This window comes from Streptosporangium canum, from assembly GCF_900113865.1.
Taxonomy (GTDB): domain Bacteria; phylum Actinomycetota; class Actinomycetes; order Streptosporangiales; family Streptosporangiaceae; genus Streptosporangium; species Streptosporangium canum.
In genome coordinates, this window is the sequence record NZ_FOQY01000041.1 from 1 (window position 1) to 51,815 (window position 51,815).

At 69.5% G+C, this 51,815-nt stretch carries 87 protein-coding genes (1 of these 87 running past the window's edge); 77 read left to right on the forward strand and 10 right to left on the reverse strand.

Going from position 1 to position 51,815, the window contains the following annotated elements:
* Positions 1–167 precede the first annotated feature (167 nt).
* The 4 genes from BM085_RS36960 to BM085_RS36975 form a co-directional block, all read right to left on the reverse strand.
* Entirely contained in the window at positions 168–1,820 is a 1,653-nt protein-coding gene (locus tag BM085_RS36960; RefSeq protein ID WP_093891429.1) for a hypothetical protein, read from the reverse strand.
* A 67-nt stretch (positions 1,821–1,887) separates the two neighbouring features.
* Complete coding sequence (locus BM085_RS36965; RefSeq protein WP_143121232.1) at positions 1,888–2,556, reverse strand: hypothetical protein; 669 nt, start codon at positions 2,554–2,556, stop codon at positions 1,888–1,890.
* Positions 2,553–2,918 carry a hypothetical protein gene (locus BM085_RS36970; RefSeq protein ID WP_093891431.1) on the reverse strand — a complete coding sequence of 122 codons (366 nt, stop codon included), beginning with the start codon at positions 2,916–2,918 and terminating at the stop codon, positions 2,553–2,555. The genes BM085_RS36965 and BM085_RS36970 overlap by 4 nt, the downstream gene beginning before the upstream one ends.
* A gap of 189 nt (positions 2,919–3,107) precedes the next feature.
* Positions 3,108–3,587, reverse strand: coding sequence for a helix-turn-helix domain-containing protein (locus BM085_RS36975; protein ID WP_177245460.1), 480 nt, complete (start codon positions 3,585–3,587; stop codon positions 3,108–3,110).
* Between the two features lie 198 nt (positions 3,588–3,785).
* On the opposite strand from BM085_RS36975, the gene BM085_RS36980 reads away from it, so the two are divergent.
* The 30 genes from BM085_RS36980 (at position 3,786) to BM085_RS37110 (ending at position 18,201) form a co-directional block, all read left to right on the forward strand.
* A complete protein-coding gene (locus BM085_RS36980) occupies positions 3,786–4,034 on the forward strand; it encodes a helix-turn-helix domain-containing protein (RefSeq protein WP_093891433.1) in 249 nt (82 codons plus the stop codon).
* Positions 4,034–4,375 (forward strand): hypothetical protein, encoded by a 342-nt coding sequence (locus tag BM085_RS36985; protein ID WP_093891434.1) that lies wholly within the window; start codon positions 4,034–4,036, stop codon positions 4,373–4,375. Before BM085_RS36980 ends, BM085_RS36985 begins: the two co-directional genes overlap by 1 nt.
* A 132-nt stretch (positions 4,376–4,507) precedes the next feature.
* Positions 4,508–4,915 (forward strand): hypothetical protein, encoded by a 408-nt coding sequence (locus BM085_RS36990; RefSeq protein WP_143121233.1) that lies wholly within the window; start codon positions 4,508–4,510, stop codon positions 4,913–4,915.
* Positions 4,912–5,322, forward strand: coding sequence for a hypothetical protein (locus BM085_RS36995; protein ID WP_093891436.1), 411 nt, complete (start codon positions 4,912–4,914; stop codon positions 5,320–5,322). Before BM085_RS36990 ends, BM085_RS36995 begins: the two co-directional genes overlap by 4 nt.
* Positions 5,319–5,570, forward strand: coding sequence for a hypothetical protein (locus BM085_RS37000; protein ID WP_093891437.1), 252 nt, complete (start codon positions 5,319–5,321; stop codon positions 5,568–5,570). The genes BM085_RS36995 and BM085_RS37000 overlap by 4 nt, the downstream gene beginning before the upstream one ends.
* Positions 5,567–5,977 (forward strand): hypothetical protein, encoded by a 411-nt coding sequence (locus tag BM085_RS37005; RefSeq protein ID WP_093891438.1) that lies wholly within the window; start codon positions 5,567–5,569, stop codon positions 5,975–5,977. The genes BM085_RS37000 and BM085_RS37005 overlap by 4 nt, the downstream gene beginning before the upstream one ends.
* Positions 5,970–6,209: a hypothetical protein gene (locus BM085_RS37010; protein WP_093891439.1), complete on the forward strand. Its 240-nt coding sequence runs from the start codon at positions 5,970–5,972 to the stop codon at positions 6,207–6,209. Before BM085_RS37005 ends, BM085_RS37010 begins: the two co-directional genes overlap by 8 nt.
* Positions 6,209–6,427, forward strand: coding sequence for a hypothetical protein (locus BM085_RS44920; RefSeq protein WP_093891440.1), 219 nt, complete (start codon positions 6,209–6,211; stop codon positions 6,425–6,427). Before BM085_RS37010 ends, BM085_RS44920 begins: the two co-directional genes overlap by 1 nt.
* On the forward strand, positions 6,424–6,720 hold the full coding sequence (locus BM085_RS37020) for a hypothetical protein (RefSeq protein WP_093891441.1): 297 nt from the start codon (positions 6,424–6,426) through the stop codon (positions 6,718–6,720). The genes BM085_RS44920 and BM085_RS37020 overlap by 4 nt, the downstream gene beginning before the upstream one ends.
* Positions 6,717–6,899: a hypothetical protein gene (locus BM085_RS43805; RefSeq protein ID WP_143121236.1), complete on the forward strand. Its 183-nt coding sequence runs from the start codon at positions 6,717–6,719 to the stop codon at positions 6,897–6,899. The genes BM085_RS37020 and BM085_RS43805 overlap by 4 nt, the downstream gene beginning before the upstream one ends.
* Positions 6,896–7,300, forward strand: a complete 405-nt coding sequence (locus BM085_RS37025; RefSeq protein ID WP_093891442.1) for a hypothetical protein — start codon at positions 6,896–6,898, stop codon at positions 7,298–7,300. The genes BM085_RS43805 and BM085_RS37025 overlap by 4 nt, the downstream gene beginning before the upstream one ends.
* Positions 7,297–8,223: a lambda-exonuclease family protein gene (locus BM085_RS37030; protein WP_093891443.1), complete on the forward strand. Its 927-nt coding sequence runs from the start codon at positions 7,297–7,299 to the stop codon at positions 8,221–8,223. Before BM085_RS37025 ends, BM085_RS37030 begins: the two co-directional genes overlap by 4 nt.
* On the forward strand, positions 8,220–9,140 hold the full coding sequence (locus tag BM085_RS37035; protein ID WP_093891444.1) for a recombinase RecT: 921 nt from the start codon (positions 8,220–8,222) through the stop codon (positions 9,138–9,140). The genes BM085_RS37030 and BM085_RS37035 overlap by 4 nt, the downstream gene beginning before the upstream one ends.
* Positions 9,140–9,544: a hypothetical protein gene (locus BM085_RS37040; protein WP_093891445.1), complete on the forward strand. Its 405-nt coding sequence runs from the start codon at positions 9,140–9,142 to the stop codon at positions 9,542–9,544. The genes BM085_RS37035 and BM085_RS37040 overlap by 1 nt, the downstream gene beginning before the upstream one ends.
* Complete coding sequence (locus BM085_RS37045) at positions 9,541–10,368, forward strand: exonuclease domain-containing protein (RefSeq protein ID WP_177245461.1); 828 nt, start codon at positions 9,541–9,543, stop codon at positions 10,366–10,368. The genes BM085_RS37040 and BM085_RS37045 overlap by 4 nt, the downstream gene beginning before the upstream one ends.
* A gap of 52 nt (positions 10,369–10,420) precedes the next feature.
* On the forward strand, positions 10,421–10,795 hold the full coding sequence (locus BM085_RS37050; RefSeq protein WP_093891447.1) for a hypothetical protein: 375 nt from the start codon (positions 10,421–10,423) through the stop codon (positions 10,793–10,795).
* Positions 10,792–10,974 (forward strand): hypothetical protein, encoded by a 183-nt coding sequence (locus BM085_RS43810; RefSeq protein ID WP_143121237.1) that lies wholly within the window; start codon positions 10,792–10,794, stop codon positions 10,972–10,974. The genes BM085_RS37050 and BM085_RS43810 overlap by 4 nt, the downstream gene beginning before the upstream one ends.
* Before the next feature lie 73 nt (positions 10,975–11,047).
* A complete protein-coding gene (locus BM085_RS37055) occupies positions 11,048–11,800 on the forward strand; it encodes a hypothetical protein (RefSeq protein WP_093891448.1) in 753 nt (250 codons plus the stop codon).
* A complete protein-coding gene (locus BM085_RS37060) occupies positions 11,793–12,179 on the forward strand; it encodes a hypothetical protein (RefSeq protein ID WP_093891449.1) in 387 nt (128 codons plus the stop codon). The genes BM085_RS37055 and BM085_RS37060 overlap by 8 nt, the downstream gene beginning before the upstream one ends.
* Entirely contained in the window at positions 12,172–12,423 is a 252-nt protein-coding gene (locus tag BM085_RS37065; protein WP_093891450.1) for a hypothetical protein, read from the forward strand. Before BM085_RS37060 ends, BM085_RS37065 begins: the two co-directional genes overlap by 8 nt.
* Entirely contained in the window at positions 12,420–12,545 is a 126-nt protein-coding gene (locus tag BM085_RS47080) for a hypothetical protein (RefSeq protein ID WP_281249906.1), read from the forward strand. Before BM085_RS37065 ends, BM085_RS47080 begins: the two co-directional genes overlap by 4 nt.
* Positions 12,542–12,736, forward strand: a complete 195-nt coding sequence (locus BM085_RS37070; RefSeq protein WP_093891451.1) for a hypothetical protein — start codon at positions 12,542–12,544, stop codon at positions 12,734–12,736. Before BM085_RS47080 ends, BM085_RS37070 begins: the two co-directional genes overlap by 4 nt.
* Position 12,737: 1 nt before the next feature.
* Positions 12,738–13,328: a hypothetical protein gene (locus BM085_RS37075; protein WP_093891452.1), complete on the forward strand. Its 591-nt coding sequence runs from the start codon at positions 12,738–12,740 to the stop codon at positions 13,326–13,328.
* Positions 13,325–13,762 (forward strand): DUF6248 family natural product biosynthesis protein, encoded by a 438-nt coding sequence (locus BM085_RS37080; RefSeq protein ID WP_093891453.1) that lies wholly within the window; start codon positions 13,325–13,327, stop codon positions 13,760–13,762. The genes BM085_RS37075 and BM085_RS37080 overlap by 4 nt, the downstream gene beginning before the upstream one ends.
* Entirely contained in the window at positions 13,762–14,109 is a 348-nt protein-coding gene (locus BM085_RS43815) for a hypothetical protein (RefSeq protein WP_143121238.1), read from the forward strand. The genes BM085_RS37080 and BM085_RS43815 overlap by 1 nt, the downstream gene beginning before the upstream one ends.
* The gene (locus BM085_RS46500; RefSeq protein ID WP_093891455.1) at positions 14,109–15,236 is read left to right on the forward strand and encodes a ParB/RepB/Spo0J family partition protein; all 1,128 of its coding nucleotides are present in this window, start codon (positions 14,109–14,111) and stop codon (positions 15,234–15,236) included. Before BM085_RS43815 ends, BM085_RS46500 begins: the two co-directional genes overlap by 1 nt.
* A complete protein-coding gene (locus tag BM085_RS46505; protein ID WP_245789919.1) occupies positions 15,233–15,484 on the forward strand; it encodes a WhiB family transcriptional regulator in 252 nt (83 codons plus the stop codon). The genes BM085_RS46500 and BM085_RS46505 overlap by 4 nt, the downstream gene beginning before the upstream one ends.
* An 84-nt stretch (positions 15,485–15,568) precedes the next feature.
* Complete coding sequence (dnaN, locus tag BM085_RS37100) at positions 15,569–16,666, forward strand: DNA polymerase III subunit beta (RefSeq protein ID WP_093891457.1); 1,098 nt, start codon at positions 15,569–15,571, stop codon at positions 16,664–16,666.
* A gap of 49 nt (positions 16,667–16,715) precedes the next feature.
* Positions 16,716–17,777, forward strand: coding sequence for a DNA translocase FtsK (locus tag BM085_RS47605; RefSeq protein WP_093891458.1), 1,062 nt, complete (start codon positions 16,716–16,718; stop codon positions 17,775–17,777).
* Positions 17,770–18,201: an ASCH domain-containing protein gene (locus BM085_RS37110; RefSeq protein ID WP_093891459.1), complete on the forward strand. Its 432-nt coding sequence runs from the start codon at positions 17,770–17,772 to the stop codon at positions 18,199–18,201. Before BM085_RS47605 ends, BM085_RS37110 begins: the two co-directional genes overlap by 8 nt.
* Before the next feature lie 379 nt (positions 18,202–18,580).
* On the opposite strand, the gene BM085_RS37115 is transcribed toward BM085_RS37110, so the two are convergent.
* On the reverse strand, positions 18,581–18,790 hold the full coding sequence (locus tag BM085_RS37115) for a hypothetical protein (protein WP_031166014.1): 210 nt from the start codon (positions 18,788–18,790) through the stop codon (positions 18,581–18,583).
* A gap of 271 nt (positions 18,791–19,061) precedes the next feature.
* On the opposite strand from BM085_RS37115, the gene BM085_RS37120 reads away from it, so the two are divergent.
* From BM085_RS37120 to BM085_RS37305, 42 genes are all read left to right on the forward strand, one after another.
* Positions 19,062–20,558: an AAA family ATPase gene (locus tag BM085_RS37120; RefSeq protein ID WP_093891460.1), complete on the forward strand. Its 1,497-nt coding sequence runs from the start codon at positions 19,062–19,064 to the stop codon at positions 20,556–20,558.
* A gap of 236 nt (positions 20,559–20,794) precedes the next feature.
* Positions 20,795–21,430, forward strand: a complete 636-nt coding sequence (locus BM085_RS37125; RefSeq protein WP_093891461.1) for a PDDEXK family nuclease — start codon at positions 20,795–20,797, stop codon at positions 21,428–21,430.
* Positions 21,427–21,651, forward strand: a complete 225-nt coding sequence (locus BM085_RS37130) for a hypothetical protein (RefSeq protein ID WP_093891462.1) — start codon at positions 21,427–21,429, stop codon at positions 21,649–21,651. The genes BM085_RS37125 and BM085_RS37130 overlap by 4 nt, the downstream gene beginning before the upstream one ends.
* Positions 21,648–22,070, forward strand: coding sequence for a hypothetical protein (locus BM085_RS37135; protein ID WP_093891463.1), 423 nt, complete (start codon positions 21,648–21,650; stop codon positions 22,068–22,070). The genes BM085_RS37130 and BM085_RS37135 overlap by 4 nt, the downstream gene beginning before the upstream one ends.
* Positions 22,067–22,312, forward strand: a complete 246-nt coding sequence (locus BM085_RS37140) for a hypothetical protein (RefSeq protein WP_093891464.1) — start codon at positions 22,067–22,069, stop codon at positions 22,310–22,312. Before BM085_RS37135 ends, BM085_RS37140 begins: the two co-directional genes overlap by 4 nt.
* Positions 22,313–22,320: 8 nt before the next feature.
* Entirely contained in the window at positions 22,321–22,980 is a 660-nt protein-coding gene (locus tag BM085_RS37145; RefSeq protein WP_093891465.1) for a hypothetical protein, read from the forward strand.
* A complete protein-coding gene (locus tag BM085_RS37150) occupies positions 22,973–23,170 on the forward strand; it encodes a hypothetical protein (RefSeq protein ID WP_143121240.1) in 198 nt (65 codons plus the stop codon). Before BM085_RS37145 ends, BM085_RS37150 begins: the two co-directional genes overlap by 8 nt.
* The gene (locus BM085_RS44925; RefSeq protein ID WP_177245462.1) at positions 23,163–23,312 is read left to right on the forward strand and encodes a hypothetical protein; all 150 of its coding nucleotides are present in this window, start codon (positions 23,163–23,165) and stop codon (positions 23,310–23,312) included. The genes BM085_RS37150 and BM085_RS44925 overlap by 8 nt, the downstream gene beginning before the upstream one ends.
* Positions 23,305–23,658: a hypothetical protein gene (locus BM085_RS37155; RefSeq protein ID WP_093891467.1), complete on the forward strand. Its 354-nt coding sequence runs from the start codon at positions 23,305–23,307 to the stop codon at positions 23,656–23,658. Before BM085_RS44925 ends, BM085_RS37155 begins: the two co-directional genes overlap by 8 nt.
* Positions 23,655–24,059, forward strand: a complete 405-nt coding sequence (locus tag BM085_RS37160) for a PadR family transcriptional regulator (protein ID WP_245789920.1) — start codon at positions 23,655–23,657, stop codon at positions 24,057–24,059. Before BM085_RS37155 ends, BM085_RS37160 begins: the two co-directional genes overlap by 4 nt.
* Positions 24,052–24,369: a hypothetical protein gene (locus BM085_RS37165; protein WP_093891468.1), complete on the forward strand. Its 318-nt coding sequence runs from the start codon at positions 24,052–24,054 to the stop codon at positions 24,367–24,369. The genes BM085_RS37160 and BM085_RS37165 overlap by 8 nt, the downstream gene beginning before the upstream one ends.
* The gene (locus BM085_RS37170; RefSeq protein WP_093891469.1) at positions 24,362–24,607 is read left to right on the forward strand and encodes a hypothetical protein; all 246 of its coding nucleotides are present in this window, start codon (positions 24,362–24,364) and stop codon (positions 24,605–24,607) included. Before BM085_RS37165 ends, BM085_RS37170 begins: the two co-directional genes overlap by 8 nt.
* Entirely contained in the window at positions 24,600–24,866 is a 267-nt protein-coding gene (locus BM085_RS37175; RefSeq protein WP_093891470.1) for a hypothetical protein, read from the forward strand. Before BM085_RS37170 ends, BM085_RS37175 begins: the two co-directional genes overlap by 8 nt.
* 28 nt (positions 24,867–24,894) lie before the next feature.
* Entirely contained in the window at positions 24,895–25,710 is an 816-nt protein-coding gene (locus BM085_RS37180) for a hypothetical protein (protein WP_093891471.1), read from the forward strand.
* Positions 25,707–25,919, forward strand: a complete 213-nt coding sequence (locus BM085_RS37185) for a hypothetical protein (protein WP_093891472.1) — start codon at positions 25,707–25,709, stop codon at positions 25,917–25,919. Before BM085_RS37180 ends, BM085_RS37185 begins: the two co-directional genes overlap by 4 nt.
* Entirely contained in the window at positions 25,916–26,089 is a 174-nt protein-coding gene (locus tag BM085_RS44930; protein ID WP_177245463.1) for a hypothetical protein, read from the forward strand. Before BM085_RS37185 ends, BM085_RS44930 begins: the two co-directional genes overlap by 4 nt.
* Complete coding sequence (locus tag BM085_RS37190) at positions 26,086–26,502, forward strand: DUF6221 family protein (protein ID WP_093891473.1); 417 nt, start codon at positions 26,086–26,088, stop codon at positions 26,500–26,502. Before BM085_RS44930 ends, BM085_RS37190 begins: the two co-directional genes overlap by 4 nt.
* Positions 26,503–26,564: 62 nt before the next feature.
* Positions 26,565–26,726, forward strand: a complete 162-nt coding sequence (locus tag BM085_RS44935) for a hypothetical protein (protein WP_177245464.1) — start codon at positions 26,565–26,567, stop codon at positions 26,724–26,726.
* Between the two features lie 86 nt (positions 26,727–26,812).
* Entirely contained in the window at positions 26,813–27,055 is a 243-nt protein-coding gene (locus BM085_RS37195; RefSeq protein WP_143121241.1) for a hypothetical protein, read from the forward strand.
* Between the two features lie 26 nt (positions 27,056–27,081).
* On the forward strand, positions 27,082–27,357 hold the full coding sequence (locus BM085_RS37200) for a hypothetical protein (protein ID WP_093891475.1): 276 nt from the start codon (positions 27,082–27,084) through the stop codon (positions 27,355–27,357).
* Positions 27,358–27,413: 56 nt separating this feature from the next.
* On the forward strand, positions 27,414–28,064 hold the full coding sequence (locus BM085_RS37205) for a hypothetical protein (protein WP_093891476.1): 651 nt from the start codon (positions 27,414–27,416) through the stop codon (positions 28,062–28,064).
* A 40-nt stretch (positions 28,065–28,104) separates the two neighbouring features.
* On the forward strand, positions 28,105–29,703 hold the full coding sequence (locus tag BM085_RS37210) for a hypothetical protein (RefSeq protein WP_093891477.1): 1,599 nt from the start codon (positions 28,105–28,107) through the stop codon (positions 29,701–29,703).
* Positions 29,704–29,706: 3 nt separating this feature from the next.
* Complete coding sequence (locus BM085_RS37215) at positions 29,707–29,997, forward strand: hypothetical protein (RefSeq protein WP_093891478.1); 291 nt, start codon at positions 29,707–29,709, stop codon at positions 29,995–29,997.
* Positions 29,994–31,529 carry a phage terminase large subunit gene (terL, locus tag BM085_RS37220; protein ID WP_093891479.1) on the forward strand — a complete coding sequence of 512 codons (1,536 nt, stop codon included), beginning with the start codon at positions 29,994–29,996 and terminating at the stop codon, positions 31,527–31,529. The genes BM085_RS37215 and terL overlap by 4 nt, the downstream gene beginning before the upstream one ends.
* A 14-nt stretch (positions 31,530–31,543) precedes the next feature.
* The gene (locus BM085_RS37225) at positions 31,544–33,586 is read left to right on the forward strand and encodes a phage portal protein family protein (protein WP_093891480.1); all 2,043 of its coding nucleotides are present in this window, start codon (positions 31,544–31,546) and stop codon (positions 33,584–33,586) included.
* Entirely contained in the window at positions 33,583–34,812 is a 1,230-nt protein-coding gene (locus BM085_RS37230) for a head maturation protease, ClpP-related (protein ID WP_093891481.1), read from the forward strand. The genes BM085_RS37225 and BM085_RS37230 overlap by 4 nt, the downstream gene beginning before the upstream one ends.
* 3 nt (positions 34,813–34,815) lie before the next feature.
* On the forward strand, positions 34,816–35,196 hold the full coding sequence (locus tag BM085_RS37235) for a capsid cement protein (protein ID WP_093891482.1): 381 nt from the start codon (positions 34,816–34,818) through the stop codon (positions 35,194–35,196).
* Between the two features lie 23 nt (positions 35,197–35,219).
* Complete coding sequence (locus BM085_RS37240; protein ID WP_093891483.1) at positions 35,220–36,146, forward strand: phage major capsid protein; 927 nt, start codon at positions 35,220–35,222, stop codon at positions 36,144–36,146.
* 10 nt (positions 36,147–36,156) lie between these two features.
* Positions 36,157–36,498, forward strand: a complete 342-nt coding sequence (locus BM085_RS37245; RefSeq protein ID WP_093891484.1) for a hypothetical protein — start codon at positions 36,157–36,159, stop codon at positions 36,496–36,498.
* 75 nt (positions 36,499–36,573) lie between these two features.
* Positions 36,574–37,023 (forward strand): hypothetical protein, encoded by a 450-nt coding sequence (locus tag BM085_RS37250; protein WP_093891485.1) that lies wholly within the window; start codon positions 36,574–36,576, stop codon positions 37,021–37,023.
* Positions 37,024–37,033: 10 nt separating this feature from the next.
* Positions 37,034–37,486 (forward strand): hypothetical protein, encoded by a 453-nt coding sequence (locus BM085_RS37255; RefSeq protein ID WP_093891486.1) that lies wholly within the window; start codon positions 37,034–37,036, stop codon positions 37,484–37,486.
* The gene (locus BM085_RS37260) at positions 37,486–37,920 is read left to right on the forward strand and encodes a hypothetical protein (protein ID WP_093891487.1); all 435 of its coding nucleotides are present in this window, start codon (positions 37,486–37,488) and stop codon (positions 37,918–37,920) included. Before BM085_RS37255 ends, BM085_RS37260 begins: the two co-directional genes overlap by 1 nt.
* A gap of 13 nt (positions 37,921–37,933) precedes the next feature.
* Positions 37,934–38,266: a hypothetical protein gene (locus BM085_RS37265; protein ID WP_143121242.1), complete on the forward strand. Its 333-nt coding sequence runs from the start codon at positions 37,934–37,936 to the stop codon at positions 38,264–38,266.
* Complete coding sequence (locus BM085_RS37270; RefSeq protein ID WP_093891489.1) at positions 38,266–38,535, forward strand: hypothetical protein; 270 nt, start codon at positions 38,266–38,268, stop codon at positions 38,533–38,535. The genes BM085_RS37265 and BM085_RS37270 overlap by 1 nt, the downstream gene beginning before the upstream one ends.
* Complete coding sequence (locus BM085_RS37275) at positions 38,535–39,092, forward strand: phage tail tube protein (RefSeq protein WP_093891490.1); 558 nt, start codon at positions 38,535–38,537, stop codon at positions 39,090–39,092. Before BM085_RS37270 ends, BM085_RS37275 begins: the two co-directional genes overlap by 1 nt.
* The gene (locus BM085_RS37280) at positions 39,092–39,553 is read left to right on the forward strand and encodes a hypothetical protein (protein WP_093891491.1); all 462 of its coding nucleotides are present in this window, start codon (positions 39,092–39,094) and stop codon (positions 39,551–39,553) included. The genes BM085_RS37275 and BM085_RS37280 overlap by 1 nt, the downstream gene beginning before the upstream one ends.
* A 65-nt stretch (positions 39,554–39,618) precedes the next feature.
* Positions 39,619–39,774, forward strand: coding sequence for a hypothetical protein (locus BM085_RS44940; protein WP_177245465.1), 156 nt, complete (start codon positions 39,619–39,621; stop codon positions 39,772–39,774).
* A gap of 27 nt (positions 39,775–39,801) precedes the next feature.
* Positions 39,802–43,320: a phage tail family protein gene (locus tag BM085_RS37285; RefSeq protein ID WP_093891492.1), complete on the forward strand. Its 3,519-nt coding sequence runs from the start codon at positions 39,802–39,804 to the stop codon at positions 43,318–43,320.
* Positions 43,320–44,186 carry a phage distal tail protein gene (locus tag BM085_RS37290; RefSeq protein WP_093891493.1) on the forward strand — a complete coding sequence of 289 codons (867 nt, stop codon included), beginning with the start codon at positions 43,320–43,322 and terminating at the stop codon, positions 44,184–44,186. The genes BM085_RS37285 and BM085_RS37290 overlap by 1 nt, the downstream gene beginning before the upstream one ends.
* A 28-nt stretch (positions 44,187–44,214) precedes the next feature.
* Complete coding sequence (locus BM085_RS37295; RefSeq protein ID WP_093891494.1) at positions 44,215–45,312, forward strand: hypothetical protein; 1,098 nt, start codon at positions 44,215–44,217, stop codon at positions 45,310–45,312.
* A 1-nt stretch (position 45,313) separates the two neighbouring features.
* The gene (locus tag BM085_RS37300) at positions 45,314–46,435 is read left to right on the forward strand and encodes a hypothetical protein (RefSeq protein ID WP_093891495.1); all 1,122 of its coding nucleotides are present in this window, start codon (positions 45,314–45,316) and stop codon (positions 46,433–46,435) included.
* The gene (locus tag BM085_RS37305; RefSeq protein ID WP_093891496.1) at positions 46,435–46,677 is read left to right on the forward strand and encodes a hypothetical protein; all 243 of its coding nucleotides are present in this window, start codon (positions 46,435–46,437) and stop codon (positions 46,675–46,677) included. The genes BM085_RS37300 and BM085_RS37305 overlap by 1 nt, the downstream gene beginning before the upstream one ends.
* Here BM085_RS37305 and BM085_RS37310 read toward each other — a convergent pair whose 3' ends face one another.
* Entirely contained in the window at positions 46,678–47,352 is a 675-nt protein-coding gene (locus BM085_RS37310) for a DUF4190 domain-containing protein (protein ID WP_093891497.1), read from the reverse strand.
* Positions 47,353–47,534: 182 nt separating this feature from the next.
* Here BM085_RS37310 and BM085_RS37315 point away from each other — a divergent pair, with 182 nt between their 5' ends.
* The 5 genes from BM085_RS37315 (at position 47,535) to BM085_RS37335 (ending at position 49,721) form a co-directional block, all read left to right on the forward strand.
* Positions 47,535–47,861, forward strand: coding sequence for a hypothetical protein (locus BM085_RS37315; RefSeq protein ID WP_093891498.1), 327 nt, complete (start codon positions 47,535–47,537; stop codon positions 47,859–47,861).
* The gene (locus BM085_RS37320) at positions 47,858–48,064 is read left to right on the forward strand and encodes a DUF7620 family protein (RefSeq protein WP_093891499.1); all 207 of its coding nucleotides are present in this window, start codon (positions 47,858–47,860) and stop codon (positions 48,062–48,064) included. Before BM085_RS37315 ends, BM085_RS37320 begins: the two co-directional genes overlap by 4 nt.
* Positions 48,057–48,374, forward strand: a complete 318-nt coding sequence (locus BM085_RS37325) for a putative phage holin (protein ID WP_143121243.1) — start codon at positions 48,057–48,059, stop codon at positions 48,372–48,374. The genes BM085_RS37320 and BM085_RS37325 overlap by 8 nt, the downstream gene beginning before the upstream one ends.
* Positions 48,371–49,180, forward strand: coding sequence for a peptidoglycan recognition protein family protein (locus BM085_RS37330; RefSeq protein WP_093891501.1), 810 nt, complete (start codon positions 48,371–48,373; stop codon positions 49,178–49,180). The genes BM085_RS37325 and BM085_RS37330 overlap by 4 nt, the downstream gene beginning before the upstream one ends.
* A 112-nt stretch (positions 49,181–49,292) precedes the next feature.
* On the forward strand, positions 49,293–49,721 hold the full coding sequence (locus BM085_RS37335; protein ID WP_093891502.1) for a hypothetical protein: 429 nt from the start codon (positions 49,293–49,295) through the stop codon (positions 49,719–49,721).
* Positions 49,722–49,864: 143 nt separating this feature from the next.
* Here BM085_RS37335 and BM085_RS37340 read toward each other — a convergent pair whose 3' ends face one another.
* From BM085_RS37340 to tmk, 4 genes are all read right to left on the reverse strand, one after another.
* Positions 49,865–50,641 (reverse strand): hypothetical protein, encoded by a 777-nt coding sequence (locus BM085_RS37340; RefSeq protein ID WP_143121244.1) that lies wholly within the window; start codon positions 50,639–50,641, stop codon positions 49,865–49,867.
* Positions 50,642–50,742: 101 nt separating this feature from the next.
* A complete protein-coding gene (locus BM085_RS44945; protein WP_177245466.1) occupies positions 50,743–50,907 on the reverse strand; it encodes a hypothetical protein in 165 nt (54 codons plus the stop codon).
* Positions 50,908–50,997: 90 nt separating this feature from the next.
* The gene (locus BM085_RS37350) at positions 50,998–51,453 is read right to left on the reverse strand and encodes an NUDIX hydrolase (protein ID WP_093891505.1); all 456 of its coding nucleotides are present in this window, start codon (positions 51,451–51,453) and stop codon (positions 50,998–51,000) included.
* 25 nt (positions 51,454–51,478) lie between these two features.
* A protein-coding gene (tmk, locus tag BM085_RS37355) for a dTMP kinase (RefSeq protein ID WP_093891506.1) crosses the window boundary here: on the reverse strand, positions 51,479–51,815 show its 3' portion. Its footprint extends 269 nt past the window's final position; only the last 337 of its 606 coding nucleotides appear in the window; its start codon lies beyond the right edge, outside the window; the stop codon is at positions 51,479–51,481.

Sequence of the window (51,815 nt, forward strand, 5' to 3'; positions counted from 1 at the left end):
TGCTTTGGGAGCAGGGGGCCGCAGGTTCAAATCCTGTCACCCCGACCGCAGGTCAGGGGCCGTTTCTCGTTGAGGAACGGCCCCTTTCCATGAGATCAAAACCCCGTTTTGGGAGCAGAATGGGAGTGGATCTTCGACGGTGCGCCCACCGCCGACCCGCCGCCCGCTCACAAGCCGGCCGCCGATCGTCGATCCCGCATCGGCTGCGGACGCGACCGCAACCGCAGCGGCCGGATCGGAGCCACCGACTCTCGGAACGGCGCCAGTGACTCATCCAAGAGCGGCAGGGCCGAGCCCGGCGTGCCAGCCTCCAGACTCCAGTGCCGCTCCATCGCCGCCCGCTGCATCAGCGCCGCCTCCCACCGCTGCTGCTGCGTCGTCACGACCAGCTCCCGCATCACGTCCGTCGGATGCTCGTAGCGCTCCCGCACGTGACCGGACCCGGTATGACCGCTCCGGTCATCCCGCATCACCACCGGGACACCGTCCTCGCTCATCCAGGTCTCCTGCGAGTGCCGGCTCTCGTGATTCACGAGCCCAGACAGGATCGGCCGCCATGCCACCACTGGCGCGTCCTGGGCTACGTAGGCCGTCCGGACGTACCGATCCAGCAGGACCTCGCGGCTCACCCCCTCAAGGTCCTTCAGCCGGGCACCCTGCTCGACGGCGTAGGCCACCAACTGGGCCCGCGGGGACCGACTGTTGACCCCCGCCGCCCGAGATCGGGAGCCGTGCGGCTGGAACCCACGGAACGCCGGCACTTCGAAGACCCCATCAGGCCCACGCGAGACCTTGGGAATCGGCGCCCCGGGCCAGCCCACCGAGAGATTGGCCATCACTGGCCGCGACGGGACGCCCTTCTTCGGCTGTCCCGGGTAGGCGCCATCAGCCGCAGGACGCAGGACACGCCGCGACCAGGACGAGCGCCGCATGTGCCCGCCTTCCGGGCCGAGGAAGACGTACTCCCTGCCGCTGCAGTAGGGGGCGGGCATGTCCTTCTTGCACTTGCAGCGCAGGGTCGGCTGGTCCTTCAGGTGCCGATCCAGCAGGAACTGTAGGAACGGCGGCACGTCGATCGTCCTGATCGACCCGTCCTTCGGCCGGCCGCGGTAGAAGCGGCCATTGAGCTCGTAGAGCTTCCAGTCGATGTCGATCGTCGTGCCGTGGTAGCAGGCCGGGTCGAACCCAACACCCTCGGACCAGCGGGCGCCCGTCCAGGCGTGAAAGATCGTCTGCACGAACGCGCCCTGCCCGGCCAACAGGCCGACACGCTCGGCCACGAGCAGGATCTCCAGCGGCGTCGCGTACGTCCGCCGCCGCTCCATCACGCGGGCGATCCGCCTGTCGGCCCGCTTGCCCTTCGCACGCGGCCGCAGCGCTGGATTCCGTGCGATCTTCGACGGCACGGCCGCCTCGAGCGCCGAGACGAGGCGAGCTCGGGCACCGCGCGCAGTGCTCGGGGCGTAGCCGTAGACCTTGACCAGGTCCCGCTCCCAGACGTTGATCTCCTCCGGCGTCAGGCTGGCCAGCGTCCGGCCAACGAAGAAGGGCCTGACACAGGTCTCCAGGAAGTAGCGGTACTGCTCCATGGTGGACAACTCCAGATCCAAGGAGGCGTACCAGGTGTCGATCCAGTCGTTGACCGGCATCTGGCCGGCGCGCGGATCCAAGTAGCGGCTCGCGCGGACGTCCGCTTCCTGATCGTTGGCGTAGACCTCGGCGGTCCGCTTGGTGGGGAAGCCGCTCATGCTCTGCAGGTTGCCGAGCGGGTCGCGCCAGCGGGCGCGGTAGCCCTTGCCGTGTTTTTCGGCGTAGCCCATCAGGCCCCCCTCGCGGGGGGCCAGGTGGTGAGGGACATGGGTTAGTTCCTCCTATTGGTGGCGGGTCTCAGCCAGTCGGGCACCCGCCCGCGCATATCTCCGACGGAGCCGACTCGCCGAGCTGGGTGTCGACCGAAACCTCTCGGGACGGCGGCGGCCCTATCGGAGCAGACGCGTCGATGCCCGGTTCCAGAGTGATGCTCGACGGCTCCGGAGGGAGCACATTCGGCTGACTCGCCGACACCGAGGGGGCTGGCGACGAGCTCGACCTCATCGGCACTCTTGGAGTAGGGCGAGGTGTCGGCGTTTCCCCGGCCCGCCGCGGTCCCCCCTTACGGCTCCGGACCTTGGGCGGCACGATCATGTACTGGGTGATTGTGACGGCAGGACGCGGCGTCGGCCGCTCCGTGATGACCACCACCTCGGGCGGCCGGGGCTGGAGGAGCGTGGGGTCGACCGCGACAGCGACGGACCCGGTCGCCATGGCCACAGCGGCAGGCAGGCTGAGCAGCGCGCCGATCGGATGCTCTTTGATGAGATCGACCAGAGCCAACACCGGCAGCGGCAGCGCGCCGTGAAGACGGTCTTTCCACGTCCGGATCGCCTGCATCGCCGCAAGGTGCGGTTGCTCGGTGTTGACGACGACGACGGGCATCTCACCGGTGGCCGGGTCCAGTTCGAGGACGCCTACCTCGGGCTCAAACTCTGCGTGCTCGAACCCGTGCACGCCCGTCACGCGGCATGACCGTGAACGTAGCGGACGATGGACTGCCACACGGCCATCTCCCGGTCAGGGGAAGCTTTCCCGATGGGGTGCACGACCGTGAACGTGTGGCGTCCGTCGACAGTCAGATGCACCGGGCAGGGAGTCCCGGCCGGGCGGCGGAGGGCGTCGACGAGCTCGGCGGGCGGAGTACTGCAGGCGAGCTCATGGCGGAGCGCGTCACGGATGGCCGTGAGAGCTCGCTCCCGCTGTTCCATGGCGTCGAGGACCGGAACGAGTCCGGCCGCGCGAGAGTTGCTGCTGGCAGAGGCCGCCCCAATGGCCTTTCTGGCGAGCCTGGCGAGGTCGAGCGGGATCGTTCCACGGGATTGCAAATCCACCTCCTGCAAAGTGTGCGCAGAAAGCAAGCACGTTTGTTTACACCCTCGCCACAAGGATTTTGTCCGTCCATAAGACGCGAACGTTCAAATTTTTACTACCAATTTGGGCGTTTGTGACGAGCTTGTTACCCGTGTAAGTGATGCCTACCCTTACATGCTTGAAGCGTCGTTACTGTGTGTTCATCACGCTGACTCACGGTTGTCTGTTTCGCTACGTCCCTGCTCATGCTTCCTATGAAGGTCGTCGACCTGCCTGCTGAGCTTCTTGATCTCTCGCAGGAGCTCGTCCTGGTTGCTCTGCATGGCGGCCAGGCGCGCCTCGAGCTGCTCGTTAAGAGCTGCCTCGATCACGCTTTGTGGTGGGGAAATATTTTCCGTTTCAAGCTTTTCGGGATTTTGGTCGTGGTCGATTTTGTAGCCACCGGCTATCACTAATTCGTCCGGACCGATATTCAAATGCGAATATTTTTCGCGTAGAGCCCTCCCTAGGGCTTCAAGGCTCTCGAAGCGCGGCCGACTTCCTCCCGACTTCCATCGGGAGAGCTGCGATTGGTCCATGGGGACCAGGGCGGCGAGCTGGGACTGTGACATGCCTGTCTCGTCAAGGATGCGGTCTATGAGCGCCCTGAGGAGGTCGACAGGCCAGCTAGGCGTCTTGACCATGTACATGACCATAGGGCTATGTGCATGACCTGTCCAGTATGCATATCTGCAACAGCCCAGGTCAGCGCATGAGTGCATTGCGTCACATACATAACTACAGTTCCTGACTCGCATGATCCATGAAGTTGGCCATCCTCGAACCCTTGTTCTTGCGTCATGTACATAGCTATGCTCATGTACATGACGCAAGGAGCTGTAATGCCCCCCACGATCCGGCTCCGCGATGGAGCGGACGAACGCCTCAAGAAGGCGTTCGCTCTGGACACCGACACGGCTCTCGCCAACCACATCGGCGTTGACCAGGGCCACTACAGCCGCATCCTCAACGGCCGGACGAGTCCTGGCCCCTCTTTCCAGGCCCGACTGCTGATCGCGGCGGAGAAGCTCGGCATCGACTTCTACGACCTGTTCGAAGTCGTACCGGACCCGGACCTGCAGGACACCTGATGGCCGCGCGGCTCACCATCAACAAGCGCCAGCTCGCTGAGCGTCTCGGCGACGACTTCAAGGTCAGCTGGGTCGAGGATCAGTGCCGGAAGCGGCGCATCCCTCACCTGCTGATCGCTGGCCAGTACGCGTTCACCGAACAGCACGTGGCCGAGATCCTCGCGATGCACGAGCGCCGCCCCGCAGAGGAGCAGCCGGCCGCCGCACCCGCCCCGGCCCCCACGCCGGCGCTGCAGCGCCGCACTCGGGCGTCTCGCCCGCTGCCGACGATCCCGAGCGGTACCGCGCCGCTGCGCGACCGAGGCCTGCCGACGCACCGTCTGCGCCGCGACGCCTCCTGACATGCCTGCGGGCCCACCCGTGCACCCGGATGAGCCCGCTCGACCCGCAATCCCCACTGAGAAAGGACGCGAGTCTCAATGACCAGTCTCGCAGAATCCCCACCCACCACCCTCGCGGGTTCGGTCACCGTGATGACCGTCGTCGAGTTGGCCGCGTTTGCTGAGCGGCTGACGACCCTGACCGTCACCCCGGAGGAGCGGGCCGCCGTGCTCGCGACCCTGGGCGCGGCAATGCAGCACATCTTCGACACCGCCGCAGGTATCGCGACCGCCGTCGCCGCTGAGCACCCGAAGCTGATCGGCACACCCGCCGACCCGGTGGTGATCGCGACTGATGAGGCCGGCGAGTACGCCGCCAAGGCGCGGGACGCGTTCCACAGTGCGACGGAAGCCGTTGAGGACCTCACACAGGAGCGTCAGGCCCTGATCGACGCGGGCGAGTTGCCCGGACCGGACGGCAGATGCATGACGGCGTCGGCGCGGGAAGCGCTGGCCTACCTGCAGGAGCGCCTGGCCGGGCAGCAGGGGGTGGCTCAGTGAGCGACTCCCCGATCACCGTGCGCCTGCCGCGCAACATGCTCGACCTGCTCGTGCCCGAGGGCTCGACGCTCGCGCTGGCGTGGGTCGTCCTGGTGGGCGACCGCGCACAGATCACCACCACGCCGGACGGTCGGCCGGTGTACGGCGCCGTCACCAGCTGGAACCCGATCCTGCCGCTGCGCGACCAGTTCGAGGCGACCACATTCGCCGAGCGGCTGGGCGAGGCCTCGATCGGTGGCGTTTGCGCCGACCAGTGGCTCTGGTACCCGGTCAGCGGCGAGTGCCCCGCCCTGGTGGAGCTGTACGGCGTCGTAGACGACGACCAGGTGCAGACCGAGGTGGCCATCGCGCCGCTGACGGCGCTGCTGGCCGACGCCCCCGAGCAGGCCCCGGCGGTAGAGGCATGAGCGCCCCCGCCGCCGAGCGGCCCACCGAGAACCGCACTGATCCCATGACGCTGGCCCGGCGGATCGCCGAGCTGGAGCTGCAGGACTATCTCTCCCTCCCGCAGCGGCTCCGTTCGGAGCAGCACCGGCTGCGGATCGACCTGGAGAACCTGCTGTACCCGTTCGGGCCCTACAACGTCGCGGCAGCGGCAGCGGACGCCCTGATGGGTGAGGCCCGCGCCGAGCAGCGCGCGAGAGGTGAGCGATGAGTATCCTCCTCCCCGGCTTCGCGCTCGGCCAGGAAGTCAACATCACCTTCTGCGGCGCCCAGATCACTGACATCGGCGGCAACTTCATCGACGTCGAGCTCGCCGACGGCGAGGAGCTGACCGTGCTGCCCGGCGCGGACGGCGTCGAGGTCACCCCGGCCGGGACCCCGCAGCCCGCTGAGCGGGTCCTCGCCGCCCTGGCCGAGGTGCTCACCGAGCTGGGCGACATCCAGCACTCCCGCGTCATCATGGCCGCCGCTGTGCTCGCCCACCAGCAGCCCGACCTCACCGCGCGCGAGGCGGCCGAACTGACGGTGAACGACACCCGCGATGAGCGGGCCCGGGCCGCATGGAACGAGGCACGGCAGATGCTGGCCCTCGCGGAGCAGGCGGTGGACCGTGGCTGAGCTGCTGACCCCGATCGAGCGCCGCGAGTACCTCGCCCAGCACGGCGGCTCTGAGTGCCGCGCCCTGCTCGGGTTCCTGATGGGCGCGTGGCCGGACCGGTTCGACGAGCTGGCCGCACGCGCTGGCGACCTGATGTACCGGCACCGGTCGGAGACTGCCGCGCAGGAGGCGCTGGACCGGGTCGCTCGGGTCCGCGCTGGTGCTGAGCGGCCTGAGGGCGGTGAGGGCTGATGGTCGCCGTTGACCTGCACACCCGTCTGGTCGTCTCCACCCCCGAATGGAACGACGGCAACCCGGTCCGCATCCTCAACGCCCACATCACCGCAGGTGGTGTCGGTGTCCGCTACCAGGACGTGTGGGCTCACCAGCCGGCGCGAGTGACGACGGTGGCGCCGGGCTTCGAGCTGGTGCTCGTGGACGGCGGCTGCCAGGCCGGGAGGACCCGATGACGGAGCCCGAGCGTGTCCCCTTCTTGGTGCCGGACCACGTCACCCAGCTCATCCGCGAGCACCTGGTGTGCATTACCGAAATCGCCGAGCGCACCCAGGTCACCAAGCAGGCCGTGTCCCAGTGGGTCGACCGCTACCCGGAGTTCGCGGACCTGATCGTCGTGGAGCTCGGCCGGGGCCCCTTGTTCTGGTGGCCGCAGGTGCAAGCGCTTCTGGCCGAGCTGGGAGTGCCCAACCGGAAGGCGGCCGAGGCGCAGAAGAAGCGGCATGGCAGGCAGGGGGCGAGATCGTGACCGCCCGCACTCCGCGCCCGCCTCGCCCGACATGGTTCGAGCGGACCGTGCTCGACCGGCTCGACGCCTGGCGCCGCTCCACCGCTGAGCAGGAGTCAGCTGCCGCTGAGCACCTCGCCGGGATCCTCCCCGCCGAGCACGCCGGCCCCAACCCGTACGAGACCGGGAGGACCGCATGACTTCCCCCACCCTGTCCGAGCAGCTGCGCCGCATCGTCACCCGCCACTGCGGCATGTGGGCCGTCAGCCGGGCCATCGATGCCCTCGACGGCCTGGTCGGCTCGAACGAGGCGCGAGCCATGCTCGACCAGCTCGTCGCCAGCGGCTTGCTCGCCCCGCGCGGTGAGTCCGGCGACCTGTGGACGATGGCGCCCACCCGGCTCGGCTTCACCGCCCAGGTCGCCCACAAGATCCGCCGTATCCCTGAGGTGGCGGCGGCTGACCTCGGCGAAGACGAAGGCCTGATCGGCATCCGAACCGTCGACGGCGACTTCTTCTTCGTCGAGGTCCACGCCAGCCGCGCCACCCCGGCTGAGGAGCAGGCCCAACTCGACCCCGCCCCGGAAGGAGACGACCGGTGATCGACCTCACGACCCCGGCTGGCGTCCTCCTCGGCCGCTGGGAAACCGGCTCTCCGGAGTGGCGGGCGGCCCGGGCCACCCGGCTCAGCGGATCCCGCATGGCCGCCGTCCTCGGCCTCTCACCGTGGGAGTCCCCGTACTCCACCTGGTGCGAAATGGCCGACCTCGTCCAGCCCGACGAGCAGACAAAGGAGCAGTCCCGCGGCCACTACCTCGAGCCTGCGGTCGCGGCCTGGTTCGCTGACCAGCACCCGGAGCTCATGGTGGCCGAGGCTGGCACATACGTGCACGCCAACCGGCCGCAGCACCTGGCCAACCCCGACCGGCTGCTCGCTACCCCCGGCTCCAGCACGGCGGCTGCTTTGCTGGAAATCAAGACCGACGCCGACGGGTCCGGGTGGGGCAAGCCGGGCACCGACCAGATCCCCGTCTACTACCGCACGCAGGTGCAGTGGTACCTCGACGTCCTCGGCCTGGAACGCGCCTACATCGCCGTCTTGACCGGGCGCCTGAACTTCGCCGAGTACGTCGTCGACTACGACCCGGCCGACGCCGCGCACATGCGTGGAGTGGCAGACGAGTTCCTGGACTCGCTGCTGTGGCGGGAGATGCCGGACCTTGACGCGCACACCGCGACGTACGAGACGGTCCGCAAGCTTCACCCGGACATCGACGGCGACGACGTCGACATCGACCCGGGCCTGGCTGCGGAGTTCATCGCCGCGACTGCGGACGCGAAGGGCGCCGAGGCCCGCGCTACGAAGGCGCGCACCGCGTTGGCCGCCGCGATGGGCACCGCGAAGCGGGCCCGGTGCGGCACTTACACGATCGCCACCCGGCAGGCCAAGGGCGGCGGCACGCCGTACCTGGTGGCCGGCCGCAAACTTCCCGACCCGATCGAGCTCATGGGAGCCGCCGCATGACCATCGACTTGCCCGCCAACCGCACCGACTCCCTGCCGGAGCGGATCCAGTACTCCCAGGCCCTCGCGGTCTCCAATCTCCTGCCCACCCAGTACCGGGGGAAGCCGGAGAACGTCCTGTACGCCATCGAGTTCGGCCGCAGCCTCGGCATCGAGCCGATCGCCGCGATCACCGGCGTCCACATCATCGAGGGCAAGCCGTCCGCGTCGTCAGGCCTGATCTCGGCGCTGGTGCGCCGGGCCGGGCACCGGCTCCGCGTGTGGGTCGAGCGCGACGCCAACGGCACCCTGCTTGCCGCGATCGCCACGATCATCCGCAAGGACGACCCCGACTTCGAGTTCCGCTCCACCTGGACCATGGCTCGGGCGACCTCGGCTGGGCTGACGAACAAGAGCGTCTGGAAGAACTACCCGGAGGCGATGCTCAAGGCCCGCGCGGTCTCTGAGGTGGCGCGAGAGGCGTGTGAGGAGGAGCTATCCGGTGTGGGCTACACGCCGGAGGAGCTCGGCGCGGAGGTGAACAGCGACGGGTCGGTGGTCGTGACGACCGCGCCGGCCCGGGCGAACCAGCCGGGCCAGACGATCCGCGACGCGGTCGCCCAGCCTGTCTCTGAGGTCGCGTCGACCGCGGCGCCGGAGCCGGTGGCCGAGGCCGAACGGATGATCAGCGGGCCGCAGCAGAAGAAGCTCGGCGCGCTGATGCGGGAGCACAACATCACGGACCGGGACACGGCGCTGGCGTTCGTCGCTGACGTCATTGGCCGCCCGGTCACCTCCCGCAACGAGCTGACCATGGCCGAGGCGGGCAAGGTCATCGACACGTTGGAGTCGGCGCCGCCGCCCACCGTCCCCGACGACGAGGTGGTCGACGGCGACATCGTCGACGACACCCCCGACCAGTACAGCGAGGCATCCTGATGGCCCGCGAAGCCTACGACCGGGCCGCGGACGACTGGCGGCGTGTGGTCGACGCCGTCCGCCGGGCCGGCGGATCCGACGTCGCCCTGCCCGCCGGGCATCTGCAGCTGATTCTGCACGGCTACGAGCAGCTGCAGGCCGAGCGGGCGGCCGCGCTCGAGGTGCTCGGCGGCTGGCATCGGCAGGGGCTGGTCGACACCATCGCGGTGCTGCACATGCAGCGCGCGCTCGGCGTCATCAGCGAAGAGGTCTACGACGAGCAGGTGCGCGCCGCCCAGGGCCACCAGGCCGCCGCCGCTGATCGGTTCTTCGTCGACACCAGACGTGAGGGCTGCGTCGATCACATCCCGGTCGCCAACGGCTCCTGCCGGGAGTGCGCGCAGACGCAGGGGGTGGCGCTGTGACCGCCCCCTGGTATCTCGGAAGGCTCGCCCCGTTCGACCTCGAGACGACTGCTCCGAACCCGGAGGAGGCCCGGATTGTCGAGGCCTACGTCGGATACGTCGGAGGCGGCCTGGAGCCGATCGACCGGGAGCCGCTCCTCGTCGACCCCGGGATCGAGGTGCCGGCCGAAGCAACCGCGATCCACGGCTACACCACCGAACACCTGCGCGAGCACGGCGACCCGGCCGACGCCGGCGTGTACATCATCGCGACCGCGGTAGCGGACGCGATCCGCGCGCAGGTGCCGCTGGTCGGCCAGAACATCCGCTACGACCTCACAGTCCTGGAACGCGAACTGGCCCGGTACGAGTACCCGTCGCTGGCGGAACTGGCGGGCCGCCCGATCAGCCTGGTCATCGACACGCTCGTGCTGTCGAAGTACCTGGATCGGTGGCGTCGCCGTGTGTCGGCCGAGCAGGGCGCACACGTGCTGAAGACGACCGCGCAGGTGTTCGGCGTCTCCTGGGTGGACCAGGAGGCGCACGGCGCCCGCTACGACGCGCTGGTGGCGGCCCGGGTGGCGTGGCACATGGGGCGGATCGCTCACATGCCGCTGGCTCAGCGGCCTCGGGTGTTGTCGGGGCGTGATGACCGGCGGCACCTGTTCGACGACCTGGCGGTGGATCTGCCGACGCTGTTCGCCAATCAGAAGCGGTGGGCGGCGGAGCAGGCGGCCAGCTACCAGGAGTGGCTGCGGAGCCCGAAGGCGGGCGAGAAGCGCGACGTCAACGCGGTGATCTCCGGTGAGTGGCCGATCCAGGCCGCACCGGCCCTGACCCCCTGAAGCAAGCGGGCCCGCCGTGGCTGCGGCGGGCCCCTCAGACCTGGAGAACAACGTGCTCGACAACCCTACCGGCCACCCCGAACCGGCGGCCGATCCCGAAGAGTTCCGCCACGACACTCTCGCTCACCTGCGGAACTGCCTGGCTAAGGCGACCGCCCTGGCTGACCAGTACGCCACCCGCGGCGGCGAGGAGCGGGAGACCGCCCGCCAGCACCTGGCGAGGGCGGATCGATTCGACGAACTGGCGGTGGAGGCCCGCCAGACGGTGGAGGAGTGGCAGGAGCTGATCGCGGTCGTGGAACGGCGCCGCGGACTGCTGGCGCCTGTGGAGGGGCTGGGGCTGCGCGCCGCAGTGCTGGGGCGGCCGCCGTATGAGGATCCGGCGCTGACCGGCGTCCACCCGCTGCTGAGCGAGGTGGAGTCGTGAGCCGGGGTCAGCGTCGCAGCGGCGCCGTCTCCCGCGGCAGGGCTTCCGCCCGTCACGCTCGTCGCGGCTCGTTCACCGGCTGGGGCGGCCTGGCCTGGTTGGTGACGGAGGCCGCGGCGCACCCGGTCATCGACGTGGCGATTACCCGTCCGGCTCTGGCCCGGGGCGGTGGCCGGTGAGCGTCTTCGAGGTCGCGTTCTGGGCGGCCGTGCTGGTCTGCCGTTTCCTTCTCTTCCGCCGTGGAGGCACCCGATGAGCACCCCCCTGACCCCGCCCACCCCCGAGGACGTCGCCACGATGGCGTCCGACGCGCTCCACATCTACGGCTGGGACCTGTCGCAAGACGGCAACGTCGTGGAGATCGGCATCGGACCGTTCGGTGCCGATGACAAGCCGCTGCTGCCCGGGATGAACTTCCAGGCGCACGTCTTCCAGGTCCCTCCGGCGCCGCCGATTGCGGCCGAGGGCGTCGATCTCGACGTCGACGTCGCCCGCGAACTCGCCTACACCAGCATCGGGAAGACCTTCGAGGGCTGGACGGTCGTCGAGCGCGAGGACATCGATACCTCTCGCTGGGAGTCCCATCACTGGCTGGTCATCCGCAGCGAGGCGGGCGAGCACTTCGGCGCCACCTACAGCAAGGGCCTGACCGAGTACCAGGACACTCGCCCGTGGGAGTGCGACACCATCGCCTGCTTCGAGCCGATCGCTCGTCAGACGCGGGTCGTCCAGGTCCACGAGTGGGTCACCCGTGCCGACCTGATCAAGCTGCACGAGTACGACGAACTAATCTTCGGCGGCGTCTACTGCACGCACTGCACGCCGGACGACTGCGCCGACGCAGACGACAACGTCATGTGGCCGTGCCCGCCGCTGCGCGCCGCCGGGGTGACCGACGACGAGGCCATCGAGATCATCACCGCGCGCCGTGCGGCGATCGAGAAGGCCCATCGCGCTTCCGCTGCTCAGGGAGAGGCAAAGACCGCTGGGGGCGACCGTGGCTGAGCCGATCACCCCTGACCAGCTCGCCGCCATCAAGGCCCGGGCGTACACAACCGCCGATGGACGCGAGTTCGTGTTCGTCCACGAGATCACCGAAGCGCTCGGCACCTCGGCAGGGGAGCAGGCGCACTGCTCGGACCCCATCGAGTGCGGTCACGAGGCGGCGCTAGGACAGGCCGAGGCCGAGCGGGACGAGCTGCGCGCGCTCCTCGAGCGTCTCATCCCCGCCGCCCATGACGGCGACTCGACTCTGTGTCGGGAGCGTGCGGCCCGGCAAGAGGCTCTGAGCCCCTGCCAGCGGAGCCCTGCGGCGTACGACGACGAGTGCCCGGCATGCGAGGCCCTCGCCGTGCTTCACCCCGAGGCGGCGCCCGGTGCGTAACCGCCTGCCGCTGGCCGCGGCCGCCGCCACCGGGTTCTTCCCCGGCATCGCCATCCACCAGCTCATCGCTGGAAGCCGCACCGCCGGCGGCCTGCTGATCGTGTCGGCGGTGCTGGCCGCCCTGTGGTGGTCGGCGGAACGCCGCGCCGCCACCCGCCGCCCGGACCGCGTCGACCAGCTCATTGAGCAGGCCCTCGCCGAGACCCGCGACCAGCAGTGGCTGCGCGACGGGAGACGGCCATGACCGACCCGAAACCCGCCCTGGACGACGTCGACGCCGAACTCGCCCTCGTCGAAGCCCGAGCACTCGCCGACCAGCTGCCCGTCGCCGACGGCCTCGACACGATCCGCAGGAGGACCCGGTGAGCATCGCCACCTACCTGTACAGCGTCGTCACCGTCCTCGCCGCCGGCACCGCCATCTGGGCCGTCCAAGCCCGCTCCCTCTGGGGTGCCGCCCTCGCCGTCGCCGTCCTCCTGGCGGCGGCGGCCTGCACCGCCTACACCCTCCGCCCCGCCGAGCCCGTCCGGGCTCCCGCCGCCGTCCTGGAGGCCTGACATGACCGCCCTGACCTCCGCCGGGCCCGACCTTCCCCCGGGCCCTGCGGGCACCACACCCCGCGTCTACGGCCTCGATCTCTCATTGACCGGCACAGGCATCGCCTCCTCGAGCGGCTGGTGCGACGTCATCGGCGCTGGAGGCATCACCACCCTGCCGCTCGCCGAACGCGACGCCGCCATCCAGCACCTCACCAACGGAATCGTCGACTTCATCGGCCCCGACGCGCACCTCGTCGTCATCGAAGCCCCCGCCTACTCCCGCCGCGGCGGCGGCGCCCACGAACGCGCAGGCCTGTGGTGGCGGGTCGTCCACCGCCTCCTCGCCTGGGAAGTCCCCGTCGTCGAGGTCCTCCCGAACCTGCGCTCCGCCTACGCCACCGGCAAAGCACGCGCAGCCAAGACCGAGGTCGTCGACGCTGTTGCCCGCCGGTGGCCGACGTGGCAGACCGCGGGCAACGACAACGCGGCCGACGCGGTCGCACTGATGGCGATGGGCCTCGATCACCTCGGCGCGCCGCTGTGCCCGATGCCGGTGAAGCATCGCGACGCGCTCGCCAAGGTCGCCTGGCCCGAGGCGGTGGCGGTATGACTCCGGGCGAGGCCGCCTGGGTCCGCGAGCACGCGTGGACCGCCGGCATGCGGAAGACCCACCGGGAGGTGCCCGGCTACTACACCCATTGCGCCTGCCAGTACGGCGGAGGCCCCTGCTCTGGCCGCCTCCCACAGCACGACACCTGCCACATCGGCGTGCCGCTCCCCATGCCGGAATGCCACATCAGCACCCGGCACGGCGGCGTCGCCGCGTTCACCACGCCCTACCGGCACCCGAGCGCCTCGGCCACCGGCTGGCACTACACCACCGCCGCCCAGGTGTGGCTCGCCGACCGGCGATGCGCCTGGTGGTGCCGCTGCGACTGCAGACACCCCCACGTCCCCGGGCACGCACCCGAGAAGAACCCGGCCCGCCCGATCCGCTACGAGGCCGTCGAACTGCCCGGCCTTGACCTCGTGGGGGTGCGCTAATGGCTCGCCCCCACATCATCTGTGCCTGCTGCGGCCGGTCCGGCCGCATCGACGTCAACGGGTGGGTCGACGCCTGCGCCAAGCGCTGGCGCAAAGCGGGACGACCCACCGAAGGGCCACCACGCCCACGTTCGGTCACGCCCAAGTTGGCCCGTCTTCAGGGCATCTGGTTACCCGTCACAGACCGCATCCAGGTTCGTGTCCGCCGCGTTGGCCACCTGCGTGCCCGCGGTATCCCCATCCAGGTGATCGCCCGCGACTTCGGGGTGTGCGAGCGAACCATCGAACGCTACGCCGCCGCCCACCGCCACCTCACCTCCCAGACCCAGCAGAAAGCCGCCGCCTGATGACCACCACGATCGTGCGCCCGGACATGTCCAAGGTCCTCGCACTCCTCGCCGCCGGCCACCCCACCCACAAAGCCGCCGAGATCACCGGCTGGCCCATCGCCCACATCAACGCGATCATCAATGGCCAGAAGGGCTGGCTGATCGACAAGAACGGCCGCGTCTACGACCCCAGCAAGCCCCAGTACAAGGTGCAGCTGCCCGACGACGTCCCCGTCGATGACCTGGTCTGGGCCCGCAACCTTCTCAACGGCGCACCGCGCAGCATCCAATTCAAGGAGGCAACCCCCGCGGTCAGTCCGGCGCCCGCGAAGCCGACGGCGCCGCCTGTGGTCCGTCCGCCGGCCCCGCCCGCCAAGCCGGTGAAGGGCGCGGCCGCCATCGACGGGCCGCTCACCACCGACCTGCCCCTCACCTGCCTCCACGACCACCCAGGCAACGTCCGCGCCGACATCGGCGACATCACCGAGCTCGCCGCCAGCATCCGCGCCCACGGCCTCCTCCAGCCGCTCACCGTCCGCCCCCACCCCACCCTGTCCGACCAGTACCAGCTGCTCGCCGGACACCGCCGCGCCGCCGCCGCCCGTGCTGCCGGCCTGGAGCGGGTGCCCGCCGTCATCCGCTACGACGTCACCGACGCCATCGCCATCGAAGTGATGCTCGTTGAGAACGTCCAGAGGAAAAACCTCAACCCCATGGAGAAAGCCGAAGCCGTCGGCAAACTCCGCACCCAGGGCTACAGCAACGTCCGCATCTCCACCCGCACCGGCATCCCCGAGGGCACCATCTCCGGCCTCCTCGCCCTCCTGGAGCTCGACGACGCCTCCAAGGAACGCGTCCGATCCGGCGAGCTGGGAGTGACCGACGCCGTCGCCGCGGTTCGCCGCCTGAGGAAGAAGGCCCGAGAAGCCCGCGCCGCCGGGTCCGCGATTCAGCCATGGGCGTGGGAGCCGGACCACCTGACCAAGACCCACCAGCTCGCGAAGAAAGCCGCGAAGTTGTGCGTGGCGCGCGAGCACAACGCTCGCCGGCGCATCGGGCAGATCGCGTGCGGCCAGTGCTGGGAGACCGTCATCCGCGCCGACGAGCGCGTCGTCATCGCCACCGAGCAGGGGAGCGGGTCGTGAACCGCGAAGACCTGGCCGGATGCAAACGAGAAGACCCAGAACTGTTCTTCCCGATCTCCTACACCGGCGCCGCCCGGCAGATCGAGGTCGCGAAGGGCGTATGCGGGCGCTGCCCAATCGCCTCCGCCTGCCTGCGCTACGCCCTCGACAACCCGGAGCGGGCCTCCGACGGCATCTGGGGCGGCACGACACCCCGAGAACGGCGAGCCCTCCGCAGCGCGCAACCGGCGCTCGAGGAAGCCATCTGATGGCCACCCCCGCCCGGGACGACCAGACGCCGCCCTGCATCCCCGGCCAGATGGCCATCGACGACCTTGACGAGGAAACCCCCGATGAAACTCACGATTGACCGTGACGTCCTGGCCGACGCCGTCGCCTGGACCGCCCACGCCCTCCCGCACCGGCCCAGCGCGCCCGTCCTGGCCGGACTGCTCCTCGACGCCAGCGCTGACGGGCTCACCATCAGCGCGTTCGACTACGACACCAGCCGCCGCACCACCACGGCCGCCGACGTCGCCGAACCCGGCCGCGTCCTCCTGCCCGGCCGGGTCCTGGCCGAGGTCGTCAAAGCGTTGCCGAAGCAGCAGGTCACCATCGCCCTGTCCGGCACCGAGGTCACCATCAGCTGCGGCAACGCCGAATTCGCTCTGCTCACCATGCCTGTGGAGGACTACCCGAAGCTGCCCGAACCGCCGGACGCGGTCGGCGAAGTCGACGCCCAGCAGCTGGCCGCCGCAGTCGCCCAAGTCGCGCCCGCCGCCAGCCGCGACGAGACCCTCCCCATGCTCACCGGCATGCGCGTCGACACCGACGCCGGACACCTCACCCTCGCCGCCACCGACCGCTACCGCATCGCCGCCCGCGACCTCACCTGGCAGCCAACCACCCCCGGCGCCGGCGTAGGCGTGATGATCCCCGGCCGCCTCCTGCACGACATCACCAAGAGCCTGCCCGCCGGCGAAGCCACCATCGGCGTCGGCGACAGCCTCGCCTCCCTACAGACCAGCGGCCGCACCACTACGGTCCGCCTCCTCGACCCCCAGTTCATCGACTACCGGGCCCGCCTGAACATCGACTATCCGATCTGGGCCGAGGTCACTGCCGCCGAACTCACGGCCGCAGTGAAGCGGGTCACCCTGGTCGCCGAGCGAGGCAACAACGGGGTGCGGCTCGCCTTCGCCGACGGCCAGGTAACCGTGCGCGCCGGCGGCGCCGACACCGGCCGCGGCACCGAAGTCCTCGACGCCGACCTGGACGGCGACGCCATCGAGATCGCCTTCCAAGCTCCACTCCTCCTCGACGGCCTCGCCGGAGTCGACGGGCGCGCCCGTATCGGCATGACGACGCCAGCGAAACCCGCCCTCATCCTCCCGGCCGGTGCGGACGATCCCGACTACCGGTACCTCGTCATGGCGCTCCGCCTCTCCTAACCCGCCCACGGCCCGGCCGCGCGCCGGGCCCTCCTACCTGGAGCAGCCGATGACCCGCATCGACCTCACCACCCGCGAACTCCACGAACTCCTCGCCCCCGTCCTCCCACACACCGGCACCGACCCCGAAGTACCCGAACTCGGCATCATCCGCCTCGAGGTGCGCGGCGACGTGCTCTACGCCATCGCCACCGACCGCTACACCATGGCCGCCGCCCGCCACCCCCTCAACGACCCGGCCGCCGACATCGCCGTCTCCATCGACCGCGAAGACGCCGCCGCGATGCTCAAGCTGTTCAAGCACTCCAAGAAGCAAGACCCGCAACTCCGCCTCGTCATCGACAAAGTCCCCGTCCCCGTCAACGGACGCGGCGACACCGTCCAATCGCTAGGCCTGACCGTCGACTCCGAAGACGGCACCCGCCTCGTCCTGCACGGCCGCGGCCACGGTGTGCTGCGCTCCTGGCGCAAGCTGCTGCGCCAAGTCGTGGACCGGTCTCTCGCCCCTGCGTCGCCAGCACTGTTCCTCACCCCCTCCTACCTGCCCAGGTGGACCAAGGCGGCCCGGAAGGGCGAACGCCTATCGGTGTTCATCGGACCGGACCCGACCGACCCGATGCTGCTGCAGGTCGAGCACCGATTCATCGGCGTGTGGATGCCCGCCGGCCACCTGGACGCGGGGGAGGAGACGACTGGTAGCCCGTGGGCGCGCGAACTGGCTGACGACACCGACGACTCCGACGACGAGCAGGAAGGGGATGTGCTCCGCACCCCGCCCGCCCAGGAGCCGCGCGACGCCCCGGCCGCAGGCGCGGACCTGGAGCTGCTGGTGCAGGCGGCAGAGCTGGTCATCTCCACCCAGTTCGGGTCGCCGTCCATGCTGCAGCGCAAGATGCGCGTCGGCTTCGCGAAGGTCGGCCAGCTCATGGATCTGCTGGAGCAGCACGGCGTAGTCGGGCCGGCAGAGGGGTCGAAGGCCCGAGAGGTGCTGATCCGGCCGCACCAGGTCCTCGAGGCCGTCGCGGAGATCCGCAGGGCTGAGAAGCACGCCAGCAACGAAGCGCGCACCGACCAGCCAGCCCTCGAGGAAGAGGAGACCGACCGTGGCTGACCCGATCATGGCCCTCACCATCCAACAGCCCTGGGCCTGGGCCATCACCCACGGCACCAAACGCATCGAAAACCGCGCCTGGACCACCCAACACCGCGGCCCCCTCGCCATCCACACCAGCGCCCGCATCGACCGCGACGCCCTCGACGACATGCGCATCCGCGCCACCATCCGCGACCACGGACAGCAGCCGAACTACGTGACCGGCGCCGTCATCGCCGTCGCCCACCTGGTCAGCATCCACTCCTGCACCGGCCGCTGCTCCATCTGGTCAGTGCCCGGCCAACACCACTGGGCACTTGCCGACGTCCGCCAGCTGCCTGAGCCAGTGCCATGCAAGGGGCGACTCGGCCTCTGGCCGCTCTCCGCGGATGCGGACGCGGCCGTGCGCGCGCAGCTCGCTGCACAGGACGCCTGTGTCTGACCCGTCGTCGACCACCAGCCCGGCCGCCACCCGCGGCCGGGCCCCCAGCCGTCTCCACGGACGCCACCGGATGATCCCGGACGGAGCCGGAACGATCCGGAACGCCCCGGAACAGGCGCGGAACGGGTCCGGAACGGGCACAACCCGAAAGGATCTCTCCCCGGTTCCTCCTGGAGACGCCCATGACCTGGGTCAGCACCTGCTCCACATGCAGACGGCCAGCCACCCTCGTGGTGACCGGCCGCAGACCAGGCCTGACTTTGTACACCGCGCTGACCTGCGACGGATGCGCGCCCAAGCACCGGGCCAAAGCTCGCGAAGCCGGACCGGTCACCGAGGAACAGCTACGGGAGACGGCGCAACCGGCACTGTTCTGAGGTCAGTGGTCGAATCCCCACTTCTCCGACCTCGCCTTTTCTTCGGCCTCTGCCTCCTCGGCGAGCCGCTTCTCCTCGGCCACCCGAGCCCGGCGCACCCACTCCCGGTCGAAGCCGGCCACCCGCGCCACCTCACCCACCGGCTCATCAGCAGCCAGGGCGTCGAGCACCTCCCGGGCGAGCGCCTCGCGGGCCTTCTTCTCGTCATCCATGGCGCGTCGGTACGTGCGGCCAAGCCGCTGAAGCCGTGCTCGGCGCTCGCTGTCCATACCCACATGTTCGCACAAGGCATGCGGCATTACCTGGTGGCCTGCGTCCATGACAACGAGTGTGCCACATTCTGCGCCATAGGCAATGCCTCAGGGTGTGGCATAGGATGTTGCCATAAAACAGCAGTGAGACCAGGGAGATCTATAAGAAGGCAGCCCCCACGAAGACAGGCCTAGCCCCGCATCCAGTAGCCCACCAACCAGCACAAGCACCATGGGGGACCGGTTGACCACCGAGACCGACGCGCCGCTCTGGGACCGCGAAGCCGAACAGACGGTACTCGGCACCTGCATGACCGTGCCCTACATCGTCGGCCACATCCGCGCCATACTCCCCGAACCGCGGGCCTTCCGAAGCCCCCAGCACCAGATCATCTACACCGCCATCCTCGACCTCGTCGACCACGACGGCCCCACCGACACCGTCGCCGTCAAGGACCACCTGCAACGCGCGAAAACCCTCGGCCAGGCCGGAGGACACGAATACCTCCTCGCCATCGACCGCTCCGCACTCATCGCCGGAGACCCCGCCTACCACGCCCGCATCGTCCTGCGGCACTGGCGCAACCGCGAAAGCATCTACCAGGCGCACCGCACCATCCAGGAGCTGCAAACCCTCGACCCCGACGACGGGCCCGACCGGCTGCGCGCCCTCGGCGAACGGCTCCTTAAGACCGCCGACGACCTCGCCCCCGAACGGCCCGCCGACACCGAAGACCGCTTCCCTCGCATCAACTGGGAAGACGCCTTCGCCACCGACTTCACCGAAATCGACTGGCTCCCCGGCCGATTCATGGAACGCGGCCAACAGGCCGCCCTTGTCGGCGACGGCAAAGTTGGCAAGAGCATCTTCACCCTGTACTGGATCTGGTGTGCCATCACCGGCCGGTCCTGCCTTGGCGACATCCGCCGCGAACCGATCAACGTCCTGTACTTCGACCGGGAAAACAGCCTCCGCGACATCGTCACCCGGCTCACCGCCTTCGGCGCCACACCCGACGACCTCCAGGTGCTGCACGAACGGTTCGACTACCGGCTGTTCCCCCGGTTCAGCGGCGCCCTCAACACCTCCGAGACCGCCGCCGGCGAACTGCTCGGCATCGTCGCTGAACGGCCGCGCGACGTCGTCATCTTCGACACCGTCAGCCGCTACATCTCCGGCAAGGAAAACGACTCCGACACCTGGCTGGAGCTGTACAGCCGCATCCATGCCCCGCTCAAGGGCGACGGCATCGCCAGCGTCCGCCTGGACCACTTCGGCAAGGACACCGAGAAGGGCAGTCGCGGCTCCTCGGCGAAAACCCAGGACGTCGACCACGTGTGGGAGCTCACCGCCTACGACGAGACCCGCGCCTACACCGAGACCGTCGAGACGGTCACCACCCGGCTCAAGATGCTGCGCACCCACACCCGGACCGGGTTGGGCGATGACGCGTTCCACGTGACGCGGCGCGGTGAGAAGGAGCGGGGCGGGGCGTGGCTGCCCGGCCGTACCCGGCACGAGCTGACCGACTCGACGGTCGCCGACGCGCACCGGATGAAGATCCAAACCTACGTTGACGATCTTGTCATGCGGGGGGTTCCGAACGGTCTCGGCCGGGACGGGCTGAAGAAGTGGGCGCGCGACAACCGGGTGACGCTGCCCGGGAAAACCGAGGCCGTTTCGGAGATCGTCGCGGCTCTGAAAGCCGCTCAGAAGGTGACCTCATGAGCGTTCGAATTGTGTCCGAAAAGTCTCGAAATGTCTGTACCCGTCACTATCGCATTTTCACCTGTCCCCTTGACTGTCCCCACCTGTCCCCTGACAACACAAAACCCCAGGTCACGCCTGTCCCCACATCTGTCCCCGCCTGTCCCTGGCCAGTACCTGTCCCCTGTCCCCTCCCTATAGAGGAGGGGACAGGGGGACAGGCGAGGGAACAGGCCACCCCCGAACGGACCCAGAGCATGATCATCAAAGCGATAGAAACCCACCACGCCGGCCACCGCTTCCGTTCCCGCCTCGAAGCACGCTGGGCCGTCTTCTTCGACCACATCGGCACCCGCTGGGAGTACGAGCCCGAAGGGTTCGAGTGCTCAGCTCGGCTCACCCTCAGCGAAGAATCGATCCCATACCTTCCGGACTTCTGGCTTCCCGACTTCAACATGTGGGGGGAGGTCAAAGGCCACCTCAGCGAAGAAGCCCTCACCCGGCTACTCAACGTGGCCGCGTCCCTGTCCGGCAACAACGGCGGAGGCTGCCACGACAACGGCGGTAACGACCTCGTGGTGTTCGGCAACATCCCCAGCCACTCAGAGAACGGCGGGCATGTCCCCACCCGGCTCCACATGCACAAGGGCGACCTTCAATGGTCGCCGTGGATGACAGACGGCGACGGAGCCTTCTGCAGCCCCTACGGGAAACGGATCGCCGCCGACGTCGGCGGCGACGACATCTACGAGGAAGCACGCTACGGGCTCACCCCTGAAGTGATCACCCAGACGCTGCTCCGCGGCACCTGGTCAAACTCGGTCCCCGTCGAGATGCGGAACGCGCTCCAGGCCGCCCGCTCCGCCCGCTTCGAGCACGGCGAGAAGCCATGACCCCCAACCCGGCCGTGGCCGACCGCGCCCGCACCATCGCCGACCAAGCCCCAGGCGGCAGCCTCACCCGCCGGGCGGCCGGCTGCATCGTCGTCGCCTACTCGACCACCCGCAGCGACGAGCACGCCCGCAAGGTGCTCGGCCAGCTCGACGACGAACTCCGCGACGCCTGCCATGCCCTCGCCGACGAACTCACTTCGCAGATCCAGGAAGAAGCATGACCCGCACCCTCACAGCCCCAGCCCAAGATGCCCTCTGGGAGATCCCCGCGCCGGCCGTTCCCGCGCAGGCCCCGCCCCCGCTCAAGAAGACGAGGCGCTTCCACGTCCTCGACCTCCCCACCCCCCAACCCAGCCGCTGCGACCCCCGCTGCCTCACCTGCGGCCACGACGAAGGCGACGGCCATTGCAACCCCTGCGCCATCACCTGCCGCCGGCCACTGCTCCGCGTCCCCGTCGAGGTGTGCCTCACCACCACCCACGTCACCGCCCGCCCCGCCGGCGACCGGCTCATCGCCGTCACCTGCCCCTGGTGCACCCACACCCACTGGCACAGCGCCACCGCCGCCAGCCCGTACCGCATCAGCGGCTGCGGCAAGCCCTACATCGTCCACACCGCCGCCCCGGAGGCCGAAGCGTGATCGCCACCATCCACCTCGCCGGACCACCCCAACTCAGTGGCCTCTACCAGGCATGCGTCCGCTGCGGTCACGTCCTCCAGGACTACACCGGCCGCCAGGTCATGGTCCCCGAAGGCCAAGACCCCACCCTCGCCGTCTGGCCCGAAGGCCACCGCATCGCCATCTCCGGAAACGCCACCTGGACTGTGGCCAACGACGCCCCGCTGACCAACGGCGAGACCGAATGCAAGGCCGCCCAGTGACCGACCCCATGAGCGGCGACGACCGCATGAGAAGAGCCGGCGCCACATGGTGCGACACCCACCGGCGGTGGGAGTGCTCGAAGCAGTCGAAGCGCAGCCAGTCCCGCTGCCACGGCATCGCCATCGTGGGCATCGACGCCTGCCGCAGCCACGGCGGCCAGTCCACGGAGGTGCTGAAGGCGAAGGGTGAGGCGCTCAGCGCGTGGCGGGCTGTCCCTGGCCATGTCGAGGTGTCGCCGGCCGACGCCGTCATGGCGATGCTGCAGATGTCGTGGGCGCGTGTGCACGTCTACGCGTCGCTGCTCGAGCGGCAGGTCGCCGACGCCGAGCGGGACGACCCGCGAGGGACCGGCCAGGGCGAGGGGCTGATCGGCCACACCCGGTCGGCGTCCGCTGATGTCGGCGTGTACGAGACCGGCGAAGCAGTCCGCGGCCTCGCCCAGCTCGAGGCGGCCGAGCGGGACCGGTGCGTCCGGTTCGCGAAGGTCGCCCATGACATGGGTATCGCCGACCGGGAGATCCGCCTCGCCGAAGGCCAGGGCATGCTGCTCGCCCAAGCCATTGCGCGGATCCTCGACGCGCTCGACCTGACCGCCGGGCAGCGGGCGCGGGTGCCGGAGATTGTGCCCGGCGTGCTCCTCGCCGTTGGGGGTGGCGACCGTGGCTGATCGCTACCTGCTGGCCGGCGAGCTCGTCGAGGTCCTGATCCGCCCGAACCAGCGGTGGAAGAACCGGCCGCCGCAGAGGTTTCCGATGGATCGCATCAGCGATCACGCACCCCGCAATGTTCTGATCCGCCGCCCTGACGGGCAGCTCGTCGTCCGCCCGTTCCGAGGCATGAGGAGAGCCGATGTCTGACCGCCGTATCCGTCTGGGCCGCCTGTCGATCTACATGGAGCCCCGCGACATCTGGGTCGGCGTGTACGTCGCTCCGGCCGCCGTCTATGTCTGCCCGCTGCCGCTGCTGGTCGTGAAGTGGGACAGGAGGAACCATGGCTGAGATCCCCGAGGAGGAGTGGGATCTCCTCGAACTCTTCGCCAACCTCCGCGTGCGGTTCTGGACGTGCCTCAACCAGGCACACAAGGCCGTCACCTGGACGGGCGACCTGGCTTCCTGCGACACGTGCGGGCTCACCTCGGAGATGACGAGCAGATACCGCGAACTGGTTCGCCAGCACGAACGCCGCGAGATCACTCGGCACATCCGTGCGATCCCCGAAGACGACGAGCCGCTCCGCACGGCCACACGCAAGTTCATCGACCGCCACCCCCGCCTCCGCGAGGGGACCAGCATCGTCGCCGTGCTGCTCGCGGTCGCCGACGAGATCGAGGGAGCCGACCAGTGACCGCCGTCGTGCGCCTCACCCTGCCGACCCGGCTCATCCTCAACAAGCTCCTCGAGGCGCAGGAGCGGGAGATGTACGGGTTCGAGTTGCGCATCCTCACTGGCCTGCCCGGTCCCACGATCCACCAGATCCTCGCCCGCCTCGAAGCACGCGGCTGGGCCACCTCGAGGTGGGAGGACCGGCCGCCCGGCGGTCGGCCGCTGCGCCGCTACTACCGGCTCACCCCAGACGGCGCCGCCCAAGCACGGACGGCACTCGCCAGGCGCGGCGCTGTGAGCGACTCTCCGCCCGCCCCGCCAGCCGAACACGCGGACAGCGGTGATCGCGCCCCACACGCAGCCACAGACGCGCCCATACGCAACACAGGTCACACACGAAACGAGGAGACCAGCCGTGGCTGAACCCGACGAGGTCGAAGTCGAAGCGTGGGACGGAAGCGGCCGTCACATCGTCCGCATGCTCAACCCCGAGCCGCCCGTCACCGACCACACGCTCATCCCCACCGCCGAACTGGCCGAGCTTCGCCGGCGCGCCGAGCAGGCCGAGGCCGCCATCGCTCGCGCGGAGGCGCTGCACTCTCCCGACGACAGCAACCCGCACGGCCCTTGGTGCGGCACCTGCACGACGCGTTGGCCTTGCCGAACGTGGACCGCTTTGCTCTCGGCCGGCAACCCGCCCGTAACCATCACCGAGGAGAAGCCCCGTGACTGACCTGATCTGGCGCCACTACGCCGAGCCCCACTGGCCCCGTTTCTACCGGTACCGGGTGGCCGACGACGTCGCCGGATACCGGCTGGCGCGCAACGTCTACCCATGCGCCCCCACCCAGGAGGGAGGCCCTGAATCCCGTGGGTCCGCGTGGATCGGCCTCGCCCTCGTCATCGGCCGCTACGCCTACTGCGTGAAGTGGGCACACGCCCGACTGCGCCGGGAGGCGAGCCGTGGCTGAGATCCGCGCCTGGTGGGCGCCCTCCGACACACCCCCCAACAGCCCCGACTGGCGGCCGCTCGGCTACCTCACCGACGACGGCCTCCAGATCCTCGACGACCTCCCACACGAACACGTGCCGTTCAACTGGCCGTCCTTCACGCTCACCCTCACCCGCTGCACCGGCCATTGGCCCTGGAGCGCCTGGCGACTCCTTACCGGCACCACCCACCCCGCCGCGCGCAGGGCCAAGACCACCTACCACCGCCGCCGCCGCTGAACCACCGCACCACAAGGGGGACACAACCTTGCCCATCAACCCGCACGCCTGCCCCGGCCCCTGCAACCGCGCCTACCGCGACGCCGTCGACGCCTACGACCGAGCCTTCATCGCCCACTGTCTGGCCATCGCTGCCTACCAGGAGGCCGTCGACGCCTACCCGGGCGTGGTCGCCGCCTGGCACGCTCCTCTGCTGTACCCCGCCCCACCGGCGCGGCCCGCGCCGCTCGCGCTGCCCACCATCCGCCCCTACCTCGCCAACCCGGTCTGGGACTCCCGCTGTACCCGCTACATCAGGCAGGCATTGGCCGAGCTTGACGACCTCGCCAGCGTCGCCCAGGCGCAGGTGGACGGCCACCGCGACGCCGGCGCCCGCTATGGCAAAACCGGCGCTGTCTCCAAGGTGCATGCCTCGTCGCCGTCACCGGTCACCGACACCCTCGACGAGCTCTACGGCGCCCTCGTCGAAGTCGAAGACCAGTGGCGGGAATACCGCGGCTACCAGGACCGGCCGCGCCGGGCCCGCGGCAGCCACGCCCGCCGGCTGACGATCGCCTGGCTCCTCGACGAACTCGACGCCATCCTGCTCCACCCCGGCAGCATCGCGTTCGGCACCGCCACACTCGCCTGGCAACGGCGCCTCCGCGGGCTGACGAAGAGCGACCCGCTCGCGCGCCGCTCCCCGATCCGCTGCTCTCGCTGCTCCGAACGCCAGATCAGCCGCCGTGATGACGGCTACTACCAGTGCGGCAGTTGCGAGAAGCTGATGACGCAGACCGAGCACGACCGCGAATACAGCGAGCAGGCCGACCAGATCCACGAGCAGGAGGCGCACGCGTCATGACCCAAGACCACCCCGCCGACCGGACAGCCGAACTGGAGCAGCGACTCCACGAGGCAAACGCCGCGCTCGCCTGCTTCGTCCAGATGGCTGGCGGCCAGGTCATCGTTCCCGGGGACCTGTTCGCCCGCGCCATGCAGCGTCAGCGGCTCATCCAGGTGGACACTGCGCCCGGAGGAAACCGGACCTACACGCTGGAGGGACTGCTGTGATCGACCGCACGATCCGTGCCACGGCTACCGACCCGAAGGCAGGAATGACGCTCGCCGAGCTGGCCGCATTCGTCCAGGCGGCGCTGCGGGAGGACGCAGCCGACGACGTGCCGGTCAAGGCCATCGTGAACATGCGCGGCGGCATCAAAAAGCTGGAAACCCGGGCATGAGCGACCTGGTGGCGTTCCTGCGCGCCCGCCTCGACGAAGACGAGCAGACAGCGCGAGCCGCTCATGGCCCGAACTGGAACGCAGAGAAGCGGGATGTCGCATATGGCGACGAGTGGGTCGTGTCCGCGATGACGCGGGCCGACGCAGCCCACATCGCTCGCCACGACCCGGCCCGCGTGCTCCGCGAGGTCGAGGCCAAACGGCAGATCATCAACGAGCACCCGGCCCTGCCCGGCTTCAAAGAGGGCCACGCCTACACGGTGTGCACCCGATGCAGCGACTACCGGGGAGACGACGACCGCAGCATCGGTGACAGGCTCATTCGGCCTGCGGAAGCACCCTGCAAAACTCTCCGCCTGCTCGGCCTGCTGTACGCCGACCACCCCGACTACCGCCAGGAGTGGAACCCCTGATGCCCGCGAGCCCCCGAACCAGGGGGCCCCACGCCCCACAATCACCTGGGACAATGAACAACATGGCGGAACCCCTCCCTCTGCCCCTCGACGTCCTGCCCTGCCTCAGCGGAGACGTCATCCTCATCCCCCGCGGCCTCATCTCCGCACGCCTCACACCCGAGCAGCAGCACGAACTCGCCGCGCGCCTACCCGCACTCCAAGGCGCCGACTTGTCTCCCTGATCGTTTCCGTGTCACACTTCGCGCAGACAAGACACGTATGCCCTCACCCAGCCGGTGGGGGCATTTCGCGTATCCAGGGGGTGAACGTGACCTCCCCGGAACCCGTCACCGCCGCAACCGCCGGCCGCCGCCTCGGCAAGACGCCCGCGACGATCCGCAAATGGGCCGAGCGCTACCACGCCGCCCAGCTCGGTCGACAGAACCGCGCCGTCTACTACGACTTCGGCGACCTGGCCACCATCGACGCCTGCATCCACCGCGGCGACCCCGTCCCCGCCACCCCCGCCGACCGCGATCAGCTGCGCGCCGGCTACCGCAACGCCGCCTGACACCCCACCACACCGGGAGATCCCGCATGCCCGCAGAGCCGTACCTGATCGCCGGCATCCGCACCATGCCCGAACACATGACCAGCCCGCCGCAGGTCCTGTTCACCGCCTGGCTGCTCGCCGAGAACATCGACCGCACCCGTGGCAGCAGCATCACCGTGTGGGACGAGGACCCGATCCGCGCCGAGTTCACCCTGTTCGAGCAGGACGAGAACGGTACTCCGATCATCGAGACGCTCTACGTGTCCACACTGCCCCCCATGAGCGGCGTCGCTGGCGGCGACCCCGAATACCAGCCCTGATCTGACCGTCGCCCTCCTGGGCGCCCAGCACACACACGCCCAGGGAGGGCCCCACCATGGCCGTAACCGCCTACGTCTACGGACAACTCAACAAGAGCCTGATGTCCGGCCTGATCAACTTCACCTCAGACACCATCAAGGCCATGCTGCTGTCGGCCTACACCGTCGGCACGACGCTGGACAGCGCCCAGTTCCTGAACACCGTGACCGCGGCTGGCACCGAGGCGACCGGCTCCGGCTACACCGCCGGCGGCGCCACGTTGGCCTCGAAGACCGTCACCTACACCGCGGCCAACTCGTGGACCACGCAGCGCGCCAACAGCACGGCCTACACCGTCGGCGACGTCGTGCGCCCCGCCACCGGCAACGGCCTGGTGTACCGGTGCGTCGTCGCCGGCACGACCGGTGGCAGCATCCCCACGTACACCACGGTCGTGGGCGACGACTTCACCGATGGCGGCGTGACCTGGGTGGCCGAGGGCTCCGGTGTGCTCGTCGTAGACGCCGCTGACCCATCGTGGACGACTATCAACCCGGGCACGCTCGCGGGCAGCCACGTCGTGTTCTACAAGGACACCGGCACCCCCGCCACCAGCCCCGTGATCGTGCTGTGGGACCTCGGTGGCACGCAGACCGCCAGCAACGGCGGAACGTTCACCGCCACGCTGGACAGCACCGAGGGCCTGCTGACCATGTTCACAAGCTGACCCCCTCCGACGTCCGGCGTAGCTGTGCTGAGGGGGGCCCGTGGCGACGCGTCGTAACCTCTGCCTCAACCCAGCGGTCGGCAACAACACCACCGGCTGGGGCGGCGGGTCGACACCCGCCCGGACTGCGGTCAGCGGATTCGCTCGGTCCTGGGCCGCGAGATACACGGCCGGCACGTTCGCGGCCAGCGCGCCGACCAGCCTCAGCGCGGTCACCGTCGGCCTCACCTACACCGTCAGCATCTACCTGCGGCCAACCACCAACGGCGGCGGCAACATCTACATCGAGTGGCTCAACTCCGGCGGCGGCGGATTCGGCTACCCGTCCGCGAGCTATTCACTCACCGCCGGAACTGTTGGCCGCGCCTCTGTCACCGCCGTCGCCCCCACCAACGCGGTCGGCTGCCGAGTCGTCGTCGACGGCATCAACATGTCGGTCAACAGCGTCGACGCCACCGCGGTACTGCTGGAGCAGGTCGCCGCCCTCGACACCTACTTCGACGGCGACACCAGCGGCGCCACCTGGGACGGCACCGCAGGCAACTCGTCCAGCACGCTGACCGACTCGGCCACCGTCACTGCCGCCGGAGCCGCCGGAGCTATCCGCGTCCGCGCCTCGGCCGGGCTGCTCACCGCCGTCCGCGCCGTCTCCCTGCCCGGGGCTGGTGGGGCGGTCCGCGTCCGAGCGGGATCCGGCCGAATCCAAGCCGCCGGCGCCGCACCGCAGTCTGCTGCCGCCGGGGCCGTGCGGATCAGAGCATCCGCCGGAACCATCACCGCAGCCCGCCACGCCCCGCTCGCCGCAACCGCGGGCGCCATCCGTATCCGCGCCGGATCAGGAACCGTGACGGCCGCCCAGGCCGCCACCGTGACCGGTCGCCCCGGGGCGCTGCGCATCCGCGCGGGCGCCGGAACCGTCACCGCCGCCCAGGCCGCGCCCGTCACCGGCGCCTCGGCCAGTATCCGCACCCGCGCCGCCGCCGGGCAGGTCACCTCCGGCATCAGCATCACCGCCGCCGGGCCAGCCGCCGCCATCCGTCTCCGCAGTAGCGCGGGCCAGGCCGCCACCGTCCAGCACGCGCCGCTCGCCGGCACTTCGGCCCGGGCCGCCATCCGGGCGGGCTCCGGCACGGTGTCCACGGTCGCCGGCGGCGTGTCCGTCACGCTCACCGGCCCGGCCGCTGCCATTCGGCTCCGCACTGCAGCACCGGCCGTCACCGCAGCCCAGCAGCAGACCCTGACCGGCAGCACGGCCACGATCCGGCTCCGCCCAGGCGGCGGCCAGCTCGTCGCCGCTCAGCAGACCACGCTCACCGGCGGCCTCAGCACCGTACGGCTGCGCGCCTGCGCAGGCACCGTCACCGCCGTCGACCTCGGCGACGGCGTCCTCCTCACCGGCAGCCCCGGCACCATCCGCGTCCGCACCGCGCCGGGCCTGGTCATCACCACACAGCAGCCCATCCTCGTCGGCGCGGCCGCCGCGATCCGCGTCCTGGCCCGCGCCGGAACCGTGACAGTAGGCGACGGCTCCGAAGTCGAAGTGCCGCCCATTGGTGTGGGCCCGCCCCGCCTCGTCTGGGCGGTCAGCCCGCCGAGCACCCGCTGGTCCACCAGCCCGCCCCGGATCGGGAGGTCATGACACATGGCGTACATGGCCGCTTCTTCCAAAGAGGACGTGTACGTGGCCTGGGGGAGCGAGGCGGTTGGTCTGCCCGTGCAGATCGCGATCATCCCGTGCGTCTCGCCCGAGGACGAGCCGGCCGACGGCGACTACCACGACGCCACCTGGGACGGTTCTGAAGCGAGGCTGCTGATCGGCGCAGGTACCGACGTCGTCCTCACCCCCGGCCAGTACGTCGTCTGGGGGCGCCTCACCGCGGGCACCCGCCGCCCGGTCCGCCGGTCCGGGCTGCTGACCATCGGCACCCCATGACCACCCTGACCGCGTGGGAACACGCGGCCGCCCAGTTCCTGCCGCGCCGCCGCCGCTGGGCCACCCCCGGAGCCATGGCCGCCGAGCTCGACCCGACCACCGTGCAGACCCCGGCCCTCGACCTCATCGACGCCGAACTCGTCGCCCTGGCCGACGGCAGCGGCGACCGGCTCATGATCTTCATGCCGCCGCAGGAAGGAAAGTCGGTCCGCGCCTCCCACCGGTTCGTCGAATGGCTCCTCGTCGACAACCCCGACCTCCGCGTCGGCATCGTCTCCTACGCCGACGAGATGGCCCGCCGCTGGGGATCCGACATCAAGCTCGACGCCCAGACCTTCACCGGCATCGACGACACCATCGACCTCGGCATCCGCCTGCGCGCCGACTCCCGCGCCGCCGGACGGTGGCAGATCGACGGCCACAAGGGCGGCGTCTACTGCGTCGGCGTCGGTGGGGCACTGACCGGCAAACCGGTCGACGTGCTCGTCATCGACGACCCGATCAAGGACCTGGAGCAGGCGCAGTCCGCGGCCTACCGCGACCGGGCCTGGCGATTCTGGCAAGGCGTCGCCGTCCCGCGACTGGGCCCGGGCTCCCGGGTGGTGCTCATCCAGACCCGATGGCACGAAGACGACCCCGCCGGGCGGCTGCTGCAGCAGGACCCCGGCCGGTGGCGCGTCATCAGCATCCCGGCGATCGCCGAATCCGTCGACGACCCGCTCGGCCGGCAGCCGGGCGAGGCTATGGTGTCGGCCCGCGGCGATCGGGACTGGGCGCGGATCCGCCGCGACGTCGGAGAGTACGTGTGGGCCGCCCTCTACCAGCAGCGCCCCGCGCCGGCCGACGGCGGCCTGTTCAAACGGGCCGGGCTCCGCCACTGGAGCCCAGGCGCCGATCAGCGGCTCCTGCTCGGCGACCGGATGATCGACCTGCGCGACTGCTGGCGGTTCCTCACCGTCGACCTTGCCGCATCCACCAAGACGAGCGCGGACTACACCGCGGCCGCAGTCTGGGCCATCGGAGTCGACGGAGACCTCGTCATGCTCGACGGCATCCGCGAGCGCATGGATCCGGCTGGCCACTGGCCTGCCGTCCGCTCCCTGCGCGAGCGATGGTCGGCCGACGTCGTGTTCGTTGAATCGAGGATGTTCGGCACCACACTCGTCTACGAGGCGGGCCAAGCCGGGGTGCCGGTGCAGGAGCTGCACGCCGACGCCGACAAGGTCACCCGGGCCCTACCGGCCACCGCGCGCGCGGACTCCGGCCACCTGTGGTTCCCGCCGCAGGACCGGTTCCCCGAGGTGGCCGACTGGCGCGACGAACTCCTCGCCTTCCCGAACGGCAGCCACGACGACTGCGTGGACGTGGTCGCCTACGCCGCCCGCGTGGCCGGCGCCCACTGGCTACGGCAGGAACCCGCCGTCCTGGTCGACGCCCGCCGAGCATCCCGCGATGACGGCGTGATCGGCCAGGCATACGCCGCGGCGACCGGCGGCACCAGTGGCCTCGACTTCATGAACATCAACTACTGAGCAGGGGGTCCACGATGGTCAGCGCCCCCACCCGGGACATCGGCTCGCTGGAGAACGGCCTCTACGGCACGCTCTACACCGATCTCCTGGAGATCATCCCCGACCTCATGTGGCCGCTGTCCGTCCAGACCTACCAGCGGATGCGCCACGACCCTCAGCTCACCGCGATCCTCGCCGCCTACACCCTGCCCATCCGCCGCGCCACCTGGGCCGTTGACCCGGCTGGCTGCCGCGACGAAGTCGTCCAGACCGTCGCCGACGACCTCGGCCTGCCGATCCTCGGCGCGGACCAGGCGCCCGGCCCGGCGCGCAGGAGGGGTGTGCGCTGGGCCGAGCATCTCCGCCTGGCCCTGCTGTCGCTCGTCTACGGTCACATGCCGTTCGAACGCCGCTACGAGATCCGCAACGGGCAGGCCCGCCTGATCAACTTGGGCGAGCGGATGCCGCACACCATCGGCGCCATCGACATCAACCGCGACGGCACCCTCGCCGCCGTCCGTCAGGACCACGCCGCCGGCAAGCCCATCCCGGCCGACCGGCTGCTCTGGTACAGCCACGAGCGGGAGGGCGCGAACTGGACCGGCCGCAGCGTCCTCCGCGCGAGCTATGGGGCGTGGCTGCTCAAGCACGAGGTGTGGAGAGTCCACGCCACGTCCATCCGGCGTTTCGGCATGGGCGTCCCTTCAGTGGAGGCACCGCCCGGAGGGACCCCGGCGCAGGTCGCCGAAGCCCAGCGCATGGCATCAGCGGCCCGGGTGGGCGACCAGTCCGGCGCCGGCCTGCCGAACGGATTCACCTTCAAGCTCACCGGCCTCACCGGGTCGGTGCCGGACGCGATGGCGTTCATCGAATACCTCGACCAGCAGATGAGCCGCAGCGCGCTGGCCGGACTGCTCGACCTCGGCCAGACCCGCAACGGGTCGCGCGCGCTCGGCGAAACCATGCTGGAGCTGTTCTTCCTGTCGCTCCAGGCCGTCGCTGACGAGCTGGCCGACACCGCCACCCTCGGCACCAGCGTGAACATCGTCGACCTCAACTGGGGCGACACCGAAGCCGCACCGCGCATCGTCGCGACCGACGTCGGTGACCGGCACGAGGTCAACGCCGAGTCGCTCCAGTCGCTCATCGCATCCGGGGCCATCACCCCAGACGCCGAGCTGGAGGCGTACGTCCGCAGCGCTTGGCGACTCCCGGCCCGTTCGCCAGACGCGCCGCCCGCCCCGGACCCCCCGGTGCAGGCCCGCCGCCGACGCACCGCCCGGGCCCGCGCCCGCGAGGTACGCGCCGCCGGATCGGAGGGCGACCGGCGCCAACTCACCCTGACCGAGGCGCAGTCGGGGATGGACCCCGACGCCATCCAAACCGCGTGGGAGACCGCCCTCGACGACCTGCTCACCGCCTGGGCCGACATCAGCGTCGCCTGGCGGGACGACCTCGCCGAGCAGATCCGCGTACTGGTCGACGCCGGTGACCTGACCGGGCTCGCGGGGATGGTGCTCGACTCGGCTGAGGCGGCGCTGCTGCTCACCGACGCAATGATCGACCTGGCTGAACGCGCCGCCATGCAGATGATCGGCGAAGCCGCCTCCCAGGGCGTGATCGTCGAGCCGCCGCCCGTCAACGACAGCTACCTCGGCGACGTCGCCCGCGCGCTGGCCGAACTCCTCGCCGGATGGCTCGCCGGCGCAGCCGCCCGGGAGACGATCCGGCAGGCCGGACCGGACCGGCCGGGGGACGAGGTCGCCGCGGCGGTGGTCGCTCACCTGGAGGGCTTGTCGGACGCGTGGCTGCGCGAGCAGCTCGGCGGAGCGCTCAGCGTCGCCCAGACGGACGGCCGATTCAGCGTCCTCGACGCCGCGCCGGAGGCCGAATACGCCTCCTCCGAGGTGCTCGACCGCAACACCTGCAAGCCCTGCGCTGACCTCGACGGCACGACCTTCGAGAGCCTCGCCGAAGCCAAGGCCAACTACATCAGCGGCGGATTCATCGGCTGCGACGGTCGGCTGCGCTGCCGCGGCATCGTCATCGCGATCTGGTCCGACGAAGGAGAGCCATGAGGCTGAAGACCGCGCGGCCCACGGCCCGCCTGCGGCAGGGCCGCAACGACTGGTACCGCATCACCAACCTGGCCGACGGTGCCGCCGAGGTCGTCATCTACGACGAGATCGGCTTCTGGGGAGTCACGGCTGCGGACTTCATCCGCGACCTCAAGGCCGTCGCCGCCACCGAGATCACGCTGCGGGTCAACTCCCCAGGCGGCGACGTGTTCGACGGCATCGCCATCCACAACGTGCTGCGCAACCACCCGGCCACCGTCACCACCCACGTGGACTCCCTGGCCGCATCCATCGCCTCCGTCATCGCCCTGGCCGGCGACCGGATCATCATGCAGCCCCACAGCCAGATGATGATCCACGACGCGGCCGGCATGTGCATCGGCAACGGCTCCGACATGCATGACATGGCCGCCATGCTCGACCGGCAGTCCGACAACATCGCCGCCGTCTACGTCGAACGCGCCGGCGGCACCCTCGCCGAGTGGCGCGAGCGGATGCGCGCGGAGACGTGGATGTCCGCCGACGAGGCGGTCGCCGCCGGCCTGGCGGACGAGGTCGCACCGCGCCGCGACACCGACACCCCAGCCGCGACCAACAGCTGGGACCTGTCGATCTTCAACTACGCGGGCCGCGAACACGCCCCGCCGCCGATCCTGGCCACCGCCCAGGACCCGGCCCCCGAAACTCCCCCGGTCGAGCCGGCCGCGGGGCCCACCCCAACACCCGAAGGAGAGGCACCCATGCCTGCTCTGGACGAGGGCCTGCGTGAGCGGCTCGGCCTGAACGCCGACGCCGACGAGGCCACGATCCTGGCTGCGGTTGACGAGGCACTCGCCGAGCGCGCCGAGCCCGAGACCACCCCCGCCCCGGCGGCCGAGCCGGTCGCCGCGCAGCTGCCCGAAGGCACCGTGCTCGTCGACTCCGAGCGGCTCGCCCAGCTGGAGCGGCAGGCCGCCGAAGGCGTCGCCGCCCGCGCCCAGCAGCGCATCGAGGCCCGCGACCGCGACCTCGACGACGCCGTCCGCGCCGGGAAGTTCCCGCCCGCCCGCCGCGAGCACTGGGCGCGCCTGTACGACGCCGACCCCGACGGCACCCGGCAGACCCTCAACAGCCTCGCCGAAGGCACCATCCCCCTGGCCGACATCGGCGCCCCCGGCGGCGACGAGGACACCAACGGCGACGCCGAGTTCGACCGGATGTTCCCCACCTACAGAAAGGGCGCCTGAGTCATGGCCGACTACAGCCCCGTCTACACCGGCGGCGCGGCACCGTTCACGATGACCGCATCCGCCACGGTCACCGGCGGCCAGGTGCTCTTCGCGTCCGGCGTCGGCACCGTCGCCCCCACCGCCGGAGCGAACGGCGCCTACGTGGGAGTCGCCGCCCACGACGCCGCGTCCGGCGCCCGCGTCACCGTGTGGCCCATCCCGGGCGTCGTCCACGAGTCCGTCACCCCCGCCGGTGTCACCGCCGGCGGCGCCCTCACCTCATCCACCGCGGGCGGCGTCGACTCCGGCACCCTCGCCACGGTGGCGGCCGCCGGCACGCTCATCGGTACCGCCCTGTCCACCGCAGCCTCCGCGGCCAAGTGCCGTTGGATCGGCCGCTAAAACTCCCCGAAAGGAGATAGAGCATGCCTGGTTCCTACCCGGCCGCGCCGCCCAGCCTTTCGGGCGACCTGCTCTCCATCAGTCGTCTGCTGCAGTCGCCGACGCAGATCAATCGGCGGCTGCGCACGTTCGCCGACCTGCGATTCGTGTCCGACCAGATCCTCAAGCAGCGCTTCCGCTCGACCGGCGGCGCGGTGATGTACCAGGTGAGCGAGCCGATCCTGAACTCGCGTCCGGTCGAGGCAGTCGGCCCCGGCTCGGAATACCCGCTGGACACCCCGCAGACGGGCGCGGCCGCTGTCGCCGCCGTCCAGAAGTGGGGTCAGAAGATCTTCATGTCGGATGAGGAGATCCTGCGGAACGTCTTCGCCGGCGCGGCCGTGGACCGCAACCTGCGCAAGACAGTCAACTCGATCATCAAGCAGGTGGACTCGATCACCCTGTCGGCGGTCGCATCGGCGGTCACCGCGACGTCGGCGGCGGTCGGCGTGTGGGCGTCGGCAACGACGATCCTGCGGGACATCGAGAAGGCCAAGGCCGCGATCTACGACCTGAACGCGGGCTACAACCCCGACACGCTCCTCATGAGCAGCAACAAGTACGCGCTCATGGCGTCAGACCCGACGATCGCGACGCTGCGCCGCCGCGAGGACACCAACAACCCGGTCTACTCCGGTCAGATCGACATCCTCGACGATCTGACCGTCGTCGTCGCTCCCCTGTCGTCCATGCCCGGCGGCAGCGACGACGTGTGGGTGTTCGACACCGAGCAGCTCGGCGGCATGGCCGACGAGACCGACTCGGCGCCCGGCTACACAGTCACCGACATGGCGATCCAGGTGCAGAGCCAGCGCATCGCCGAGCGGGACGGCTGGGAGATGTGGGGGCGCCGCAAGACGGTGCCCGTCATTCAGGAGCCCTCCGCAGGCATCAAGATCACCGGCACGTGAGGACAATGCCATGACGAAGTACAAGGTGACCGCCCCGTGCGTGACCCACATCCCCGTGCCCGGCCCCGGCGGTATCTCGCTGACCACGCTGTACGTCGACGCCGTGCTGCCCGAGGGCGTCGACGAGGACCGGATCAAGCACCTGCTCGACTCCAAGCTGATCGTCGAGGTCGGCGCGGACGCGCAGCCCGAGGGCGTCGGCAGCGAGGAGACCAGCGAGAGCCGTACGGTCAACTCCCGCTCCAGCAAGGCCGAGCTCGTCGACCACGGCGTCGCCCAGGGCGGCGGCCGCGCCGAGCTGGAGAAGCTGAACCGCGACGAGCTGCTGGCCCGGTACGTCCGCCAGCAGTAGAGACGTGGTCCCGGCCGGGTGAGCCCCGTTGGCCCGGCCGGGCCACCCCCACAACCACATACCGAGGAGGGGATCGTGGCCGAACCATGGGCACCCACGCTGGAGCAGGTGGCCGACCACATCCCCACCCGCACCCGAGACGCCACCACCCCCGGCAGCGACGCGCTACTCGGCACCTGGAACGAGCACACCACCCCGACCGCCGAGCAAGCCAGCCGGTACATCGCCTCCGCAGTGGCCGAGGTTATGGGCGCCGTCGCCGGAACCGTGCCCGCCACCCCGACCTACCTCGCCGGCCTGGCCCGCAAGGCGGCCAGCCTCCGCGCGGCCGCCGACATCGAGCTGGCGTATCCGGATCGGGACGCTGACGTCCGCGTGTTCGAGCAGCTCGACCAGCGCGCCAAGGACGCCCTCGCCCGGCTCGTCGAGGCGGTCAGCGACGCCGGCGGCACCGGCACCGAAGGCAGCCTGCTGCCCGTCTACGCATTCCCGGATCCGGGCTGGCCCGGCGACTACCCCCTCTGAGGAGGTCCTCGTGGCTGCTGGCGGACGTGGGATCGACATCCACTTCAACGAAGCTGAGCTGGACCGGCTCCTGCGCGGCCCTGACGGGCCCGTCGCCCGCAAGATGGCCCGCTACGGGGAGATCGTCACCCAGGGCGCGAAACGCAGGGCGCCGGTGTCGCCGCGCGGGTCCGGCGGCCGACCATCCGGCTACCTCCGGTCGAAGATCGGCTGGCAGCTCGGCCGCGACACCATCGGCCTCTACGTCGACATCGCCTCCCCAGCCCGCACCCCGCAGGGCGAGCCGTACGGGCTGTTCATGGAAGTCGGCACAAGAGCCCACATCATCCGCGCGAAGAAGCCCGGCGGCTGGCTGCGCTGGGTCTCCGGCGGAAAAGTGCACTTCGCCCGCCAGGTCAACCACCCCGGCACCAGCCCGCAGCCGCACCTACGCCCAGCGCTCGAAGACCTCCGAGGCGCCTGATGGCCTACATCATCGCCGTCACCGCCGTCCGCAACTGGCTCAACTCCCGAAACGACCTCGTCGGCCCCGGCCGGCCGATCGCCCGCGGCGCCTTCCGGCAGCACCCCCGCTCGCCCGCCGACGGCGCCTACGTGCTGCTGTCCCGCATCGGCCGCGCGGGTGACCTGGTGGCCGAGGAGCTCGTCGACAGCCCCCGCATCTCCGCGTCGATCTACGCGGGCACCGACGAGGCCGCGGAGATCGCGGCCGTCGCCTACTGCAACGCCCTCGACGGCCTCCGCGGCGCCCCAGCCGCCATGGGTGACACCAGCTGCCTGGTGGCCGAGGACATCGTCGGGCCGCTGCTGGTCGACAACCACGACAGCGAGAGGGAGCAGTACCAGTACCTGGTCGACGCCACCTTCGTCCTCATCTCGACCCCGATACCTGCCTGACCTGGAGGAATTCATGGCGGCATTGACCACACAGGTCCTCACGCCAACCGGTATCGCCCCGACCTACGCCGCCGTCGGCGGGTCGGGCGACTCCTTCACCCCCGGCGATCACGTGTTTCTGCACGTCAAGAACGCGGGCGGCTCACCGAGCACGGTCACGGTGACCACGCCGGGCACCGTGGACGGCCTTGCTATCGCCGACCTCACCGTCACCGTGCCGGCCACCACCGGCGACCGGATGATCGGACCGCTGCCCGCGCGGACGTTCGCCAAGACGGACGGTCAAGCGGACGTGGCCTGCTCGCCGACGACGTCGGTGACGATCGCGGTTGTGAAGGTCGGCTGATGACCACCCGCGCTCCGAAGCCGGAGCCCACCGAGCAGTCCGTCCACGACGTCACCCCAGCCGCCGACGAGGCTCCGCCGTACTACATCGCCGACGCCGCGCTGTTCATCGACTTCGCCCGCGCCTTCAACGTCGGCGACCGGGTGCCCGTCGAGCACGTCACCCGGTACGGCTGGCACGACCAGGTGCACGCCCCCGAGCAGACCCCCACGAACGAGCCTGAGAGCCGCACCGGCCAGGCCACCACCACAGAGAAGGACGGTGCCTGATGGCGCGTGGTAACCCCGGAGCGATCGCCCTCGGCCCCGGCATCCTCTACATCGCGGTCCTGGCCACCCCGGAGCCGGCCGACCTCGTCACGGCCTGGTCCAGCGTGTCCGCGAACTGGCTGCAGCTCGGCTACACCGACGAAGGCTCGACGTTCAACTACAGCGTGAACAGCGAAACGGTGGAGGTGGCCGAGGAGCTCGACCCCGTCCGCTACGCCCTCACCAGCCGCGAGCTCAGCGTGGAGTTCGCGCTGGCGGAGATCACCGCTAGCAACCTGAAGCGGGCCCTCAACGGCGGCACCATCACCACCCCGGGCGCTGGCCTGGTGAAGTTCGAGCCGCCGCTGCTCGGCGAAGAGGTGCGCACCATGCTCGGCTGGGAGTCCGAAGACCACACCGAGCGGTGGGTGTACCGGCAGTGCTTGCAGGTCGGCAACATCGGCATACAGCGGCGCAAGGGCTCGGCCAAGGCCACGCTCGGCTGTGAGTTCCGCGTCGAGAAGCCGTCGTCCGGGACCCCGTTCTCGGCGCTGATGTCGTCCCCGACGAGGCTCTGATGGCACGCCGCACCTACACCTCCGCCCCGGCCAAGCCCCAGCCTGGTGTCGTTCTGCCGTACTTCACCCTGGACGGCGTCACCTTCACCTGCACCGACCAGCTCGCCCTGTTGGACCTGTCGGAGTTCGCCCGCCTCGCCTCCCAAGGCCTGGACTCCGACAGCCCCGACGGCATCGCGGCCATCGGCGAGTTCCTCACCGCGATCCTGGGCGACGTCACCTACCAGCGGTTCCGCCGCCACTGCCGCCAGCACAAGACGGACGGCGAGACGATCGTCGCGATCATCGGCGACCTCATCCAGGACTTCTCCGCGCGCCCTACGAGCAGGCCCTCGGACTCCTCCGATGGGCCGCCGAGCACCGAGGGTACTGCCAGGGTCGTTTCGCTCTCGCGGGGCACCGTGGAGGAGGTCCCAGCCGAGACGGTGACGGCAGAGCCGGAGTTGGTCCGCTACGGCTGACCGACCTGCCGCTTGTTGACTACCTCGACATCGTCGAGGCGCTCTACATCGAACGGCGAGACACCGTGCTGCGCAACACGCTGCTGCTCGGTCTCGCTGGGGCGGCGGACAGCGACATCGATCCTGACGTGCTCGCCGAGTTCGCCGCCCAGGACGAGCCCAGCGTGGTCCAAGACCCGCAGGCGCGGCAGGCGCTGATCGCCCAACTCGCCGCCGGATAACTCAAAGAGATTGGACGGGGGTGGCTTGTGGCTGCCCTGGCCGAGGCGTTTGTGCGGGTCCGCGCGGACACGACCGGTGTCCGCGAGGACGTCCGCCGCGACTTCGAGAAGACCGGCGGCGAGTCCGGCGACGCCTTCGGCCGCCGCTTCACCCGCGACGCGAACGGGCGTCTGCGGGACGAGCGTGGCAAGTTCGTGTCCGAGGGCGAGAAGCTCGGCGAAGGCATCGGCGACGGCGCCGCCAAGGGCTTCGCCAAGAAGATCGGGGGCGGAGGCGGGGGCGGAGGCGGGGGCGGATTCGGCGACATCATCCGCCGCGCCTTCGCCGCGATCACCCCGAACATCCCCAACCTCGTCAGCGGGTTCAGCCAGATCGGCGACTCCGTCGGCGACCTCAGCCAGCGGATAGGCCGCCTCGGCGTGACCGGCACGTCCGCACTGGCCGGCCTGACCACGACCCTGGGGAAGCTCGGCATCACCGGAGGCGCCGCGCTGGCCAGCCTCACCGCAGGCCTGACCAAGCTGGGCGTCGGCGCCGCAGCCCTGTCGACGCTCGCCGCGGCTGCGGCGTCGGCCACAGCGAGCATGGTGGCGCTGGCCGGCGCGATCGCCCCGGCGTCGGGGCTGTTCGCCGCGCTGCCGGGCGCGATTGCGGGTGGCGTGGCGGTGATGGGCACCCTCAAGATCGCCTTGCTCGGGGTGGCGGACGCGTTCACGGCTGCCATCTCTGGTGACTACGAGGATTTCCTTGATGCTGTCGCCGACCTGTCGCCGGCGGCCTCGGCGGCGGCGTTCGAGTTGAACGAGCTGTACAACCCGATTCGGGATCTGCGGGTTGCGGTCCAGGACGCTTTCTTCACCCCTCTCCTTGGCCAGATCACACAGCTCAGCGTGCTGCTTGGGCCGCTGCAGGACGGCATGGCCGGTGTGGCCGCCGAGTTCGGCCGGGGTGCGCTGCAGCTTGCCGAGTTCGCCCGGTCGGCGGAGTCAGTGGCTGCTATCGGCGCGATCTTCGCTGATCTTCGCCGGTCGATCGCCGACGTTACGCCAGCGCTGACGCCGCTGCTGGCCGGATTCCGTGACCTGGCGGTCGTCGGGTCGGGGTTCTTCGCGGGCCTGGCGCCGGGCATTGCCCGGACGGTGGCCGAGTTCGGCGAGTTCCTGTCACAGGCGTCGGCGTCTGGGCGGGCGCTGGAGTGGATGACCACCGGTCTGGCCGTGCTCAAGCAGCTCGGCCAGGTCGTCCTGCAAGTCGGCGGAATCTTCGAAGCGGTGTTCCGCGCGGCGGGCAAGGCCGGCGGAGACGCTCTGGGCGGCCTCATCGGGCTGCTGCGCAACATCAACGCCGCCCTGTCGTCCCAGGAGGGACAGGCCAGCCTCGTCAAGATCTTCGAGTCGTTGCAGCAGGTCGGCGCGGCCCTCAGCCCTGTGATCAGGGCGCTGCTCGACGCGCTGGGGGCGATCGCCCCGGTCGTGGCGGACATCGCGGTCGCGTTTGGCCCAGTCCTCACTTCGGCGGTCCAGGCGCTCGCGCCAGCGCTCGCCGCGCTCGGCCCCGGCATAACGGCTGTGGTCCGCGGGCTCGGCGATGGGGTCGCCGCCCTGGCGCCCTCCCTGGTGCCTCTCGCCCGGGCGCTGTCAGATGTCCTGGGCGCGGTTTCGCCGCTGATCCCTGTAGTCGCGGAGATCGCGGCGATCCTGGCGGGTGGCCTTGCTGCTGCGCTGAAGGCGATCATCCCGTCAGTCGTAGCGTTCGCGAAGGCACTCAAGCCCGCCCTCGAAGCAGTCGGCCCCGCCGCGGCGGCGGTGTTCGGCGCCCTGGCTGAGTCGATCACGAAAGTGACGCCTGCACTGGCGCCACTCGGCCGGGCGATCGGCCAGGTGGCCGGAGCCTTCGCGCCGCTGCTCGCACAGCTGGGCCCGGCGATCACTGCGCTGATGCCCGGCATCTCGGCGATGGCCACCGGGTTGGCGTCGGCGTTCGCCGCGCTGGTGCCAGCGCTGGTGCCGATCGGTCAGGCGATCAGCCAGGCGTTCACCGCTATCGGTCCGGTGTTCGCCGCCATCGGTCAGGCGATCGCGTTGCTCGCCCCGCAGATCGCCACGGTGGTGACGGCGTTCGCACCCCTTGTGTCTGTCCTCATTGGCGTCCTGGCGCCTGCTCTGGCGGCTTTGGCGCCTGGTCTGGTCGCGGTCGGCGAGGCCCTCGCGACTGCGTTCGCCAACCCGGCCGTGTCCGAGGCGCTGCTGTCGCTCGGTGAGGGAATCGCGAATCTGCTGATCGCGGTGGCGCCGCTGATCCCGCCGCTGATCGAGCTGGCGGCGATTCTGGTTGAACGGCTCGGCTCTGGTCTGACGACGCTGGCGGCTCTGCTCACCCCGGTGATCTCCGCCTTGGTGGATGCGCTAGCACCGATTCTGCCGGAGATTGCCCGCCTGTTTTCCGAGGTCAGCTCCGCCCTCTTACCGGTCGCCTCCCAGTTCGGCAACGAGCTCGCGGGCGCGCTGCGGGAGCTGATGCCTCATATCCAGCCGATCATGGATGCGCTGCGCGAGGTCGGCGGGCAGATTCTGACCGCGCTGCGGGATGTGTTGCCGCAGGTCACCCCACACCTGGGAACGCTCGCGAGGGCGTTCAGTGAGGTCTTCGTCGAGGTGGCCAAGGTCCTACCGGATTTGATCAAGTTCGGGGGCGAGGTTCTCGTCGCGCTGATTCGGCAGCTGCCGGTTCTGGTGCCGATGATCACGGATCTGGCGCTGCAGTTCCTGGAGGTGTTCAAGCAGCTCACCCCCCTGATTCCGCCGCTGTTGAAGCTGCTCCTGGAGATCGTCAAGCCTCTCATACCTGAGCTGCCGAAGCTGTTGCCGCCCTTGATCGAGCTGGCCAGGGTTTTCACTGACCTGCTGATCAAGGCGACGCCGCTGATCAGCAAACTCCTGGAGTCGGAGGAGGTGGCGCGGATCGTGAAGATCGGGTCGCAGAACATGATCCTCGCGTTCGGGCTGGTGCGAGACGCGATCAACTTCGCGGTCGGGGCGATCCAAACTTTCATCGGCTTGTTCTTCGGCCTCCCCGGTCAGGTGGATGCCGGCTTGGGCCGCATGGGTCAGGCGATCAAGGGCTGGGCCAACAGTGTGATCGGATGGTTTGAAGCGATCATCAACATCCTCGCCTCCGGCGTCCCCGGCATGGGCCAGGTGCACTTCCCCCGCCTGGCGAACGGTGCGATCGTCGACCGGGCCACGATGGCGATGATCGGCGAAGCTGGCCGGGAGGTCGTCATCCCGCTGACCCGGCCGCGCCGCGCGGTGGAGCTGGCCGAACAGTCCGGCCTCACCGACCTGCTCGCGCATCACTTCAAGGTGCCGGACCTGTCCGCCAGGCCGCTCGCCCTGGCCGGCGCCAATGCTGCCCCAGCAGCCGCTGTGGCGGGTCCGGGATGGGATGACCGGCCGCTCATCGGCACCTACGTCGCCGCCCCCGGCCAGTCGCCGCAGCGGCTGATGTCGGACCTGCGCGTCGAGGCGATCGGAGCGAAGTGGTAATGGCCGCCGGCGACCTCATCACCCGCGACCATCAGATCGAGTTCCGGGGCCTGCTGCTCGGGTCGACCACACCGTACGGCTGGCAAACCCTGGAAGGTTGGGACCAAACCGTCACCGTGGGCAACAAGCCCAGAAATAGCGGTGACGGCTCCTACCCAGGCAACGGGCGCCGGCCGGAGCGGGCCATCGTCTGGGCCTTCCAGATGCACCCCGCCGCCGCTGAGTTCGCGGCGGCGGTGGCTGCGGTGGAGCAGATGGCTGCGACCGTGCGCGATGCGACGGAGCATCCGCTGGTCATCGCTGACCGGACGGCGACGCGCATGGTGTATGCCAAGTGCACCCGCTTGGTGATGCCCCGCGACAAGCTGTTCGCCGCCGGCATCGTCAAGTGCGGCCTGCAGTGGGTTGCCTCCAACCCGGCCAAGCTGGAGCTCACTGAGCGGTCGGTGACGATCGCCGCACCGACCGCCGGGTCCGGGGGGCTCACCTACCCACTGTCGTATCCGATCACGTACGGCACCGCGGGCGGCCCATCCAACGCGACGTGCACGAACTTCGGGACCGAGCCCGCAGATCCGATGCTGACTTTCGTGGGCCCGTTGACGACGCCCCGCGTGGTCAACAGCACGCTGACCCGGGCGCTGGAGTTCAACATCACCCTCGGCGCGGGGCAGACGCTGACGGTTGATGTGGGCCGCGGCACGGTGCTGCTGGACGGGGTAACGGACCGGTTGACGGCCCGTACCAACAGCTCGGTGCCGGTGCGGGCGTTTCAACTCGACCCGGGCGACAACAACCTCACGCTGCTGGCCGCGTCGTTCGGGGCGGGCGCGCAGCTCGCCGTGACGTGGCGCTCCACTTACTGACCACCCCCGACTTGTTGAGGAGGCGTCTGTGACGATTCGTACGTTGGCGCTCGCATCCGCCGCCACCAGCATCCAGGACCACCGCCTTGCGTTGGGTGCGTTCATGGGCCCTGGCAGCACCGTGTTGGAGCGCCGGGGCGGCATCTACTACTACCCAGGCGCAGCTGACCTGGTGAGCGCGTCCGCCCTGCAGGCGAACGTCACGCCCTTCGTAGCCGTTGTGGACGGCACCAGCAACAGCCTGCAAGGACAAGTCGTTGTGGTGGCCGATGCCAACGAGACGCTCACTTTCGCGGCGGGCGAGGCCGCTGTGGCACGTACCGATCGGGTGGTGCTGCAGGTCAGGGACAACACCTTCGACGCCTCCGGCAGCACAGACGCCAGGGTCGTGATCGTGAAGGGCAACACCTCGACGGGCGCGGCTACTGCAGTCCCGGCCAGCAGCCTGCTGCTGTGGGAGGTCGTCGTCCCGATCGGCGCGTCATCGATCACGTTCTCGTCGGCCCGGACGGACCGGCGGCAATGGATCGCGACGCCGATGCGGATCCCCGTCAACTCCTCCACCGAGCGCGACGCACTGCCCGCCATCCCGGGCCTGGAGGTGACCCGACTCGACACGGGCGACATCCAGCAGTATTGGTCGAGCGCGTGGCGAACCCTGCTGCCGGTCGCCGCCCCGACGTCTCAGGTGTCATTCGTGCGTAAAACGTCGGACACGGCACGGTCGAACGCGGCGTCGCAGACGGCTGACCCTCATCTGACGTTGGCGGTGGCGGCGAACTCCACGTATCTGTTTGACGGGTTTCTCATTTACTCCGGGCCCACCGCAGCCGACTTCGCTTTCGGTTTTACTCTGCCCAGTGGCGCTACGTCACAGTTCGCTGCCCATACTCTTGCGGACACTGCTGGGGCGACGTACGGCGATATAGACATGCGTGTCTATGCTCCCCCATCGGTTTTCTTCATGGGGGCGGCGGCGAGCAATGCGGCTTCCATGCCTAGGGGGATAATTCGTACTGGTGGTACGGCTGGAAATGTGACTCTTATCTGGAGTCAGGTTATAGGTAATGCGTCTGCCACTACTCTTTATGCCGATAGCTATATTCGGCTGGAAAAGGTCGCCTGACGTGGCGTTGCATCGCTGCGTCGTCGCCGACTTCTTGAGCAACACGACGCTCACTGAGATGGATCTTGCGGTGGACACCTGCCAGCGCAGGATCATCGTGCCGGGCCAGTTCTCTGCGACCGCGCCGCTGACGAACCGGGACGAGGCCGCGAAGGCGCGGAAGATCGTCGTCAACCGCACGAAAATCCACATGTGGAAAGACAACATCCCCTGGGGCACGTACTTCATCAGATACGCCCAACCCGAAGAAGACGAAGAAGGCAACCTCACACTCCGCATCACGGGCCAGTCGCTGGAGGTCTACCCCTACCTCCGTAAAATCCGCACGACCCTCAACTATGCGGGTATGGACCAGCTCGACATCGCCCGCGCGCTCCTCAACAACATGGCCAGCCGACCCGAAAGCGATATTGGGCTGAACCTCATGGCCGGCCTGTCTGGCGTCACCCGCGACCGCACCTACAAGGCGGGTGAGAACGCCTCCTACGGCACCCGGCTGGAGCAGCTTGCCAACGTCATCAATGGCTTCGAGTACATGGTCAGGACCGTGCTCGACCCCGACACCGACCAGCTGCGCTACGACTGGGTATGGGGCTATCCCACGCTCGGCTCTCCCGAGGTCGTCCGCGACATCACCCAGCCCGGCCACATCAAATCGTGGGCCATGCCGCAGGACGGCACCGAAGCCGGCAACGCCTGGCAGACGATGGGCGACACCCTCAACGACGACCTCGGCACGCCGTCCGAGCCGGTCATGAGCCTCGTCTACGAGGACGCCGCACGTCTCGCAGCAGGTGAACCGCTGCTGGACCGGACGGAGACGTACTCCTCGGTGAAGCTGCAGTCCACGTTGAACGCGTACGCGCAGCAGCTGCGTGACACCCGGTCCGGGCCGGTCACCGTCCCGCAGATCCGGGTGCGGTTCGATGACAGCTTCTCGATCGACCCGAACTATCTCGGCGATCGGGCAAGGTTCACGCTGCTCAACGACTACTACCCGCTCGACGACACCGGGGCTCCGACGTTCAGCCGGGACTGGCGGATCGTCGGCATGGATCTGAAGACGCCGAAGGGCGAGGACCAGGAAGCAAGCGCTGAGCTGCTGTTCGAGGGGGCCACCTGATGGCGACACCCAACTACCCGAAGAGCAACGGTGACGTTCAGCGGGAGCTTCGGCAGGGCATCATCGAGGCGCAGGCGGCCGCGCAGAATCGGGTGGAGTTCGTCCAGGCGTCGAAGGGGTTGATTCTGCCGAATCTGGCCGGGCATCCGGCTGCTCCGGCGTCTGGTGTGATCTTGTACGCGCTCGCCGGGCATCTGTGGTGCAAGGAGGCCGATGGCTCCCCGCATCAGCTCACGTCGTGATCAGGGGGTGTCGGCGGTGACCCGGCACACCCCGTACGGGCCGTCCTCGGTCTCCTCCCGGGCCACCTTGCCGTCGATGATGATTCGGCACGTCACGGTCCCCTTGTCGCTGGCGTTTTGCACCCAGAAGTAGAAGTGCCGGAGCTCGTCGACCTTCAGCTCTTTCCGGTAGGGAAGCGGCACGCCGTTGTCCTGCGTGATGCGGTAGTTCGCACTGCCGGTGATGTTCAGCGCGCTGGTCGCGCCGTCGGATCCGATGGCTTCGAACACCACGGTGTGCTTTCCGCTGCCCTGTACGGCGGAGCTGCTGGAGTCTGAGGTCGGGGTGCTCAGCGCCGTGGTGCCGACTCCGGCGATGGCGCCGGCCATGACGAGGACCCAGTAGAGGATCCACAGGCTGGTGAGGATCCAGCCGAGGACGACGCCGGCGAGCGCCATGCCGTGTCCGTCAGTGCGGTCGCGTTTGATCTGGCCGAGGGAGACGTGGCCGAACACGATGGCCAGCAGGCTGGTGAATCCGCAGGTGATGAACCCTGTCAGCCCGAGCACCAAGCTGGCCACGGCGAGGCCGTTGGTCTTGGTCGGCGACGGTTGCTGGGGGGCGTAGCCGTACGGCTGGCCGTAGCCCTGCTGCTGGTAGGGGTCTTGCTGGCCGTAGTTGGGCGGGTAGCTCACGGATTCTCCACGTTCCTGGGGGTGCGTGTGAGACGCCTGAGACGCCGCCCTGGGTTACGTGTGGCCGGATCCGGCCACCCCTGAATCGTGTCGCCTGCGCTGGGATGGTGCGCCCCTGAGGGAGCGCAGGCGACACCCTCTCTTCTTCTCGGCCTCGGGCCGTACTCATATCAGGAGGTCGTGTGGAGTGGGCGCAGGTCCCGATCGTTCAGGGCGGGGCGGTCGGCCTCGTGCTGGCGATCATCTGGCTGATCGCCCTCGGCCGGCTCGTCCCCCGTTCCACTCTGGAGGACGTGCGGGCCGACCGGGACGCCCGGATCGCAGAAGCGAACGACGACGCGACCCAGTGGCAGCAGCTGTACATCAGCGAATGTCAGGCGCACGAGACCACCAGGAAAGCGCACGCCGAGGAGACCCGGGCCGCGCTGGTCGCCTCGACCGAGGGGGCGCAGATCGCCGCGGCGCTGCTGACGGAGATCAGGAATCGGCAGATCGAGGCCCAGCCATGAGCAGACCTGAGGATCAGCGGCCGGACATCGACGAGGCCACCCGGCTGGTGGAGGAATCCCAGCGGCGTGCTGCTGCCGAGCAGGCGCGGGCCCGTGAGGCTGCGGGCCGTTCGCTGTCGATCGCGCGGCTGTTGCGTCGGCTGCGGGAGGAGAACGGGTTCGGCCGGCTCATGGATGAGGCATTTGGAGGCGGTCGTGGGTGAAGGGCTCAGGTTGATCGGCAGTTTGCTGGTGGTGGTGACGGCGTTGCTGGCGTGGGCGTGTGTGATCGCCCAGGTGCTGCTGGCGCGGTGGTGGCAGACGTCCGCCGGCCGACACGTGTTCGTGTTCCAGCTCGTGCTGGCGCTGTGCACTGGCCTGTGGGCGTTGCGGCTGCTCATCCCGGATGGCGACTGGTTTCAGGTGGCCCGCCTGGTGGCGTTCACTTTGGTGCCGTGGGTGCTCGGCTGGCGTTTTTTGATCATTTTGCAGACCTGGCGCAAGGGGCGCCGTCAGCGAGAGGAACACCGATGAAGCTGGTGACGCGCGCGCAGTGGGGAGCCCGCCCGGCGAAGCGGGGCCTGACAGCACTGCCATCCGCCCGCGGCGTGAAGGTGCACTACGTCGGCTCCCGGGTGAACCCCAGCCCCACGAAGACCTGCGGGGCCCACTGCCGGGACATGGTCCGAGGCATCCAGAACCATCACATGGACGGCAACGGCTGGTCGACGATCGCCTACAACTTGCTCGTCTGTGAGCACGGCACCGTGTTCGAGGGGCGCGGCAAGGGCATCATGTCGGCGGCCAACGGGGAGGGCCTCAACGGAGGGCACTACGCCGTCTGCGCCCTGATCGGCGACAAAGGACTGGTCGAGCCCACCGACGAGCTGCTGAACGGCCTGGTCGACGCGATCGGCTACCTGCGCAACCACGGCGCTGGCCGAGAGGTGAAGGGGCACCGCGACGGCTACGCCACCAGCTGCCCGGGAGATCGGCTGTACCGGTGGGTGAAGGCGGGTGCGCGCCGGCCGGACGCCCCGGAGGAGAAGCCGATCGAGGTCGTCATCAAGAACGGGATCGCTGTGTGGCCGGGCCGTGTGCTCGAGCTGGTGGATCCGATGATGCGGGGCGAGGACGTGCGCGCGTGGCAGGCCCGCCTGGCGCGGCGCGGCTGGAAGGTCGACGTGGATGGCTGGTACGGCTCACAGTCCCGGTCGGTGTGCCGGTCTTGGCAGCGCGCTGTGGGCCTGCCGGTGACGGGTCGAGTGGATGAGGCGACGTGGGATTCGGCGTGGTCGTGGCGGCCGCCGACGCCGGGCGAGGTCGATGAGACGAACTGACCCGACGAACTCTCAACTCTCAGTTGATCGTTGCCCTGGCCAGCACAAACGTGCTGGCTCTTATAGTTTTCCGCCCCAGTTTGAGGGCGGCGATTCCCCTCAGGAGGGGCGCATGAAGATCTTCGGACGCGAACCCGTCGTCTGGCTGGGTGCCATTTCGGCTGTCCTGGCTGTGCTCGTCACGGTCCCGGCCATAGGTCTCACCGCGGATGCGGCGGCCTGGATCATGGTCATCGTCTCCGGCGTATTCGCGATGGCGGAAGCCGCCATGACCCGCCCGTTCGTCGTCACGGCGCTGACGGGCGCGGTGCGGACTGTGCTGACGGGGCTGGTGTTCTTCGGGCTCCCGCTGTCGGAGGAGACCTCTGGCGCGATCGTGGCCGCGCTGAACATGGTGCTGGCGCTGGTGCTCGCGAACTCGGTGACGCCGGCGGCGGATCCGGCGCCGGGCTTCGTCCGGGCCCAGGGCGCCGGTGCGATGGTGGGGACGTCGGGGTATCACCCTGGTGATCACGCCGGTCAGGACCTGAGGAGCCTGTAGGCCGAGAGCACTACCTACCCCGCATACTGGAGGTGGGGGCCCCTGACGTGCGGACACACGGCTCGGGGCCCCACCCAGACATCAGAGCGCCCGTCCCCTTCGTAGGGGGCGGGCGCTCTTTCGTCATATGTGCGCTGGTCGCGCTATCCGTTGGCGGCGTCGGCGTAGTCGCCCAACGCCTTGTTGAGCAGGGCAGTGGCCAGGTCAGCGGCCTGCTCCAGGAGCGTCTCGTTTAGTGCCAACCCGAGCATCACACTGTCGGGGTCGCGCATGCGTGCGGCGCTCACGGGCTGGCTGAATCTCACCGCGGCCCAGGTGCGCCCATGCGCAAAGCCGGAGCACTCCTGCCATCGGGCCAAGGCCTCTGGCATGTTCACAGCCGTACCAGCGGCACGCACGGTATGGGAATAGCGGAAACGTTCTGTTACCTGCTGCATGCGAAGCCCTAGCTCCTTCGCGATTCCATCAATCTGCTTTATACGGTCCGTTGCCTTCTGGCCAGGCGGAGACGGTACATGGCCAGTGGTCCTCTCCCAATAGGAGCGTTCGGTCATGTCGTGGCGCCAGACGCGCAGCGTCCGCTCTCGACGGTGGGCGCGGTTCGGGTCATCAAGGATCCACACAGCGAGCGAGCTGGGTTCGATCACCCCACGCAGCAGCGTCCATGGGGCGGCGTTGGTGACTTCTCCAGCCTTCATCACAAGGGAGCGGAGGGCGATCACATGGTCTACTGCCGCTCCGATGGAGCTCGTTACGAGAGAGGAAACCTTGTATCCCCCCATGCCGACATCGTCTTGTGCCAGCGAGCTGGTCGGGCCGACCTCGTCCAAGCCAAAGCTGATCTGCTGCTCGGTGTGCTCCGTGAGGGATTCCGCGATCTCAAAGAGTTCGGAAAGGAACTGCATGTTGGCGTTACTCATGGGGTGATGACGTTACGCCGTTATGTCGTTACTTGCTCAGCATTTTCTGTAGGTGGTCCCGGCTCCCCTCGCCGGAGCCGGGACCTATCACCTCAGACGTCTCACGCGCCCCTCAGGTTGTCCGGCGAGTCTGTACGGAGATCACCGCTCATGACGGCTTCCGCGTCCTCCTGCGTGCCGCCGGCAGCGAGGGTAAGCCGGGCCCGGGCGGCGTCGCGGTCGAGGCGGGCGAGCGCGGGCACCAGGCCGTCGATGCTGTCGTTCATGCTCGCTCTGCGGGTTGATCGTCCGCAGTCGCTCTGCAACAGAAGAGCCCCGCCATCCTTCGGGACGGCGGGGCTCTTCGTCATGCTCGGTCAGGCCAGCGCTGGTTCATGCCAGCCGTGCACGCCGATCCCCACGCCGCTGCGATACGCCTCGACGCCCGCCGCGGTGTACGGCACCGTGTTGTCCGGCAGTTGGTCGGCCGGCACCCAGGCGAGCCCGCCGCACTTGTGCGGCTCGGCGTTCACCACGTCGCCGTCCCACGACGACACCGCGAAGAACACCCCGATCCGCGGGAGCCCCTCCGGTGACAGGTGGTGGATGACAGTGGCCGGCTGCAGGTCCGCCGGGCTGATGGTGACGCCGACCTCCTCGAAGGCCTCCCGGATGGCGCACTCCACCACCGTCTCGCCGGGCTCCAGGTGGCCGGACGGCAGGCAGTACCAGCCGTCGCGGTAACCCGTACCCTCCCGGAGGGAGAGCAGGATCTGATCGCCGCGCTGCAGGATCACGTGGACGTCGACGGTGACTTGATACCGCTCTGCCATGGTGGGCCTCCTGGTGGTGCGAGCGTTACCCGCGTGACGATAGTCGACGGATGCGGTCGGTGATGGCCGCTGCGGCGACTTGCGGTGGAACCTCCCCGGTGTCGATCCGGTAGTACGGCGGGAACCCGTCCTCGGCGAGGACGTCGGCCAGCTCGTCGTACAGCTGGGCCTCGATCGCACTGGACCCGTCGTGCTCGAACCGGGAGTGCACACCTCGTACGGTGAGCCGCTGCTCCAGGGTGGCCGGGGCGGCGGTGACGAGGACGGACAGGTCCGGCCGGGCGGCCAGAGCGTTGAGCTGGCGGATGTAGTCCAGCGGGACGCCGTCCCTCACCTGGAGCACGTAGGAGGAGGGCACGTAT

Bases quoted from the DNA above. Each gene is read 5' to 3' on its own strand.
- BM085_RS37035 (WP_093891444.1), top strand. From the start codon at position 8,220: ATGACCATCGACTTGCCCGCCAACCGCACCGACTCCCTGCCGGAGCGG.
- BM085_RS36980 (WP_093891433.1), top strand. From the start codon at position 3,786: ATGCCCCCCACGATCCGGCTCCGCGATGGAGCGGACGAACGCCTCAAG.
- BM085_RS37145 (WP_093891465.1), top strand. From the start codon at position 22,321: ATGAGCGGCGACGACCGCATGAGAAGAGCCGGCGCCACATGGTGCGAC.
- BM085_RS37205 (WP_093891476.1), top strand. From the start codon at position 27,414: ATGGCCGTAACCGCCTACGTCTACGGACAACTCAACAAGAGCCTGATG.
- BM085_RS44925 (WP_177245462.1), top strand. From the start codon at position 23,163: ATGTCTGACCGCCGTATCCGTCTGGGCCGCCTGTCGATCTACATGGAG.
- BM085_RS37215 (WP_093891478.1), top strand. From the start codon at position 29,707: ATGGCGTACATGGCCGCTTCTTCCAAAGAGGACGTGTACGTGGCCTGG.
- BM085_RS37275 (WP_093891490.1), top strand. From the start codon at position 38,535: ATGGCGCGTGGTAACCCCGGAGCGATCGCCCTCGGCCCCGGCATCCTC.
- BM085_RS44945 (WP_177245466.1), bottom strand. From the start codon at position 50,907: ATGAACGACAGCATCGACGGCCTGGTGCCCGCGCTCGCCCGCCTCGAC.
- BM085_RS37020 (WP_093891441.1), top strand. From the start codon at position 6,424: ATGACGGAGCCCGAGCGTGTCCCCTTCTTGGTGCCGGACCACGTCACC.
- BM085_RS37260 (WP_093891487.1), top strand. From the start codon at position 37,486: ATGGCCTACATCATCGCCGTCACCGCCGTCCGCAACTGGCTCAACTCC.
- BM085_RS37350 (WP_093891505.1), bottom strand. From the start codon at position 51,453: ATGGCAGAGCGGTATCAAGTCACCGTCGACGTCCACGTGATCCTGCAG.
- BM085_RS37000 (WP_093891437.1), top strand. From the start codon at position 5,319: ATGAGCGCCCCCGCCGCCGAGCGGCCCACCGAGAACCGCACTGATCCC.
- BM085_RS37025 (WP_093891442.1), top strand. From the start codon at position 6,896: ATGACTTCCCCCACCCTGTCCGAGCAGCTGCGCCGCATCGTCACCCGC.
- BM085_RS44935 (WP_177245464.1), top strand. From the start codon at position 26,565: ATGGCGGAACCCCTCCCTCTGCCCCTCGACGTCCTGCCCTGCCTCAGC.
- BM085_RS37235 (WP_093891482.1), top strand. From the start codon at position 34,816: ATGGCCGACTACAGCCCCGTCTACACCGGCGGCGCGGCACCGTTCACG.
- BM085_RS37225 (WP_093891480.1), top strand. From the start codon at position 31,544: ATGGTCAGCGCCCCCACCCGGGACATCGGCTCGCTGGAGAACGGCCTC.
- BM085_RS37280 (WP_093891491.1), top strand. From the start codon at position 39,092: ATGGCACGCCGCACCTACACCTCCGCCCCGGCCAAGCCCCAGCCTGGT.
- BM085_RS43815 (WP_143121238.1), top strand. From the start codon at position 13,762: ATGGCTCGCCCCCACATCATCTGTGCCTGCTGCGGCCGGTCCGGCCGC.
- BM085_RS36985 (WP_093891434.1), top strand. From the start codon at position 4,034: ATGGCCGCGCGGCTCACCATCAACAAGCGCCAGCTCGCTGAGCGTCTC.
- BM085_RS47605 (WP_093891458.1), top strand. From the start codon at position 16,716: ATGACCCGCATCGACCTCACCACCCGCGAACTCCACGAACTCCTCGCC.
- BM085_RS37155 (WP_093891467.1), top strand. From the start codon at position 23,305: ATGGCTGAGATCCCCGAGGAGGAGTGGGATCTCCTCGAACTCTTCGCC.
- BM085_RS37040 (WP_093891445.1), top strand. From the start codon at position 9,140: ATGGCCCGCGAAGCCTACGACCGGGCCGCGGACGACTGGCGGCGTGTG.
- BM085_RS36960 (WP_093891429.1), bottom strand. From the start codon at position 1,820: ATGGGCTACGCCGAAAAACACGGCAAGGGCTACCGCGCCCGCTGGCGC.
- BM085_RS37320 (WP_093891499.1), top strand. From the start codon at position 47,858: ATGAGCAGACCTGAGGATCAGCGGCCGGACATCGACGAGGCCACCCGG.
- BM085_RS37055 (WP_093891448.1), top strand. From the start codon at position 11,048: ATGAGCACCCCCCTGACCCCGCCCACCCCCGAGGACGTCGCCACGATG.
- BM085_RS37240 (WP_093891483.1), top strand. From the start codon at position 35,220: ATGCCTGGTTCCTACCCGGCCGCGCCGCCCAGCCTTTCGGGCGACCTG.
- BM085_RS36990 (WP_143121233.1), top strand. From the start codon at position 4,508: ATGACCGTCGTCGAGTTGGCCGCGTTTGCTGAGCGGCTGACGACCCTG.
- BM085_RS37005 (WP_093891438.1), top strand. From the start codon at position 5,567: ATGAGTATCCTCCTCCCCGGCTTCGCGCTCGGCCAGGAAGTCAACATC.
- BM085_RS37305 (WP_093891496.1), top strand. From the start codon at position 46,435: ATGGCGACACCCAACTACCCGAAGAGCAACGGTGACGTTCAGCGGGAG.
- BM085_RS37265 (WP_143121242.1), top strand. From the start codon at position 37,934: ATGGCGGCATTGACCACACAGGTCCTCACGCCAACCGGTATCGCCCCG.
- BM085_RS37120 (WP_093891460.1), top strand. From the start codon at position 19,062: ATGGGGGACCGGTTGACCACCGAGACCGACGCGCCGCTCTGGGACCGC.
- BM085_RS37340 (WP_143121244.1), bottom strand. From the start codon at position 50,641: ATGAGTAACGCCAACATGCAGTTCCTTTCCGAACTCTTTGAGATCGCG.
- BM085_RS37135 (WP_093891463.1), top strand. From the start codon at position 21,648: ATGACCCGCACCCTCACAGCCCCAGCCCAAGATGCCCTCTGGGAGATC.
- BM085_RS46500 (WP_093891455.1), top strand. From the start codon at position 14,109: ATGACCACCACGATCGTGCGCCCGGACATGTCCAAGGTCCTCGCACTC.
- BM085_RS37190 (WP_093891473.1), top strand. From the start codon at position 26,086: ATGAGCGACCTGGTGGCGTTCCTGCGCGCCCGCCTCGACGAAGACGAG.
- terL (WP_093891479.1), top strand. From the start codon at position 29,994: ATGACCACCCTGACCGCGTGGGAACACGCGGCCGCCCAGTTCCTGCCG.
- BM085_RS47080 (WP_281249906.1), top strand. From the start codon at position 12,420: ATGACCGACCCGAAACCCGCCCTGGACGACGTCGACGCCGAACTCGCC.
- BM085_RS37330 (WP_093891501.1), top strand. From the start codon at position 48,371: ATGAAGCTGGTGACGCGCGCGCAGTGGGGAGCCCGCCCGGCGAAGCGG.
- BM085_RS37335 (WP_093891502.1), top strand. From the start codon at position 49,293: ATGAAGATCTTCGGACGCGAACCCGTCGTCTGGCTGGGTGCCATTTCG.
- BM085_RS37125 (WP_093891461.1), top strand. From the start codon at position 20,795: ATGATCATCAAAGCGATAGAAACCCACCACGCCGGCCACCGCTTCCGT.
- BM085_RS37245 (WP_093891484.1), top strand. From the start codon at position 36,157: ATGACGAAGTACAAGGTGACCGCCCCGTGCGTGACCCACATCCCCGTG.
- BM085_RS37115 (WP_031166014.1), bottom strand. From the start codon at position 18,790: ATGGATGACGAGAAGAAGGCCCGCGAGGCGCTCGCCCGGGAGGTGCTC.
- BM085_RS44920 (WP_093891440.1), top strand. From the start codon at position 6,209: ATGGTCGCCGTTGACCTGCACACCCGTCTGGTCGTCTCCACCCCCGAA.
- BM085_RS37080 (WP_093891453.1), top strand. From the start codon at position 13,325: ATGACTCCGGGCGAGGCCGCCTGGGTCCGCGAGCACGCGTGGACCGCC.
- BM085_RS37290 (WP_093891493.1), top strand. From the start codon at position 43,320: ATGGCCGCCGGCGACCTCATCACCCGCGACCATCAGATCGAGTTCCGG.
- BM085_RS36975 (WP_177245460.1), bottom strand. From the start codon at position 3,587: ATGGTCAAGACGCCTAGCTGGCCTGTCGACCTCCTCAGGGCGCTCATA.
- BM085_RS37200 (WP_093891475.1), top strand. From the start codon at position 27,082: ATGCCCGCAGAGCCGTACCTGATCGCCGGCATCCGCACCATGCCCGAA.
- BM085_RS37075 (WP_093891452.1), top strand. From the start codon at position 12,738: ATGACCGCCCTGACCTCCGCCGGGCCCGACCTTCCCCCGGGCCCTGCG.
- BM085_RS37230 (WP_093891481.1), top strand. From the start codon at position 33,583: ATGAGGCTGAAGACCGCGCGGCCCACGGCCCGCCTGCGGCAGGGCCGC.
- dnaN (WP_093891457.1), top strand. From the start codon at position 15,569: ATGAAACTCACGATTGACCGTGACGTCCTGGCCGACGCCGTCGCCTGG.
- BM085_RS37130 (WP_093891462.1), top strand. From the start codon at position 21,427: ATGACCCCCAACCCGGCCGTGGCCGACCGCGCCCGCACCATCGCCGAC.
- BM085_RS37270 (WP_093891489.1), top strand. From the start codon at position 38,266: ATGACCACCCGCGCTCCGAAGCCGGAGCCCACCGAGCAGTCCGTCCAC.
- BM085_RS37185 (WP_093891472.1), top strand. From the start codon at position 25,707: ATGACCCAAGACCACCCCGCCGACCGGACAGCCGAACTGGAGCAGCGA.